We start from the raw sequence: 57,671 nt of genomic DNA, 5'->3' as shown, positions 1-57,671 counted from the left end.
ACGATCAGCACTTCTATCTGATAATAGAATATCGTTAAAGGTGCTTTGTAAGTGAACACGTACTAACGTTGGCTCATCTTTCGATACTTCACCTTTTTGTAAAACATAGTGAAGCTGACCATCAATAGTGTCTTTGTAGGTCACTAAGTCAAACTCACCATGATCCGTTGGCAGTTTACATTTAGCAACGCGCTCAATGGTGGTTTCGTTTAGGTTTCGGTATTCGATTAAATCTGCAATAGTGCCAATCTTTAAGTCATGCTCTTTAGCAAATACTTCAAGATCTGGGCGACGGGCCATAGTGCCATCTGCATTTAGAATTTCAACAATCACAGATGAAGGTTCAAGACCTGCTAAACGTGCTAAATCACAACCCGCTTCAGTATGACCAGCACGTGTTAACACGCCACCAGGCTGCGCCATAATTGGGAAAATATGCCCTGGCTGTACGATATCGCTCGGTACGGCACCTTTAGCGATTGCGGCTTGTACGGTACGTGCGCGGTCGGCTGCTGAAATACCTGTAGTTACGCCTTTTGCCGCTTCAATCGACATAGTGAAGTTAGTTGAAAAAGCTGCACCGTTATTTTTAACCATCAGTGGTAATTCTAACTGCTGACAACGCTCTTGTGTCATTGTTAAACAAATTAAACCACGGCCGTGTGTTGCCATAAAGTTGATGGCATCAGCACTGATATGTTCTGCCGCGATAATTAAATCGCCTTCATTTTCTCGGTCTTCATCGTCCATTAAAATAACCATTTTACCGGCTTTAATGTCATCGATAATTTCTTGCGCGCTGTGTAAATTCATAATGTGCCCATGAGAGTATGATTAATAGTGACGTATCTTTGCTTACTTAATAAAGCCAGCTTGTGCGAGCAAGCTCATTGATATGTCTGAACGGGAAGGTTGTTCAGCCCCTTTAATTAGGCGCTCTAAATAGCGAGCAATCTGGTCAACTTCTAAGTTCACCTGAGTACCCACCTGAAATTCTGCAATCGTTGTTTGCTCAGCAGTATGTGGAACAATCGTCAGCTTAAAGCGATTTTGCTCAACCTCGTTGACGGTTAGGCTAATGCCATCAATACACACCGAGCCTTTGTACGGAATGTACTTCATTAAATCATTGTCAGTACTTAACCAATACTCAGTTGCACGAGCATTAGGACTAATACTTTCGACAGTAGCAATACCATCAACATGGCCTGACACTAAGTGCCCACCTAGGCGAGAAACCGGTTGCATAGCTTTTTCGAGGTTAACTGTTTGCCCTTTTTTATAATGTGCAAACCCAGTTAAGCTAATTGTTTCGTTTGATAAGTCAGCACTAAAACCATCGCTATGTTTAGCGACAACCGTTAAACACACACCATTGGTGGCAATACTGTCACCGAGCTTAACGTCTTCCATATCCAAATTAGCGCTTTGAATACGAATAGCTAGATCACCTTGCTTTTGTGTTAGTTCAACAATTTTACCTGTTGCTTCAATAATTCCAGTAAACATAGTGCTACTCTTTATTTTCAATTTTTGTGGCTTGCTTTGCTTTTGTCGCTGTTAAGCGAATATCGTCGCCAATCATCACTGTATCTGTAAAGGTCAGTTCAGTGATATCACTCATCATGGTGACTTCTGCAAAGTTTAGTAAGCTTTTGCCCATATCACCTATTAACTTAGGGGCAATATAAACAATGTATTCGTCAATTAAATCTTGCTCTGCGAACACCCCTGCAAGGGTTGCTCCTGCTTCGAGCCAAATATGATTAAATTGTAATTCAGCAAGACGCTTTAAAACCGCCGATAAATCAACTTTATTGTTAATTGCTGGTACTACTTCGTGTTTAACAAAGTGAGGCCATTTGGTGTGATTATCAAGCGAAGTGGTAAAAATTATCACCGGGCTCTCGATGCTGAATAACGCAAGCTCAGGCGTTAACCTGTTTTGTGAGTCAATAATGATTCGGGTTGGTTGACGCAAAGGCAACGAGGTTGGCATGGTAAATGGCAACTCATCAACACGGACATTAAGTTTTGCATTATCAGTAATAACGGTGTCTGCACCGGTTAAGATAGCACAGCTTTGCGCACGAAATGCTTGCACATCTTGGCGCGCTTTAGGGCCTGTTATCCATTTACTTTGGCCGTTATTTAGCGCAGTTTTACCATCTAAACTACATGCCATTTTACACGTCACATATGGCAATCCAGTTTCCATACGCTTTAAAAAGCCTTTATTTAAATCGCGCGCTTGCTGCTCAAGTAAACCAGATGCAACGCTAATACCTGCGTCTGCTAAAATTTGTAGGCCGCGACCACTCACCGCAGGGTTTGGGTCAACCATAGCGGCAATGACCTTACTTACACCTGCAGCTTTTAAACCTTCGGCACAAGGTGGAGTACGTCCATAATGACTACAAGGCTCTAAAGTCACATATGCAGTGGCGCCTTTCGCGTTGTCGCCAGCTACAGCCAAGGCATTCACTTCAGCATGGCCCTGCCCTGCTAATTGATGAAACCCTTCACCGACTATTTCGCCATCTTTAACCAAAACACAGCCAACATTCGGATTTGGCGTCGTGGTAAAACGACCTAGTTTAGCAAGCTCAATGGCACGCGCCATATAAGCCGTATCAAGCTCTGTAAACGACATGATTAATCACCTAAACGAGCGATTTCTTCACCAAACTCGCGAATATCTTCAAATGAACGATAAACCGATGCAAAGCGCACATAGGCTACTTTGTCGAGTTTCTTTAGTGACTCCATGATGCATTCGCCAATTAAATGGCTAGAGATTTCACGCTCACCCGTAGCACGAAGTTGAGATTTAATGATGTTAACGACTTCGTCGACCTGCTCAGTGCTCACTGGGCGTTTCTCTAAAGCGCGATGCAAGCCATTCAGTAACTTGTCTTCATTGAATGGTTCGCGGCTACCGTCTTGCTTGATGACTCTTGGCATCACAAGTTCAGCGCCTTCAAAGGTGGTAAAGCGCTCATGGCATTCGTTACATTCACGTCGACGTCTCACTTGGTGACCACCGCCAACTAGTCGAGAATCAATTACTTTAGTATCTTTTGCGGTGCAAAAAGGGCAATGCATAGGGTTCTAGTTCCGTTTATAAAAAACAAAAAGGCCGCTTAGTAAGCGGCCTTTATGATAGCAAAAAACAACGCTATTGTTATCTTAATTACGGTTTAACCAGTAATTAAGCGTAAACTGGTAATTTTTTACAGATAGCTTTAACTTTCTCTTTTACTTCTGCTTGTACTGACTCATCGTTGATGTTGTCTAGTACGTCACAGATCCAGCCAGCAAGCTCTTTTGACTCAGCTTCTTTGAAACCACGGCGAGTAATAGCCGGAGAACCAATACGAAGACCAGACGTTACGAACGGTGAACGTGGGTCGTTTGGTACTGAGTTTTTATTTACAGTGATGTTAGCGTTACCCAGAGCAGCGTCAGCATCTTTACCTGTGATATCTTTATCGATTAGGTCTAGAAGGAATAAGTGGTTGTCTGTTTTACCAGAAACAACTTTGTAGCCACGCTCTTGCAGTACTTCAACCATAGCTTGAGCGTTCTTAACAACTTGTGCTTGGTACGCTTTGAATTCTGGTTGTAAAGCTTCTTTGAAAGCAACCGCTTTAGCAGCGATGATGTGGCATAAAGGACCACCTTGACCGCCAGGGAATACAGCGCTGTTTAGTTTTTTGTAGATCTCTTCATCACCACATGCAGAAACGATTAGACCGCCACGAGGACCCGCTAATGTTTTGTGAGTTGTTGTTGTAACAACGTGTGCGTGAGGGATTGGACTTGGGTATACACCCGCTGCGATAAGACCAGCAACGTGAGCCATATCTACGAATAAGTATGCGCCAACTTTATCAGCGATTTCACGGAATTTAGCCCAGTCAACAACGCCTGAGTATGCAGAGAAACCAGCGATGATCATTTTTGGCTTGTGCTCTAATGCAAGCGCTTCAACTTGAGCATAATCAATTTCACCTGTTTCGTCGTTTAGGCCGTATTGAATTGCATTGTACGTTTTACCAGAAAAGTTAACGTGTGAACCGTGAGTTAAGTGACCACCATGAGCTAAGCTCATACCTAGTACTGTATCGTGCGGCTGAAGAAGTGCTTGGAAAACAGCTGCGTTTGCTTGTGAGCCCGCATGCGGTTGAACGTTAGCGTAATCTGTGCCGAATAATTCGTTTGCACGGTCAATTGCTAATTGCTCAACAACATCAACATGCTCACAACCGCCATAGTAACGTTTGCCTGGGTAACCTTCAGCGTATTTGTTGGTAAGCTGAGAACCCTGCGCTTCAAGTACGCGTGGGCTACAATAGTTTTCAGACGCGATCAGTTCGATATGCTCTTCTTGACGAGCCGTCTCTTTAGTGATGGCTGCAAATAACTCTGGATCGAAATCCGAAATATTCATGCTACGTTCTAACATGGGGTCTCCTAAGGCAACGTGTATGGTGTTTTTTGAAGGCTGTATTGTACGCTTAAAACGCACTTTTGCCTATCTTGTAAAGATGAACATATTTAAACAGGGATTGAATTTATTTCACAGTGTTTTAATAATGATATTTTTTTATTGATACATAATAAAAATTTATAGATTTAAAATATTTCATAGATATTTAAAATGTTATTTCAACGAAAAACCGCCCGATTAAATTGCGTTTTTATAGGGACAAACTAAGCTTATAGGACTAGTCAATATCAAGGATGGTATAAGTACATGTTAGCTAAACCAATATACGAATTAGTCCCCTACGGATATTTTTTTCTTGGCATAAGCTGTATCGCATTGGCAAATAATTATGTGCCAACTCTCATCGGTGTAATCTTATTTTTATTAGGTGCTAATATTTGGCGGATGCGTTCAGAAGCCAGAAGAACCGATCATTCAAGCCAGCGTGTTAAACAAAAAAAACGTCGCTATTACTATGAATTTAAACCTTTTATCATTTTTATTTCGGCTTTCACCTTGATGCAATGGACGCAAAATGAGCTCGTCTCGGTGATCAGCATTTTGCTATGTATCGCGGCCGGGGTCATCCTAAGCATGAGGATTTTAAACCGACATAGTCACTCGTTACTTCATTAAAGGCTTCATTAAAAGACTGCATTAAAAAGAGCGGCTTAGCCGCTCTTTATACCTTTATTAAGCACTAAGCTAATTTATTTAACAGCACAGTTCGAAGCAATTGATAATCAAACTTAATATCTTCAGCTAAACACTGTTTTGCTAATGCATCTGCTAGTGGTTTCGGCATAGGCAATTCGATGTCTAAAATTTGCTCTACGCTGTCTTTGAATTTAGCTGGGTGTGCAGTCGCTAAAAAGATACCTGCACTGCCATCAGCTAGATTTTCTTTCAAGCCCTGATAAGCAATTGCAGTATGAGGCTCTGCGATGTAACCTGTTTGATGAATTTTTTTCATCACTTCTTTTGTTTCTTCTTCACCAACACAGCTTGAATAAAAGTCATTATAACTAAACCATTCGTTATCCAACATAAACTGAACACGCGGCCAGTTATTCGGTTTACTTACATCCATCGCGTTCGATAGTGACTCAAGCGTATCATTCGGTGCCCACTCTTTATTTTGTAAGAAACGTGGCACTGTGTCGTTTTGGTTAGTTGTAGCGCTTAATTTCGCTACTGGCATACCAAGCACAGCACCGATCATCGCGGCACACACATTACCAAAGTTACCACTTGGAACTGAGATATGCGCTTTACTACGCTGCTCTTTTGGTAATTGAGCAATCGCTTCAAAGTAATAGCAAACCTGTGCAACTAAACGGCTGATATTAATTGAATTTGCTGAATTCAGACCAAGCTTTTGTTTCACTTCATCATCTAAAAACGCCTGTTTTACCATGCTTTGACAATCATCAAAGCTACCATCAACCGCATAGCAATGAATGTTGTTGCCTAACGTTGTGAATAGCTTTTGCTGCGCTAATGAAATTTTACCTTTCGGGTATAAGATCACGACATCGATATTTGGCTTATTATAAAATGCATGGGCAACTGCAGCCCCTGTATCGCCTGATGTAGCCGTTAAAATCGTGACTTTTTCACCCTGATTAAATTGCGCAAGACACTCAGCCATAAAACGGCCACCAAAGTCTTTAAACGCAAGCGTTGGGCCATGAAATAATTCAAGGCAATAAATATCTTTTTCTACTTCAACTAATTTCACATCAAAGTTAAACGCATTTTGCACCATCTGTGCAACGGTATCGGCAGGAAGCTCGTCACCAATCAGGTGCGATAAAATCTTACTGCTACGGCTCACAAAGTCTAAATCAAGTAACTTATCAATGTCTTGAATTGGTGTAAGGCTATTAGGGAAGAATACACCTTGATTACGCCCTAAACCCGTTTTTACCGCTTCAACAAACGACACCTGTTGTGTTTCATCTTTTAAATTATGTAATTGCATGTTTATTCCTTAAATTCTTTAAAGCTGTCGTGTGCCAAGCTGATCAAGTTGGCAGATGTGGCAGAAGCCCTGCTCATTGATGTAATTATCATTCAGCCAAGCTGCACACTGCTTAGCAGCTTCCAGGCTCTTACACACGGTAAATAATGTTGGGCCCGCACCAGAAATGCTGACAATCTCTGCACCAAGCTCTGGCAAGGCACTCTTTGCTTCGGCAAAGCCTTGAATGAGCGGTGCGCGATGTGGCTCAGCGATTTCATCACTCATAATGGAAAGCGCTGCGTCAAAGCGACCTGTAAGCAATAAGCTGCTAAATGCAGAAAGTCGCTGTGCGAACTCAACACTGTCGTGCATTGATAATTGCGTTGGCAAGACCGAACGCGCTTTTGCGGTATTCAGTGAAAATCCCGGAAAAGCCGCTACGTAATACCATTGATTATCAACAGGTAACGAAATTGACTTGTTCGGAATGAGTTCACCAGTTAATTGCAAGCCACCTAAATAACAGGGTGTGATGTTATCGTAATGACGACCGCCACTAACAATGGCTTCAAAATCAGCCATCAACTCGATAAGTTGCTCTTGAGATAAGTTGGTTTCAGCGAACTTATCAAGGGCTGCAAACGCAGCCACCACAGAACAGGCACTAGAACCTAAACCTGAACCAATTGGTAGGTTCTTTTTAAGCTCAAGTTTTACCGCTGGCATAGTCGGTGCAACGTGTTCTTTAAAATGAATTAAACATTGATAAGCCAAGTTTTCTTCAGCATTAGCAGGCAGTTTGTGGGCATAGTCGCCAGAGCAGACAAAAGTATCTTGCTCAGCGGCACTCACCTCTACAACATCGCCTAATAAGGTGCCATCGATTGGTGCTAGCGCAGCACCTAACGCATCAAAGCCTACAGCAAAATTCCCGATTGAAGCGGGTGCATATACACGGATCATGACCAGCTCCTAACGTGTTAACGTTTTTAAAATGTCGGCAAATACACCTGCAGCCGTTACTTCAGCACCTGCGCCATAACCACGAATAACAAACGGACGAGGTTGATAATATTGACTTAAGATGGCCAGTGCATTTTCACCGTCACGGATATCATAAAGAGCATGGTTACTATCTACGGCTTCAATGCCTACTTTACATTGACCGTTTTCAATAGTACCCACATAACGAAGTACTTTACCTTCGCTTGCAGCACTTTGTATACGGTCGTTAAACTGTGCATCAAGTGATGGTAGTTTTGCCATGAAATCTGCTACAGAATCACCTTCTGCAAACCCTTTTGGTAAAACAGATTCAACTTCGATATCGCTTAGTTCTAACTCAAGACCCGATTCACGAGCAATGATCAGTAGTTTTCGAGCAACATCAGTGCCTGATAAATCATCACGCGGATCTGGTTCTGTAAAACCACTTTCTTTTGCTTTTAACGTGGCTTCGCTAAGTGATAAACCATCTTGTAGCGCACCAAACATATACGATAATGAACCCGACAAGATACCGCTGAACTTAATAAGCTCATCACCGGCACCAAAGAGTGATTTCAGGTTATCAAGTACTGGTAAGCCTGCACCTACGTTTGTTTCGTATAAAAACTTACGATTATTCTTCTGTGTCGCTGCAACTAAATCTTGGTAGTAAGCATACGAGCTAGTATTGGCCTTTTTGTTTGCCGCAACAACGTGGAAACCGGCATTCAAGAAATCAACATATTGCCCAGCAAGCTTATCGGCTGAGCTACAATCTACGATCACAGGGTTAATTAAATGGTTTTGTTTAACAAATTGCTCGACCAAATTTAAATCAAATGCCTGCTCTGACACGGCTAATTTGTCTTGCCAACCATCAAAAGCAATGCCTTCGCTATCTAGATAAAGCTGCCTTGAATTAGCAACACCGTACAAGTTCAGTTTAATATTACGTTTTTCAAGCCATGCTTGTTGACGCTTTAACTGCTGGATAAGTTCTTGACCTACTAAGCCACAGCCAAGTAAAAACACATCGATTGAAGGAATGTGAGTAAAGAAGTTCTCATGGCACACTTTCACTGCGTCGTTGCATAGTTCACCATCGATAACCGCTGAAATAGCACTCTCAGTCGAGTCTTGTGCAATAGCAACAATGTTAACCTGCGCTTGAGCTAATGAAGCAAAGAACTTAGCTGCTAAGCCTTTGTGCGCACGCATGTTATCACCAACTAGGGTTACAATCGCAAGGTTACGCTGTACTTGAACTGGTTCGATTAAACCGGCTTGTGATTCTAATTCGAAAGCAGTTTGTAATGCTTCTAGAGCAAGTGATAGGTCGCTCTCATGCACACAGAAACTGATACTAAATTCACACGAAGATTGTGTGATTAGTACAATTGACACATTGTCATGCGCCAATGCATTAAATACTTTTGATGCCATACCCACTTTGCCTTTCATACCTGGGCCAGACACCGTTAACATAGCGAGGTTTTGTAAACTTGATAGCGCTTTAACAGGCTCGTTCGACACACTGTCGTTACTGATCACTGAACCTTCAGCACGTGGGTTATGAGTATTTTTGATCTCGCACGGCACACCTGCTTTAGCACAAGGTAAAATCGTTTTCGGGTGCAATACTTTCGCACCAAAGTAAGACAGCTCCATTGCTTCTTTATAAGATAACGAATCAACCTTAGATGCTTTTTTGATATAACGCGGGTCAGCATTGTAAACACCGTCAACATCAGTCCAGATCTGGCATACATCAGCTTCTAAACATGCCGCAGCTATTGCTGCTGAGTAATCTGAACCATTGCGACCAAGTGTTGTTAGTTCTCCCTGCTCATTGGCAGCAGTGAAACCCGGCATGATATAAATAGTGCTCGGTGCTGCTTTTAATGCAGCTTGAAAACGTAACTTACTTGCGGCCAAGTCAGCTTCAGCATCAATGTAGCCACCTACAGATGCAATACAGTCTGTTGCTTCTAAATAACGAGCATTACTTTCTTTAAGCATACACTCCATCAAGGCAACACTAACGCGCTCACCAAAACTAATTGCATAAGCACGTACTTGGTCTGGGCAACACTTCAAAAGTGCAACACCATCCAGTTTATTCTTAAGTTCGTTTAAATCAGGCCAATTCACTACCTGACCAAAGTCAGCTTCAACAGCAGCTTTTAATTGTTCACAGCGCGCAACCAATGCTTGCCATAACTCTCTAAAATCTTGCCCCTGCTCTGCAGCGCTTGCTAATGCAACTAATGAATCTGTCATGCCACCTGGTGCTGACAGCACTAACAGCATTTCATCGCGTAATTCTTCTTTGACTAACTGAGCTACCTGTTGCAAACATGCGTAGTCGGCCAAGGACGACCCACCAAATTTTAATACTCGCATTATTTATGTTTCCTCATTCCATAAACGAAAAAGGCCTGTGTTCTAGTGAACACAGGCCTATAAATTTGTTGCACCGACCTATGCCACTATCCCGTAAGGATGATGGTTGTAATAATAATGGTCGTTGCGTGATTAAATGTTTTCATAGCCTTTAGACTGCCTTAAATGTAGCCAAGCTGTCAACCCTTAAAGAAAAGATAAATTATGCACTTTTGTTATACAAAAGATTAATGAATACCAAATTTATGCAAAGTTGCTTTCAGTCGAACAATATCTATCGGCTTATCGATGAAATCAATGGCTCCCAAACTAGCTACTTTTTGCTTCATTTGCGCTTGAATATCAGCTGAAATAACTATAACAAAGCACTCTATTTTCTCTGCTTTGATCGTTTCAAGTACAGCAACACCATCTAGCTCTGGCATAGTTAAATCCAAACACAATAGATCAAAGTTTTGCTCGCGTAGTAAAGCAAGTGCTTCTCGACCATTGGTTGCTTGTTGAATATCAGCACTTAAACAGTTACCTAAGCACCGAACTACTTGTTTGCGAGCTATACTTGAATCATCACAAACCAGTATTGAAAAATTAGGGTTATTCATGAATATAAAAATCTTCGCTGTAGCAAATACAACATCTAAAAAGGCTAAAGTAAAAGACGAGCGAAATTTATAACACACTTTTATTGGTGCAGTAAGGTTAAGTTTTTTTAAAAAATAGTAACAATTTATAAATACTCCAGTAAAAAAGGATTTATTTATTTATTTTTAACCGTTTATTAGCTAACTTTAGAACTAATTGAATGTATTACAAATGTAACCAAGGAGCTATGGGTATTCTATGTTACAGAAAAGCCTATCAAAAGAATTGTTAACAAATGTGCTCTCGGTCTACTTCTTACTCACTTTTGTAGTGACCTGTGGGCAGGTTATTGCTGAATATGTAAACACTAAAGATTACATTCGTGACGAATTAACCACTTTACAAAAAACATTTAGCCGTAGTTTAACCCGTGCAATTTGGGAACTTAACGATAAACAAACCATCACAACAGCTGAAGGCTTACTCGCAATCCCTATGATCGAAGGCATTATTGTGCGCGATGATAGTGGCGAGGTACTCTCACAATTAGGTCGCTCATTAGATATTCACGAGCTATATAGCCAGCAGTTAGTGCAAGAAGAAGCGATAATTGAAGATACACCATCCGGTTTATTCGGCTATACATTTCCGCTTATTTTTGAGTTTTCGGGTAAAACAACTCAAGTAGGCGATGTAACCTTATTCTCAAGCCGAGAAGTGGTATTTAGCCGCATCATGATCTCTATTTATTTTCTAATCGGTAACGCAATGATCAAAACCACCTTTTTGATCATACTTTTCTTATTAGCATTTAGAAAACGCTTAACTGAACCACTTGCGCAATTTACAGAACAAATTGAAGATCTTGAACTAAACGATTTAGAAGGCCGCCATATCGAGATCCACACAACTGAACACAACGAATTAAAAGTAATGGAAGAATCTTTTAACCGTTTAATAGATAAAGTTGTTCTCTACCGAGAAGAACTGGAACATACTCAGAAAGAGCTTGTACTTAGTAATGAAAAACTCGACCAACATAATTTACAGTTAGAGCAAGAAGTCGCGCGCAAAACATCTAACCTTAGCCAAGCGATGATGGATTTGCAGCAACAGAAATATGAATTAGAAAAACAAAAGCTAACACTGACTGAAGAGATAGACCTTCGTAAACAAACTGAACAAGAACTCATAACCAAGCAAACTGAGTTACAGCGCTATGTTGATGAGTTGAACTTAGCACATGAGCGCCTAGTCGGCTCCGAGAAAATGGCTGCTTTAGGCGGCTTAGTTGCAGGTATTACCCATGATGTAAATACACCAATCGGGATTGGTGTGACTGCGACTTCATTTTTACAAGAACGTTTAGATCAGATTGAAGCGGCATACAAAGAAAAAACCCTATCACCAAAAGCGCTTGAAGAGTTTATTAATGACGCCAAGCAAAGCACTAGCTTACTTACTAGTAATTTAGACCGTGCATCAGAGTTGGTTGCAAGTTTCAAACAAATTGCAGTCGATCAAGCCAGTGAAGCAGTACGTACTATTAATTTCAAAGAGTATTTAGGCGAAGTGATCCGCTCTTTACATCCAAAACTAAAGAAAACATCTCATCATATCAATTTAGATTGCCCTGAAGATTTAACACTCAACCTGCCTGCAGGCGCTATTAGCCAAATTTTTACAAACTTGATCATGAACGCACTTATTCATGGCTTTGAAGGCATTGAAAGTGGCATCATAGATATCATAATTAAAGACGAAGAAGATGAAGTCGTTATCGACTTTAAAGATAATGGTAATGGTGTATCCGAACATCAGCTAGAAAAACTGTTTGACCCGTTCTTCACAACCAAGCGTGATCAGGGTGGCAGTGGGTTAGGTACTCATATCACTTTAAACTTAGTGAAGCAAACCCTTGGCGGTGATATAGAAGTAACAAGCGAAGTTGGAAAAGGCTTGCATTACCATATTAGTTTCCCAAAAAACATGCCTAAACCGCTCTCAATGTTTAACTCATAAGCAATTCGTACTGATGGCGAAATGATTCATTTCGGCATCAGTTTTTTATTGTTATGATTGGGCAAATTTATTGAAAGGATTAGCCTAATTATGTGGTTTAGTAACCTTATCTGTTACCGTTTTAAACAAGACGTTTCATACTCTCAAGAAGACTTCGACAAAGCCCTAGAACAAGATCTGTTCCGCTCATGTACAGGCCAAGAGCTTTCAACATTTGGTTGGACAAAAGCCTTTGGTAAGCATGGTCAAACTCTATCTCACTTCTCTCAAGACAGCATTTTAGTATGCGCTAAGCGTGAAGAAAAAGTACTGCCTGCGGCCGTTATCAACGAATTGGTTGCAGAGAAAGTTGAGCAAATCGAAGCGGAAGAAAACCGTCCGGTAAAGAAAAAAGAAAAAGACGAACTAAAAGAAAATATTCTGCACACTTTACTGCCTCAAGCATTTAAAAAGTCGAGCCTACAGTTTGCGTTTATTGACCAAAAAAATGGCTGGGTTGTCGTTAACAGCGCAAGCTTTAATAAAGCAGAAGAGCTTTTAGCCCTACTTCGTAAATCACTTGGCACGCTACCTGTCGTACCTGCATTTGCTAATTATGATTTAGATGTATTTTTAACAGATTGGTTAACTAATTTCAGCACTCCTGAAGGCTTCTCTATCGGTAACGATGCAGAGCTTGAAGAAGCCGATGACAGTGGTGCTCAGGTTAAATTGAAAGGCCATGACTTATCATGTGACGAAGTAAAGTCACACCTAGAAAATGGTAAGCGCGTAACTAAACTGGCTCTTGATTGGCAAGAACGCGTTAAGTTCATGCTACAAAACGATGGCTCGATTAAGCGTCTAAGCTATTCAGAAACATTAAAAGAAGAAAACGCCGATATTCCAAAAGAAGATATGGCGGTAAAACTTGATGCTGACTTCATCTTAGCGTCAGAAGAAATAAAACAGTTGCTAGAAGAGCTGACCCAAGGTTTAGGCGACGCTGAAGATTTATAAAATTAACCTAAATGTTAATTAACACAAAGCGCGACTTGGTCGCGCTTTGTGTTTTTAGCTATTCAGTAAAAATGGCTTTGACCTCATCAAGCATATCGTGATATTCGTCTTCATTAAATAACTCAAGCGATTCTATTACGCCTTTATCAACATATGTTTGCAATGCTGCCGATTTGTCAGAAACCTGCAAGATGCCTTCTAAAATCGCGCCAATACGAATAAAGTCAACATAGCATATTTGCTCTGGACGATAGTTTGGATTTGCCCAGCTTTCAGCAACTTCGACGAACTCATCAGTAAAGCCCCAAGCACGCATAATTGCGCCACCTACTTTGCCTCCTAACTTTTGGATAGCGTGTGCCAAAAAACTTGGATTTGCAAAAACTTCAGGGTGCTTTTCAGCCTCAGTCAAAATTGGCAACACGCCTATGTTATAGACTAATGAAGCTAGCGTAATGGTATCTCGGTTCAGTGATGTTTGCTTATTTCGACGTAAGAAAAAGTCCATTAGAGTAATTGAGTGACATGCAACTTTAAGGGTTTTTTGCCATGCTTTATCCATATACCCTTTTATCAGCTCATTATGCGATACAAACAATTGTTCCATCGCCATTGCGGTGGCAATATTTTTGATTTGACGTAGACCAATTCGTGTGACGGCTTGATGAAGATTGGTGACTTTAACTGAGCGCCCCATAAATGCACTGTTGGCCACTTTAATCATTCGTGCCGATAACGCTGGATCATGGGAGATAACATCTGCCATATCCATCAAGTTTACTTCTGGGTTATCTGCTGCTTGCCTCACTTTTACTGCAACTTCAGGTAATGTCGGTAACACTAAAGTGTCATTATTTATTCTGTCGACCAATATGGTCAGTAATGCATTCTCTGTTGACATATGCGTGCCATCCTCTTGGGTTAGTTTGCCAAAATAAAGACAAACTAATGACTGACATTATTAGATTAGTTCTTGTTTTAGTATTGTCTAACTTAACGCTAAAGTTAAGAAAATCACAGAAATTATCTCTTTTTATGCTTTTTAATCATGTAACTGATAAATAAATATCGCTTCTAGCGCTGTATACTTGCCATGTATATGGCAGGTTTGCTTTAATGCATACACTTTTTGTTTTAATAACAATGACTCTCACTAAAATCGGGAACGGGCAAAATGACATTAAATAAAATTAGCCAAGCACTTATCTTATCAGGTGCTGTTTTTCTTGGTGCATGTTCTGATCAGCAAGCAACCACTTCTCAAACTCAGCCTGCTGCAGAGCAAACAAAGCAAAGTATTGAACAGAACAACCCACAACTTATCAATGCAGATGAAAACCGTTTAGACATTTACACAGACTTCACACTTACTTCTGATCTTAGCCACCTGAGTGATAACCAAAAGCAAATGGTTGGTAAGTTGATCGATGCCTCAAAAATTATGGATGAGCTATTCTGGCGCCAAGCATTTGGTGAGAACAAAGACGCTTTCTTAGCAAAAATCAATGATGAAAAAGTTCAGAAGTTTGCAGATATCAACTACGGCCCTTGGGATCGCTTAAACGGCGACCAAGTTTTCTTATCAGGTTATGAAGAAAAGCCTCTAGGCGCTGAATTTTACCCAAGCGATATCACTAAAGAAGAATTAAACAACGCAATCGTTGATGACAAAACAGGTCTTTACTCAGTGATCAAACGTGACGAGAAAGGCCTTCTTTACAGTGTGGCTTACTCTGTTGAGTACGCACAAGAGTTAGAAAAAGCAGCTAATGTATTACGTGAAGCAAGCAAGCTAGCTGATGATAAAGAATTCGCTAACTACTTAAGCATGCGCGCAGACGCACTAGTAAGTGATGACTTCCAACCATCTGATTTTGCGTGGATGGATATGAAAAATAACCCAATTGACGTGGTTATTGGCCCTATCGAAACCTATGAAGATCAATTATTTGGTTACCGTGCGGCGTATGAATCTTATGTACTAATCAAAGACTTGGCATGGAGCGAGCGTTTAGCTAAATTCGCTGCTTTCTTACCTGAGCTACAAAAAGGTTTACCTGTAGACGAAAAATATAAGCAAGAAGTCCCAGGTTCAGACGCTGACCTAAATGCTTATGATGTCGTTTATTACGCAGGCCACTCAAATGCGGGTAGTAAAACAATTGCTATCAACTTGCCAAATGATGAGCAAGTACAGCTAGAAAAAGGCACACGTCGTTTACAGCTTAAAAACGCCATGCGTGCTAAGTTCGATAAAATCTTAGTGCCTATTTCAGAACAGCTAATTGTTCCTGAGCAACGTAAACACATTACCTTTGACGCTTTCTTCGCAAACACGATGTTCCACGAAGTAGCGCACGGTTTAGGCATTAAAAACACCATTACGGGTAAGGGTACTGTTCGCCAATCATTGCAAGAGCATGCAAGTGCCCTTGAAGAAGGTAAAGCGGATATCTTAGGTCTTTACATGGTTGAGCAATTACTTAAGAAAGGCGAGATCACTGACGGTACATTAGAAGATTACTACATCACCTTTATGGCTGGTATCTTCCGTTCAGTGCGTTTTGGTGCTTCAAGCGCACATGGTAAAGCGAATATGATCCGCTTTAACTTCTTCGCTGAAGAAGGCGCATTTTCTAAAAATGCTGACGGCTTATACAGCGTTAACATGGAGAAAATGAGCCAAGCAATGGAAAAACTATCGCGCTTAATCTTAACGATTCAAGGTGACGGTGATTACCAAAAAGTTGATCAGCTAATCGCAACTCATGGTGAGATCAAAGCAGAGCTAGCGAAAGATTTAGAAAAATTAAGCCAAGCTAATATCCCAGTTGATGTTACTTTCAAACAAGGCAAAGAAGTATTAGGCCTTTAATACCAGCCTTGTCTGATATAAAAAACGCTGCAATTGCAGCGTTTTTATTATTCTCGTGCGACAAAACTTAATCCATATTTGCTATTCAGCTGGACTATATCACCACTAATCAACATCTTATTAAACTCTGAATTAAAATCATCTATAAACTCATTAAGCTCCCGTTGCTTAGTGAAACCATAATAGCCTTGATTCACCGTAATGATTGGCGACAGCATGATAACCTTACTAGATATTGATAAATCATCAATAATCGGAAGAGCAGCTCGCGGGTGAGTCATCACTAAATCAACTCGATTGTGCATTAACTGTAAAAAACTAGCTTTAACACTCGCCACTTCTGACAAAGTTAGACTTGATTTATTGCGTTTAAATTCTGAACCATAATTCCAACCCCGAGTAATACCAATCACGTCTTTACGTAAGCTTGCGAAATTACCAGCCCAAGTTACATCGCTATTTTTTTTGGTAAAAAAGACAATAGGATCTTCATAAAATGGCAAGGCACTAAATTGCATATATTGTTGACGTTGAAGAGACTTATAAGGACCGATAATGGCATCTGCATGGCCTTGCTCAACCATTTTTAAAGCACGCTTTAGTGGCATGATATCGATGACGAGTTCATGCCCAAGGCGTCGACAAATTTCATGAGCAATATCAGCACCTAAACCAATCACTGTACCTTGTTGATCTTGTTCTAAGATTGCGGGGAAATGGCTCCCAACAAAGTAATAACTTTTTGCTGTTACGGAAAATGAACATAGAAAAGCCAATACGGCTATTACTGTGCTTTTCACTTTTATTAGTCTCTTATTTTTCGCATCTACTTAGCTTAGCGCAATTTAATATGATTGATTAAAAATGTGCTCTTAGTTGCTCTATTTGTTCATCGCTATATGGAACTGCCGGTAATTTACCCCAAATAGGCGCTGGCCAAGCCGGATCGGTAGTGAAGCGTGCAATATGATGAACATGTAATTGCGGCACCATATTACCCAATGCTGCTATATTGAGTTTGTCTGGGCTGAATACCTGTTGTAACAACTTACTCAGTTTGCCCGACTCTTGTAATAAGGTAATTTGTAGCTCTTCAGACAGATCGATAATCTCTTTAACGTCTGCAACTCTTGGCACTAAGATAAACCAAGGGTATTGGCTATCATTCATCAGCAATACTTTACACAGTGGCCAATCCGCAAGTTCAATGCAGTCGCGTTGTAGTTCTGGGGCCAGAGAAAACGACGTATCAGTATTTTTCATCAATAAATCCTTTGATATTGGGTAATCAAATCCTACTTTATAGCATTTTGTTGCAGTTGCCTAAGCTTACCATTAACATCATGGCAGTTTTTATTCGAGCGAAGGTACTCCTGTGCTAAAAAAAATTAAATCTCTCTCACTTGCTCTGCCAGTGGTGGCCACTGCATTTAGTGTGACTGCTGAACCACTCACACTTGAGCGTATTTTTGACGATCCAAGCTTAGCAGGCAAAGCGCCTGTACAACTTAAATTCTCTCCAGACGGCAGTCGTGTCACTTACCTGCAAGGTAAAACCGATGATTACAACCGCTACGATCTATGGGAATACAACTTAAAAGATAACAAAAACCGCTTATTAGTTGACTCTGCTGCGCTATTTTCTGGTCCAGAAAACTTATCTGATGAAGAAAAAGCACGCCGTGAGCGCCAACGTATTTTTGGTAAAGGGATCTTAGAATATAAATGGTCTAAAGATGGTAAAGCGCTTTTATTCCCACTTAATGGCGACCTTTACTATTACGAGCTTGCCTCAGCTAAAAGCCGCAAATTAACCGACACAGACGCATTTGAAACCGATGCACGCTTCTCACCTAAAGGGCACTTCGTATCGTTTATTCGTGAGCAAAACCTATACGCACTTAACTTAAAAACGGGTCAAGAAATCCAATTAAGTAAAGATGGTGGCGGTGTTATTAAAAACGGTATGGCCGAGTTTGTTGCGCAAGAAGAAATGGGCCGTATGACTGGCTACTGGTGGTCTGGTGATGAGTCTAAAATCGCTTATACCCGTGTTGATGAAAGCCCAGTAAAAGAAGCGATCCGTAATGAAATTTACGCCGATGAAGTAAAGCTTTTTAACCAACGCTACCCGTTTACAGGTACCGACAACGTTAAAATTCAGTTAGGTGTTGTAAGCATCAACAATCAAAAAACTGACTGGGTTGATTTAGGCGACGATCAAGATATTTATATCGCTCGCGCAAAATGGTTAAAAGATAACAAAACGCTTTCTTATCAGTGGCAAGACCGCTCGCAACATAACTTAGAGTTACGTTTTTATAATAGCGAAACGAAAAAGCAAACGGTTGCCCTAACAGAAACCAGTGATACTTGGATTAACCTACACTTTGATTTGCAATTCTTAAACGATAAAAAGCATTTCGTTTGGGCATCTGAGCGCGACGGTTTTAAACACCTTTATTTATACCGCACAAACGGTGAAATGATCCGTCAAATCACCCAAGGTGAATGGGTTGTTGATAGCTTAAAAGGTATCGATGAGAAAAAAGGCATCGTTTATTTCGCAGGTCGTAAAGACACAGCCCTTGAAAGCCACCTTTACAGCGTACCGCTATTCAAAAAAGGCGAAATTAAGCGCGTAACTGAGCTAGGTGCTTACCATAATGTGGTAATTGCTAAAGATAACAAAACCTTTATCGATAACAGCTCATCAGTGAATAAGCCTGGCTCAGCAGCATTACGTAAAATTAATGGCGAATTTATCACTTGGCTTGAAGAAAACAAGTTAGATAAGTCACACCCATTAACGCCTTACCTAGCTGATTTGATCACACCTGAATACGGCACGTTAACAGCTGAAGACGGGCAAATCATGCATTACCGTTTATTCAAACCAACTAATTACCAAGACGGTAAAAAGCACCCGGTTATTGTTAACGTGTATGGCGGTCCTCATGCTCAGCGCGTAACAAACAGCTGGCGTAGTAAAAACTTATACTTCCAATACATGGCACAACAAGGCTATGTTATTTTCCAACTTGATAACCGTGGTTCATACAACCGTGGTAAAAAGTTTGAAGACGTGATTTATAAGCACTTAGGTGTGGCTGAAGTGGCAGACCAAATTAAAGGTGTCGAGTTCTTACGCACCCTTGATTACGTTGATCCTGAGCGTATTGGTATTTATGGCCACAGCTACGGTGGTTACATGGCGCTTATGACCATGTTTAAAGCGGGCGACTACTTCAAAGCCGGTGTTTCTGGTGCGCCAGTTACTGATTGGGCACTTTACGACACTCACTACACTGAGCGTTATGTAGGTCACCCTGCAACAAACGCGAAAGGTTACGAAGCAAGTGCTGTCTTCCCGTATGCTGAAAACTTAAAAGGCCCGCTGATGATTTATCACGGTATGGCTGATGATAACGTGTTATTCACTCACGCCACTAAGTTATTCAAACAACTGCAAGATCAAGAAAAACAGTTCGAAATGATGACTTACCCGGGCTCAAAACACAGTTTACGTGGCAAGAGCGTACAAACGCACTTACACCAAACCATCACAAGTTTCTTCAACCGACACTTTAACGTTGAGTAATCACGTTTAATTTCGGTAACTTAGACTAAAGGCTGATTGTTAAATCAGCCTTTTTTTTGTCTCAATGTATTCTACTATTTAACTAGATTTTCGACCTATTTTGGCTACGCTTAATACATTGCTCTTATGAGCATGACGAAGGAACACACATGAATTACTTACGCCGTTTTACAATTTTTCAGCGCCTCGCCATGTTAGTGAGTGTGGTCGTGATAGGGCTGATATTTTTGAGCGTCTCGAGTTTAACGCAGCAATACAGCTCGCTAAAGCAAGAGCAATACATAAAAACTCAAAACCTTGTTGAGTCAGCCTACTCTATTATCGAGCATAACTATGCGTTGTTTGAGCAAGGTAAGCTGAGTGAGCAACAAGCCAAGCAAGCAGCCCTCGAAACAATTTCTGCACTACGTTATGACAATAACAATTACTTTTGGATCAACGATTATGAACCCGTTATGGTCATGCACCCGTTTAAGCCAGAATTAAATGGTAAATCGCTAGCGGGCAGTAAAGATCCAGATGGTGTGTTGTTATTTGTCGATATGGTTAATATCGTCAAAAAACAAGGAGAGGGTTTTATTCCCTATAAGTGGCCAAAGCCAGGTAAAGATCAGCCCGTTGATAAAATTGCCTACGTAAAAGGGTTTGCAAAGTGGCAATGGATTGTTGGCTCTGGTGTCTACATTGATACCATTGAAGAGGCCTTCTCGTCACTTCGTACCCATGTCATTATCACCGCGGTAGTGATTATTGCCCTACTGGTTGCGCTTAGCTACCTAATTGCCAATAGCATTCTTCGTCCGACACAACTTGCCGCAAATATGATGAAAGATATCTCACAAGGTGAAGGTGATTTAACTCAAAAGCTTGATGAAAACGGCAATGATGAAGTGTCTCGTTTGTCGCGCTACTTTAATTTGTACACGGCCAAAATGCGTGAGTCACTAAAACATGTTGCCGACAACGCAGAGCAAGTGAATCAGTTTGCCCACAGCGTTGATGATGCCAGCAAAACCAATCATTCATTTATAGAACTGCAAAACGACAGCTCAACTCAAGTGGCCACGGCGATGGAACAAATGACCCATCAAATTCATGATGTCAGTCAGAATGCTGAACAAGCTGAGCATGCCGCTAACGAAGCTGCACAAAATGCCGAAGCAGGCAAGCAGGTTCTTAACAAGACCATCACCGCCATTGAAACCTTGTCGCGTAACATTGAACAAGTGAGTAAGGTTACTGCCGACCTTGCTGCAGAGAGTAACAACATAGGCTCAGTGCTTGATGTTATCCGCAGCATTGCAGAGCAAACCAACTTACTGGCACTCAATGCAGCCATTGAAGCAGCACGTGCTGGTGAGCAAGGTCGAGGCTTTGCCGTTGTAGCTGACGAAGTGAGAACTTTGGCAAGCCGTACAGGTAAAAGTACCGATGAAATTCAAGCTATGATCAGTAAACTACAAACCGGTGCACAAGCTGCTGTTGATGCTGTATCAGCAAGTCAGCAGTTATCAAGTGAAACGGTTTCACAGGCAGGTGAAGCAAATAGTTCGCTAAGTGAGATTGAGCGACTTGTCTCTATTATTAAAGATATGAACAGCCAAATTGCCCGCGCTACCGAGCAACAAACCAGCGCCGCAGATGAAGTTAACTTGCGGATTAATGAGCTTTCACAATCAACCGAGCAATCACTGTCGAATACCGAAGGACTTTCGAACGCCAGTGATAATTTAAAGCATAGCTCACAAGCATTGAGCGATGTAGTTAACCGTTTCAAACTCGATTGATCACAGCACTTCAAAAGCCCTGCAATGGTTTGCGGGGTTTTTCTATAACCTTTCTTTTTATCCCCTAGTAATTTTTGAAGCCACCAAAAACACAACCCACTGATTTAATTGGACCTTTATTAAATAGATAAAAAAAGATGATAAATAGATATTAACGAGATTTACATAAATAAATTAAAAAGGAACTAATGGGGTGTGCTGAATTAAATTGCCATTGGCATTTAATCACTATTACAAAAATAATAAGGAGCGATACCAAAGTGCCTTCAAGAAATATACACCCCAAAAAGAACACACACTTAAAGCGTACTATGTTAGCTGCAATTTGCACTTACTCGCTACTCGGAGTAACTAATCAAGCGCTGGCAGATACAACTCAAACAAAACAAATTCCATTACACTTTATTGTTGCAGCAACCGATAAAGATGGCGCTAATGCCAAAGTTGACCAAGCCACTATTGAGCAATCAATTGAAAACTTAAATTCACATTATCAAGGTACAGGTTACTCATATCACTATAAATCTACTGACTTCGTAACCAACGAAGAGATGCCTGGTTTTTATGACGACGATTACTCACCAGACAATAGAGTGTTATTTATTGAGCCTTATTTTGATAAATCAGCTTTAAATGTCATGGTCGCAGACTTTGATGGCGTCAATGGTAATGCGTTTTTTCCTTACTTTGGCGTAGATGGTGTGTTAATTGATACAGAAGATCTTGTTACAACGACACTCGCACATGAAATCGGCCATAACCTCAGTTTATTGCATACCTTTGCCGATGGTGATGATGAACCTATTTCAGTGCAAATCGGTGAACGTGGCTACTTGTACGGTGACCAGATAATCGACACCCCTCCTTCTTTTGATGACTTAGATGATGATATTGAAAATTGCGAATACACAGGCTCTGCCGAAGATGAAGAAGGTACTCCCTACGCCCCTGATGCCAAAAACATAATGAGCCAAGGAAAAAATACCTGCCGTACGCACTTTTCTGCACAACAAATAGACCGTATGCAGTACGTTTTGCAAAGAGATAAATACCATCTTTTTAATCAATTTGGTGAAGGTAGAACCGTACCAAACTGCGAAAACTCAATTATAGTTACTCAATTCCCACATATAGATGGCTTTAATTTTAATCAAGAAATAGCGCAGCCATGGGTTCAAGATGTAGCTAAAAACGGCTTCTTTTTTAGAACCTCACCTGATTCAAATTCAAGCAGAACAGGTGCTGATGAACCCTTTGAGGGGCACAGCTATTTACAAATTGATAGTAGCAAACGGGATGACACTGATTTTGATGACATTGTATATGCCAAAAAAGGTGACAAATTAAACTACTTAAGCCCTTGCTATGACTTGAGCTTCATCGAAAAACCGACATTGGAGTTTTACTTCAATATGCACGGCAAAGATATGGGAACTAGTATTATCGAGGTATCCGCCGATAATGCGCAAACGTGGGCTGAGTTATGGCGAAAAGAAGGCCAACAACACTCCGACGGCGACATTTGGGAAAAAGTGACGGTTGATCTATCTAACTACAGAACAACTCCCGCACAGCTGAGACTAAGTCATATCATAGAAGGTGAAAAAGGTGATGCGTCATTTGATCTTTTCACTGTTTCGGGCACTCAACCTCAGCAAGATTATGAATTTAATAGTAATACTCTCAATATAGCCGAAGACGAAAATGAAGTAACATTCAAGGTCATTAAAAACTCAGGCTTAGATAGTAGTTCGAAAATACGAATTTACACCGAAGACGTGGATGCTATTGCTGGAGAAGATTATACAGCACTTGATGAGACCCTTACTTTTTCGAGCCAAGAAACTGAAAAAGAACTAGCTATAAATATATTTGATAATAATGAAGTTGATGGTTCTCGCTCTTTTAATATCAAACTAGCATCTGATGAAAGTGACATAATCTTCAATGAATCAATTGTAACGATTGAAGACAACGATGTTGATTTCAGCTATGAATTAGACATTTCAGACACACAAATATCAGAAAATAGCGGCCAACTATTAGTTGGTATAATCAAATCCGATCCAACCGATTTTGAAACAAAAGTTCGTATAAAAACGACGGATGATAGCGCGGTCGGCGGCACTGATTTTACAGCTCTTGATGAAGTACTTACCTTTGCTCAAGGCGAAACACAAAAAGACATTACGATCGACATTATTGATAATTCAGAGGTAGATGGCTCAAGACGCTTCACTCTCGTATTAGAGTCTGAATCATTCAATGAAAAATACGCTGATGAAGTAATCACAATCACCAATGAAGATGGTATTCCAGAGCATGCAACCCTAGATGATAAAGCAAGCGGCAGTGTATCAGGTTACTTTACACTAATGCTCGGCGCACTGTGCTTTATTCGTAGAAACCGAAAGAAGAACATAAAAGACTAAACCTGACCAAGCATAGGCTTTAGAGCACAGGGTTGTGTCTAAAGCTTATGCTTTTTAAACTTACAACTTACAAACAATAACGAGCGAATAAGCTGCTTACTGTTGCGGCGGTAGGCTTGCCATGTTGCCAATCACCACCTTCTACACCACTGCCTGCGATATCCATATGAACATACGGTAATGGCTGCGCTGATTCAGTACCATGCTTATCTAAACCACCAACAATCGCTAAGAATGCCATCGGGAACTGATGACCACGTGCAGTTACAGCAGAAGCTGCATTGTTACTTGATAGTACGTCATCAGCTAATGTGCGAGGGCGAATGAAGTCATAATCTTCACGGCGGCTACGAGATACTTCTGCGGCATCTGCCCACAAATCGCCTAAGTCAGCAATTTGGCGCGAAATTTTCGCCGCGCGAGCTGGACCATTTTCAACATACGCACTGTAAGGACCCATAGCACGTGCTGCGTGGCCTGTTAGTGTTGCAACAGTGAATAGCTCTGGATTCACTTCGTTTAAAGCGCGATCTTTCATTTCGCTTAGTAAGTCGCCCATAGCTAAACGGCCTTCAGCATCTGTGTTACCGATACGAACACGCACACCTTCGCGGCTAGTAATGATTTCATCAGGAACAAAACAATCAGAACCAATTGAGTTACGAACTACGGCTAAGTAAGCAATCACTTTTACGCCTTTTGGTGCAAAGTCAGCCACTGATTTCATAAAGCCAGCAACCGAAGCAGCACCGCCTTTATCACGGCTCATACCTGCCATAAAGCCACCCACTTTAAGGTCTGCACCACCGGTATCGTAAACTAAACCTTTACCAACAAACATTAAGGTACGCTCAACATCGCCTTCAGGCACGTATTCTAGTTTTACAACACGTGGGTGATGACGCTCAACAGCATAAGATGCGCGCGCTACGGTGCTCATCATTGGGTAATCTTTATCGATAGTGTTGATATCTGAAATCACTTCAACAGACACCTTACTACCAGCAAATAACTCAACGCAGTAGTCTGCAAAACGAGGTGGTGCCATACGCTCAGGCTCTGTACCACATAAATCACGTGCAGCGTATTGACCTGCAGCAATAGCATTAAGCGCTTTGCTCATTGCCTCGTCTGCACCCACTAGGCTAATTTGGCTAATTGGTTCAATCGCTTGGCCGTGGAACTCACGTGCCTCAAGTGGTTGCCAAAGCGCTTGGCAAGCACCTAAATAAGCCACTTCAAGGGCATGCTTGTAACGGCTATCTTGATTTACGTTAGCAAGTAGAATTGCAGGCTGAGTGCTACCCGATGCTTTCGCTTCTAGTACACCTTGCTTTGCTGCATCAAAGTAACGACGTACATCATCATAATCACGGTTCAGAGGGCCTGTAGGCGCTAAAATAACGCGTTTAGAGTCAATTACAAGTAATGTCACTTGTTTGCCAATACGTGCGTCTACAGCTTGTTGAGCACTAATAGCTTGACTTAAGCTTGCGTCTGCTAAAGAAGAAAAATCATCACCGATAATAATCAATGCATCGTGATTTGCATCCGCTAGTTGAGGGGCTGCAACTGCATGAGGGTATGCCATAAAAAAGGTCCTGCTGTTAAAAACATAGGACCTTATTATCATTGATTTAGGGCGCTATTGCCAGCCAAGTAAGACAGCTTACTATAAGGCTGGCAAGCTAAGTTTACTGCTCTGTAATGTCTGCTGAGTCTTTACGATGCTTAACAATCACAGACCAAGCTTCAAGCATAACCAGTACGCTCACAACCAGTACCAACAAATCAAGTGTCACCAGTAACCAGTTACCTTGTTGATAGTACTCACCCAGTTTAATAACCCCAGCAAAGAACGCCATAACGAGTACAAAACTCATTGGTATAAGCGTGTATTTAGCTGGGCGATTCGCTTTAATTAGCATTACCGAGATAACCAGTAAGGTTAAGCTTGCTAAGATTTGGTTAGTCGAACCGAATAATGGCCAAATGATCATACCGCCGCTACCGTCAGCGCCACCAGCACCAAAGGCAAGCAGTAAACAGCTTAGTACTGCTATGAGTGTAGCTACAATACCATTACGAATGATGCTGATATTATAAATATCACCCCACTCTTGAATGATATAACGCTGCAGGCGTACGCCAGAGTCCATGGTAGTCCCCGCAAACAAGACCACCATTACGGCAAGTAAGGTTGAAGCTACCTCTTGCGAGATACCCCAACCACTTTCAATTAAGTTAGCGCCACCATTAATAAAGGCGCTCACACTACCGGCACCTAAGTGACTGTAAATTTCGTGCCATTCTTCAGGTGATACAGCAAGTGCAACACCACTAACTGCAACGAGTGTAATAAGCGCAAGCATACCTTCGCCTACTGCACCTAAGTAACCCACAAAGCGGCCATCGGTTTCTTTGTTCAGCTGCTTAGAACTGGTACCTGAAGACACAATACCGTGGAAACCCGATACCGCACCACAAGCTATGGTCACAAATAGCAATGGAATAATACTTGGTGTATCTACCGCCGTTTGCGTATTAAACGCAGGCGCTGTGATATCTGGCATCGATACAAACACCGCACCGTAAAGAAGCACTAAGCCAACCAATAACTGCATACCGTTGATAAAGTCACGAGGCTGTAACAGCATCCACACAGGCAATAATGAAGCAATGGCTGCATAAATAAATAAGATAATGATCCAGTTCGCATTCGCACTTAGACCAAACATTTCATCAGGTAATGAAATTGGCATACCACTACCAAGGTAAATGGTGTAATACAGAATTCCCACACCAACTAAACAAAGCGGAATTAACGACACTTTACGGCGTAGTAACTGACCAATAACTAAGGCCACTACAATCGCTGACCAAGCGGGGAATACCGCGTTAGGTTGCGATACAAATGACTTGGCAATAACCACACCAAAAACGGCATTCACCATCAGCAGCACTAAGAACACCACAATCATAAATAATGCACGGGTGCGTTTACCAATTACGCTTTCAGATAAAGCGCCCATTGATTTGCCTTTGTTACGCGCACTGGCCCATAGAGCGCCCATGTCGTGAACACCAGCAAAAAAGATAGTACCAAATACTACCCAAAGTACCGCAGGCACCCAGCCCCAATATACGGCAATAGCAGGGCCAACAATTGGCGCAGCACCTGCAACAGAGGTGAAATGGTGGCCCCATAACACAACTTTGTTAGTTGGCACATAATCCACACCATCCTCAAGTTCATGAGCTGGTGTGACAAAATTATCATCCATTTTAAATATTTTTTCGGCGATGAATTTCGAATAAAAGAACCATCCGAACAACATACCGACTATTCCGAGCAGCACGATTACGACCGATTGCATAGTCATCTCTCTTATTAAGTTATAATGTTGTCTAAGGTGTTGAACTAGGCAGGCCTAGCACCCCAACTAGACACTAACAAACTTTCAAGCACCAAGGTGTTAACCTTTAGTCTAATATACTCAGCTGAAAATGCTCGTGAGCCTGACTCTTTATTCCGACACCTATCCCTAACAGGCGTACTGGCTGGTTATTACCTCGCTCATAGGCTTTACTCATTAACTCAGCAAAAATGCGTTCGTCTAATTGATGGTGGCTTTGATCGGCACTGGTCACGACAAAATTGGCAAATTTTACTTTTACCGATAATTTATTGATGCGGTTGTTTAACTGTTGTTTATCAAGACGGCGGGTTAATTCATCCATCAAGCGGGGTAACTGGCTTAAACACTCGTCTAAATTATTTTTGTTGTATTCATAGGTGTGCTCAACACTGAGTGACTTTCGTACTCGCTCAGTTGACACTTTGCCAACGTACTCGCCTGCACACTTTTGATATAAAGACACGCCAAAATTACCAATGTGCTGCTGCATCCAATTAACCCCTTTCGCACGCACATCAGCCCCTGTGTAAAGCCCTTTAAGTTGCAGCTTTTCTAAGGTCACCTTGCCAACGCCGGGAATTTTGCCAAGCGGTAAACTCGCCAAAAAGTCATCAACTTGATCGGGTAATACCACAAACTGACCATTAGGCTTATTTTCATCGCTGGCTATTTTGGCAATAAACTTTATTGGCGCAACGCCCGCTGAGGCTGTCAGCCCAGTGGTGTCATAGATTTCTTGGCGGATTTGCTGTGCCATGAGTGTTGCACTGCCTTTGCATGCGGTACTGTCGGTTACATCAAGGTAGGCTTCATCTAACGATAACGGCTCAATAAGGTCAGTGTACTTTGCAAAAATGGCGCGAATTTGCGTGGAGATTTCTTTATAAACCTGCATTCGTCCGGGCACGATAACCAGATCGGGGCACAGTTGTTTGGCATGATAGTTCGACATCGCCGAGCGCACACCATATTTACGGGCAATATAATTGGCTGTTGAAAGCACCCCGCGACGACTATTACCACCTATAGCCAGTGGCACATTGGCAAGCGCGGGGTTATCACGCATCTCTACAGCTGCATAAAAGCAGTCCATATCGATGTGAATGAATTTTTTCATCAGGAACACAACAACTGTTTATATATACAGTTATTATATTTAAACTTCCTGAGAGTGCAAGCTAAGAGGTTTGGCTTGTTTGTTGGTTTGGTTTTTTGCGACTGAAAAGCCGTGCGCCAAATAACCAAAAGGCGGCTTCGAATAACAAGCCCACGACAATTAAAGCGATAAATCCTGACATTGTGCCCATGCTATAACAGAGCAAAGCTAGAGCAAGTAAGATGAAAAGTGCAATCCACTTTATCACCCTCAAGGTTAGTTGCTGCATAATTAAGGTCCTTTAATGTGTGTTCATTTTACTCACACTTTACGTAAGCGTGAACTTATAAATCTAGCACGATTTACTGAGATTTCTAATTTCCTTGAGCTAAAAGCATCATATTGCTAACCTAAGTTTTCTCACAATCAATGAAGATTTACTATGCAATCGTTTATAGAACAACACCCTATCAGAACCAAAATAAATGTCGCATGGGGTGAAATGGATGCCCTACAACACGTTAATAATGTGGTGTACTTTCGCTACTTCGAAACAGCTCGTATCGATTTTTTCACTCAACTAGGCTTTCTTAAAGATTTACAAGTAACAGGTGTGGGTCCGGTGATCAGCGAGAACAATGCTCGCTATAAACGCCCAGTAACATTTCCTGATACGGTGCATGTTGGTGTTAAGATTAGTGACATTGAACACGATCGCTTTATGATGCATTACACTGTATTTAGTGAAAGCCAAGACGCAGTAACAACCATTGGCTCATCACAAGTGGTTATGTTTAATTTTAAAACGGGTAAAAAAGCTCAGTTAAATGATGAGTTATTAACTGCACTTAAAGCCCATTCTAGCGATTAACAAGGATCTATTATGCTTTATAGCCCACTTGGTCGAAGTGGTATTGATGTATCTCGTGTCTGCTTAGGTAGCATGACATGGGGTATGCAAAACAACCAAGCCGATGCCGATGAACAAATCGCCTATGCATTAGATAAAGGCGTTAACTTTATTGATACCGCCGAAATGTATGCCGTACCACCTTCTCCAGACACCTACGGTAAGACAGAAGAGATCATCGGTAATTGGTTAGCGCGTAATAAAGACAAACGCGATGATCTTGTTATTGCCACTAAAATTGCGGGTAACGGCTTACCTTGGGTACGCGATGCAGGCGATATTACTCGCCAAGCAGTGGTTGAAGCCGTTGATGCATCTCTTAAACGCTTGCAAACTGAGGTTATCGATTTATACCAATTACATTGGCCTAACCGTACATCACCGCACTTTGGTAAACAGTGGCCAGGTAAAGTATGTTTCTCAGAAGCTGACACTGAACAAAATATCGCGGGTATGTTAGATATTCTTGAAGGTCTAAATGACTGTATCAAGGCTGGCAAAATTAAGCACTGTGGTTTATCAGACGATACACCTTGGGGCATTAGCCAGTACTTGCGTTTAAGTGAGCAGCATAACCTTCCGCGTATGGTTTCTATTCAAAACGAATTTAGTCTCCTGCACGCCAAAGATTGGCCGTATTTGATTGAACAATGTATTCATGAAGATATTGCTTACCTACCTTGGTCACCGCTAGGTGGCGGCATGCTAAGTGGTAAGTACTTAAATGGTGCTCGCCCTGAAGGTAGTCGTTGGACGCTAGTGCAACGTAATGGCCTATTTAGAGACACAGCACAATCACGCGCTGCAATTGCTGAATATGTTGAAATTGCTAACGCCTTTAATTTAACACCTTCACAACTTGCATTGGCTTGGTGTGATCAAGTGGATGGCGTAAGCTCAACGATTATAGGTGCAACATCAATGGCGCAGTTAAAAGAAAATATCGATGCTTTTTCTGTGCAATTAAGCGATGAAGCTAACGATAAAATCGCTGACGTATTTAACCGTTATCCAATGCCTTTTTGAGCATCTCCCTGCAATATTAATAAGTCTATTAAATGATAGGCTTATTAATACTTATTCATCATTTTTACCTTTCTCCTACAACTTCACCAATACTTTAGTGTATGGTAATTCACAGCATTTAACTTTTTTGGTTGTTAATGAGTAAATACGTAAAACATATATTATGCATGATAATGGTGATAGTGCTTGTTCCTATAACCTATGCTTCAGAGCGGCTTTCTATAACTTGGCTCGAAACAGATAACAAACCTTTCTTTGTTGATAAATCTGAGCAATATCCTTTAGGTGGCTTGTGCAACAACATAACCGACTTACTGATTGAAGCAATGCCAAATTTTAAGCATCAAAAGTCACTATTGCCACCTAAGCGATTAAGCAAATATCTCGATGATGGCCACTTAGCGTGTTACGCGTGCATGATCCATCGAGATAAAAAAACTAACCGTGCCACTTACTCTATTCCAACTGCAGTTTATCCATCCTTTAGCGTGTTAAGTACTGAAGAAAGAGCGCTAAAGATTAAGCAAAAACACGGTAATCCAGTGTCATTAATTTCATTATTGACTGATGCCAATTTTATTTATGGCCAAAATGATGCGCGAAAATTTGGCAGTAAACTGGATGCAATAGCTAAAAATACTAAGCTTTATGAGAGTGCTGCATTAAGTGGCACCGGCAGCCATGCAAACCAAGCGCTACTATCGCAGTTAGAGCATGGCTACATTGATTACACAATTGATTACCCATTTGTTGCTGATTATTACAATCAACAAAACCAACAGAATATTCAAAAGCTCAGCATTGCTAATCCAACTCAAAATGTGGTTTTTGGTGCCATTGGTTGCTCAACAAATGCGCCTAATAATTATGCCGAAAAAGTACTTGCAGAAATCAATGAGGCGCTGAAAAACAAAGTACTGCCGAGTGAAAAATACCAGCAAAGCCAACGAATTTGGCTTGAACAAAGCTTTCCTGAGTTTTCAACTTATTATCAGCGCTCTATTTTAGACCCGCTTAAAGAGCCTGCCACTGATGAGATAACAGCTCCTGTTGATCATCCATAAGTGTTACAGCAAAGCTCGAATTTGCGACAACCTTCCCTACCCCTTCAGGCGTGCCAGTCATAATGATGTCGCCATCTTCTAGGTCCATAAAATCACTAATTTCAGCTAAGATTTGCTCTGCGTTATGCAGCATTAACCTTGTATCGCCTAGTTGAGTGTTTATTCCATCAATCTTTAGACTAAATTGATAATGACAACTGGCATTAACCGCAACAAATTCAGTAAAAAGCGCTGAACCATTAAATGCTTTTGCGCGCTCCCAAGGCAGGCCTTTTTCTTTAAGTGTGCTTTGTAAGCCTCGTTTGGTTAAATCAAGCCCAAGCGCAACCGCTGCCAGCTGTTTATCTTTAACTAAAAAGCAAAGCTCAGTTTCGTAATGTAGAGCCTCACCTAAGTGTTCGCTATTAAGAGAATCAGTGATGGCGCTATTTGGTTTTGCAAACAGCACCATATTTGTTGGTGTTTCATTGTTAAGCTCTGCAATATGCGCAGCATAATTACGACCTACGCAAATAATTTTGCTTGGGGTGAATACTTCTTTATTCCATTTCACTGATTGCACGCAAATACCTCTCGTTTTAACAAATGTAAAAGACTCAATTTTTTATTTTTAGCATTAATATGCCAATTTAGTACCTAAAATAAGTAAATTCATTGGTGGAATAATTCTCATAATAACATAAACATAGATATTACCTTTCACTATAAGCGTTATTTATGTTGACGATTGTTTTACTTTCTAATAACTTAATGTAAGCGGTTACATTTTAAAAATCGGGTTCGGCGATTTTTTTTGGAAAGAAATGTAAGCGCTTACAAAAATAGACAACAACATAAAATAAAACCAAATCTGGAGATTTGCATGAACCACACACTTTTCAAGAAAAAGCAGCTTGCTATTAGCCTGTCTATGGCAATGGGTTTAAGCGCGCTAGTTCCTCACTCAGCAGTCGCCGAAGAACAGCCCGACAAAGCAAGTGATATTGAAGTAATACAAGTATCAGGTATTCGCGGAAGCCTAGTAAAATCAATGGATATCAAGCGTCAATCTGCGGGGGTTGTTGATGCAATTACCTCTGAAGACATTGGTAAATTCCCTGATACCAACCTAGCTGAATCTTTGCAACGTATTACCGGTGTGTCTATTGACCGTAGTAATGGTGAAGGTAGCAAAATTACGGTTCGTGGTTTTGGCCCTGAATTTAACTTAGTAACCCTTAACAATCGCCAAATGCCAACAACTGGCGGTCGTTCATTTGATTTTGGTGACATCGCAACAGAAAGTGTGAGCGGTGTTGAAGTATATAAAACAGCACGTTCTGATATCCCTAGCGGGGGGATTGGTGCAACAGTTAATATCACTACAGCTAAACCACTTTCTAATCCTGGTTTGCACGCTTCGATTGGTGCAAAAGCAGTTCACGACACATCAAACGAAACAGGTGATGATGTAACGCCTGAGCTTTCAGGTATCTACAGCAACACATTCAACGATGACAAATTCGGGATTTTAATTTCAGGCTCAGTTCAAGAACGTGATAACCGCGAACAATCAATGGCAGTTGATAACTGGATCCCAAATGTTGATATTTCATCGTCTCCTGATTTAGCACTGACAGATAACAACCAGCGCGCAGATGGCGCAACCTGGTATCCGCAAAATGCAGGTTACGCGTTTTCAGACAATTCACGCAAACGTACCAATGGTCAACTTGTGCTGCAATACGCACCGAATGACCGCATTACTGCAACCGTTGATTACACTTACTCAAAACTCGAGTTTGAAAAAGATGGCCGTAGCTTTGGTGTATGGTTCAATAATGGTGGTAACGTCAGCGCAGCAACTATCAATGAAAAAGGTACTTACACACAGGTAACTGAGATTGGTGGTGACTACTCTACAAACTTAAACCGTGGTGCAACAACCAACGAAAATAAATCGCTTGGTTTAAACATTGATTGGCAAGTAACAGACAATTTAAACATTGAGTTTGATGCGCATAACTCATCGGCTGAAAGTGCCGGTGTAGGTATTGGCCACGATGCGTTTATGATCATTGGTAACACATCATGTTCATGGTGTGAAAACCCAACGGTTAATATCGACGAAAAAATGGCTGACTTTAGCCAAGGCGAAATTCCGCTTATTGATATGACCTTAACCAATGGCCAAGCAGAAATTTTACCGAGCGATATGGGAACCCTTTTCGCCGGTGTAAACAAAGATACCAACACTAACGATCTTGACCAATACCAGTTAAAAGGTACGTGGTATAACGAAGACAGCGGTGCTCTATCGAGCATTAACTTTGGTGTATCACACACTAAAATCGATTTCCGTACGACAACAGCCTACTCAGGTCAGCTTGCTGCTGGTTGGTGGTTGAACTCTGCCGATTGGTACGATGACAGCATGTTCACTCGTGTCGACAGCTCAGGTTTACTTGATGGCTTCTCTGGTGGTGGTAGCGATAAGTTATTAAATTACTACTACGATGCTGATTTTGATGAGATTGTCGCGATTGCCGAAAGCATTGACTGTGATCATCCTGATGGCGGTATTGGCGCATGTAGCTGGCCTGCTGATGTAAACGGCATGGTGCAAGCGGGTCCAATCGATGACGACCACCGTGTAAGCGAAGAAACAACGGCGGTATACGCACAAGCTAACTTCGAAACAGAATTTAACGGTATGCCAGTGAACATCACTGCGGGTTTACGTTACGAATCAACAGATGTTACAGCAAACAGCTTAGAGCGCCCTGCTGTTGCAATGGAATGGGTTAACGGTAACGAATGGTCTTACATTTACGCTGATGAACGCTCATTCTCAAACGGTGAAGGTAGTAGCAAAGAGTTTCTACCTAGCATCGATATGAATATCGAAGTAGTTGAAGACGTTATTGCACGTTTCTCTTACAGCCGCAGCCTTGCTCGTCCTCCTGTAGGCGCGCTTCGCTCAACAACGTCATTCTTAGGTAACCCGAAAGTGGGTCAACGTAAAGTGGCTGTGGGTAACCCGAACTTAAAACCTTATACTTCAGATAATATCGACCTATCACTTGAATACTACTACGGTGAAGGCAGCTATATGTCTGCAGGTTACTATCGTAAGCAAGTTGATAACTTCCTTGTAAATATCACAACCGAAGAGACGATTGACGGTATTACAGACCCATTCATCGGTGATCGTGCTGAGCAAGCGCGTGACGATTTAGCGGCAGCGGGTGAGCAACCATCTGATCAAGCAATTCACGATAAGATCAACGAAAACCAAGGCACAGAAGAAGGCACACCTATCGTTGGTAACGATACAGATCCTCTAGCAAACTTCTTCGTATCGCGTGATAACAACGTTGAAACAGCAAATCTATGGGGCTGGGAACTAGCAGCGCAACATATGTTTGGTGATTCTGGCTTTGGTATTGCCGCTAACGCGACTTTCGTATTTGGTGATGTTGAAGCAGACCGAGATGCTATCGGCTATCAATTTGCCCTACCGGGTTTAAGTGATTCAGCTAACTTCTCTGCGATTTATGATTTAAATGGTTTATCGGCTCGTATTTCTTATAACTGGCGTGATGAGTTCTTAACAGGCTTTGACCAACATGCTTCACCTATCTTTACTGAGTCTTATGGCCAGTGGGATATCAACGTGAACTATTCAGTTAACGAGAACCTAACTGTGTTTGTTGAAGGCCTTAACCTGACAGATGAAACGCAACGTACTTACGTTCGTTACTCTGAGCAGCTGTTACGTGCAAACCAATACGGTGCGCGCTACAACATCGGCTTCCGCTACTCGTTCTAGCATTTTGTTGTCAAAAAGCCGCTCAACAGCGGCTTTTTTTTTCGTATTTATGCTAGTTTGTCTACATAGCATTTGAGATGGCCTTAAACATGCAAAAGAATGAAGTAAAAAAAGTCGTCATTTTAGGTGGTGGTTCTGCAGGTTGGTTATCCGCAGGTTTAATTGCTGCCCAGCCCCATTTAACTCACAACGCACAGATCACCCTGATTGAGTCGCCCGATATTGCCACCATTGGTGTTGGTGAAGGCACTTGGCCAACCATGCGACAAACCTTAAAAACCATCGGCATTAGCGAAAGTGAATTTATTCAACGCTGTGATGCATCTTTTAAACAAGGTTCACGCTTTGATGGCTGGTGCGACGATGAAGGCGACGCACATTATTACCACCCGTTCAGCTTACCGGTAGCATATCAGCAATTAAATATTGCACCTTACTGGTTTGCCAACAAAGATGCCGTGAGTTTCAGCCACGCAGTGGCAAGCCAAACCTACTTATGCGATCACCATAAAGCACCGAAAAACCACTTGCATAGCGCCTATCAAGGTGAAGCAAACTATGGCTATCATTTAGATGCCGGTAAGTTTGCCATGCTGCTACAACAGCACTGCACGACCAAGCTAAACGTTGAGCATATCGTCAGTCATGTTGAATGCATCAATAGTGATGAAGATGGCTATATTAGTTCATTGCAAACCCGCGATCATGGCACTATTGCGGGTGATTTATTTATTGATTGCTCTGGCACCCACGCAAAGCTGTTACATCAACATTACGGGATAGAACTAATTGAGCAACACGATGTGTTATTTAACGATCGAGCCGTTGCCGTACAGGTGCCCTATTTAAACCCGCAGCAAGAGGTCCTTTCTTATACCAAAGCCACTGCGCAAGATGCCGGTTGGATTTGGGATATCGGCTTACAAAGCCGCCGTGGTCTAGGTATGGTGTACTCAAGTCGTTTTGCCAATAGCGAAGATGCGAAACAAGCGCTTAGCCAGTACATTGCAAAAACCCAGCCTGGCACAGCACAAAATGAACTGATATTTCGTGAAATTAGTTTTACGCCCGGCTATAGACGCCGTTTTTGGTATAAAAACTGTTTAGCTATTGGTATGTCTGCAGGCTTTATTGAACCACTTGAAGCCTCAGCGTTAGTCATGGTGGAGCTTGGCCTTAATAACTTACTTGCTAATTTCCCAACACATCGTGCTGCAATGCCGACACTGGCAAAACGTTTTGATGAGCAGTGCCATTATCGCTGGAAACGTATCATTGAGTTTTTAAAGCTGCATTATGTGTTGTCAAAGCGCACAAGCCCTTATTGGCAAGCTCATAAAGAGGCAAACTCAATTCCTCTGCAACTTCAAGAAAACTTAGCACTTTGGCGATATCAAAGTCCGTGGTTAAACGACTTTGACCGTGCTCAAGAGGTCTTCTCTGCAGCCAGTTACCAGTATGTACTTTATGGAATGAAGCAATTGCCACAGTTTCCTGTACTTGCAATGCCTGCGGCAATTATTGAGCATTTTAGTGCTAACCAACAACAAGCCAAACGCGGATTACAACAACTACCCACTAACCGCGAGCTGTTAAATCATATTCAGCAATTTGGTATACAACCTATTTAATCTCAGTATTAGGAGGCCCAATGGCCAATCATGTCTTACTTGATAACATCAGCCATAAAGACCTAAAAGTGATCACCACACGCGGTGCTAACTGGGGCGACAATATTAGCTGCGCTACCGTATTTCCAAGTGAGTTTGCTAAAGTTCAAGCAAATCAACCTATCGTATTTCGTAAGCACCCACAAACAGGTCAATTCGAAGCCCTCGCTTTATTTGGTTTTGAAAATGGTGAGAACTTGCTGCTAAACGAGCAAGGCGAATTACAACTGAGTTACTTACCGCTAAGTATGCAGCGCCAGCCATTTTTAATTGGCCAACAAACCCAGTATAACAACGGTATTCCTGAGCAATCTCTGGTGGTACATATTGATTTAGACAGCCCACGCATAAGCACACATGATGGCGAAGCCATTTTCCTTGAACATGGTGGAAATAGCGAATACTTAAATCATATTGCTCAAGTACTTAACGCGTTACATCAAGAACACCAAACAATTAATCTGTTTTTTGAGCGTTTGCTTAGCGTTAATTTACTCGAAGCTTTCAGTATTGAATATGCAGATAAAAATGGCGAAAAAGTCACAGTAAGCGGCTTTTATACTATTAACCAACAGGTGCTAAACGGCTTAACCGCTGAACAGCTTAAGCAGTTACAACAGCAAGGTGACCTACAGGCTATTTATATGGTGCTGGCATCAATGGAGCACATTCCTCATTTGCTTAATAAAAAATGGGCTCAGCAGTAATGTTTGCGGCTGCGCCAATAAAAGAATGCCAGGCTTCAAGCATTGCTGATCTAAAAGTGTTTTTAGCTGAGCAAACTGAACCACTGGTCATAAGAGATCTCTGCGTTGATTGGCCCCAAGTCATGGCAGCTAAACAAAGTTCTAAAAACGCCTTAGACTACCTTTTAGGGCTTGCCAATAACGCCCCAGTACGCAGTTTTAGCAGCCAAGCAATTCATCAGGGACGCTATTTTTATAACGCTGATTTCTCAGGGCTTAATTTCTCACAGCACGCCGATAACCTAGTTTCTGTGCTGCAAAAATTAGCACGTTCAATCACACAAACCGACAGTGATTCACTGTATATGGGCTCTACTGCTGTGGAGTATTGCGCTCCGGGCTTTAGTGTTAAAAACCCATTAACAGTGACCGATTATAACTGCTTAACCAGCCTCTGGGTGGGAAATCATAGTCAGATTGCCGCTCACTATGACAACGCCGATAACCTAGCTTGTGTTGCTGCGGGTAAGCGTACCTTTACTCTGTTGCCAACTGATCAGGTCAATAATCTTTACGTTGGTCCACTCGAATTTACACCCGCTGGGCAAGCGGTTAGCTTGGTTGATTTTAATAACCCCGATTTCAACCGTTTTCCACGTTTTAAAGAGGCTATAGCAAAGACGCAATCGGCAACTCTTGGCCCTGGCGACGCTATTTATATTCCAGCGCTTTGGTGGCATCAGGTTAGCGCAACCAGTCCGTTTAATGTGTTGGTGAACTATTGGTGGCGACAAGCCCCAGAGTATTTAGCAAACCCATTTGATGCCATGCTGCACAGTATGCTGGCAATTAAAGACTTGCCAAGCGAGCATAAACAAAAATGGCAGAAACTCTTTAATCATTATGTGTTTGCTGATGATGTGGATTTAGCAAGCCACGTTGCTGAGCCTGCGCAAGGGATATTAGCGGATATCGACGAACTAACGGCCAGAAGAATAAGGCAGCTATTACTACAAAAACTCAACCGATAGAATGAACCAAAAGCCAGCGAATGCAACGAGTTCGGCGAAGCATCTGCAGGCTCTTGGTTCATAATTCACTTATAGCAATCCGCTTAAATAAGTACTATTGCGGATTGTTCTTACCCTTTATTAGTGCTGCTGATGGCTGTGTTGTTGCACAGCCGATACCTGTTTCACTATTTTTACTACATTGAAAAACACGTACGTAATCCACCAGCATTTGCTTAGGATAACCGGCAAAATCAACACTTTGTCATCTTGCCAAACTAACTGCCAGCCTTCTCCTAGGCTGGCTTTGACACGCGCTGGGGTTTGCTGACAGGCACTAAGCGCACCTGTTAGCAAAATAACAGCATACGATTTTACTGACATGAGACTGTTGCGTCCTCGCTGTGCGCGCTCGTTACTGATAGTTTAGCAATTGATACTTGCCATGCACCTTCAGTGGCTAATTGCCAAGGCGAGAATACTTGCCCAAGCTGCACACCTTGCTCTGCAAAGCAGCTCAAATCTACCGTTAGTGTTTGCCAATCATTTACTGCTTTAAGCTGTTTGCTAATATCAAATTGGCCGTCACAGTTTTCACCACATTGCATACCTAGCATTAGCGGCGCATCAGCAGCTTGGTCTACCTTAATCTGCATTTGCAGTTGACCCGCTTTTTCAACGTATGAACGTAAATCCGATGGGAACGCAGCCATTAAACGAACCGCAGCCGCTTCTTTACCATTAAAGCTGATTGCGCGCGCATCTTCTTGTACGTCTTTATCAAAGGTTTTTACGCTAACAGCGTTAAGGGCTGCACGGCTACTGGTCATGGCTTGTTGCTCAGAACCACTTTGTAGTTGCAGTGACCACGGTGCTTTTACGGCACGTTCAAATAATACTAAGTCTTCTAATTTAGCGGCAACTTGTGATTTTTCGCTAAGGTCATCTGCTAATGTATTTTTATCTTGGTAAGTTAAACCAAAGCCATAAGGTAATAGTGGCGCGTAATCTTTATCACCACGGTTTTGGTTACCTACCGGGTTATTTGGCCACGAGAACGATAACTTACCTTTAAAGTCATGATTGATAGAACCATCTTGCTTTTTAAAGATAACATCGCTGATTGCATCACCTTCACTGCCTGGTAACCAAGTTGCGACAAACGCATCACTAGCATTCAGCTCTGCATTCACCCACATTGGGCGGCCACTAATAAATAGCGACACCACAGGAATACCGGCATTTTTTAGCTTTTTAAGCAGGGCTAAATCAGTTTTATTACCACGTTGGTATTCAAGGTTATCTAAATCACCATTACCTTCTGCATACGGCTGTTCACCAAACACCACAATCGCGACATCTGGCTTAGATTCAAATTCGCCATTCACATTGTATTGAACCTGACCTCCTGCTTGCTCAACTGTATTTTTGATCCCATCAAAAATTGAAGAGCCACCCGGGAAGTCACTATTTTCGTTACCTGTACCCTGCCATGTGATTGTCCAGCCACCTGACTGCATACCAATGTTATCTGCGCCCTGGCCGGCAACTAATACATTTGCATTTGCTGATAGCGGTAACAACTGTTGTTTATTTTTCAGTAGTACTAGTGATTCACGGACTGCTTGTTTTGCAACTGCGCGATGTTCTGCACTACCAATGATCTCTGTTTTACCTGAAAGCGGACGCTTGGCAGGGCTTGGCTTATCAAACAAACCTGCGCGCATTTTTACACGTAAGATACGTGTTACTGCATCATCGATACGGCTTTGTGCAATTTCGCCACTTTTAACTTGCTTAATAAGGTTTTCGTAAAGTGGTTTCCATGCATCTGTCGGTACCATGTACACATCAAGACCCGCATTTGCAGCCTGCGCACAGTTGCCATTAGTACAACCCGGAATTTGACCGTGGCCGTTCCAGTCACCAACAACAAAACCATCAAAACCCATTTTATCTTTTAGCACGTCGGTAAGTAGGTATTTACTGCCATGAATTTTCTCACCATTCCAGCTGTTGAATGACGCCATTACGGTTTGCGCCCCCGCACCTAAGCCGCCTACATAACCTTGCGCATGAATATCAAATAACTCTTGCTCAGACGCCGTGTTATTACCTTGGTCATCACCGCCTTCTGTGCCGCCATCACCTAAAAAGTGTTTAACCGTACTGATCACACGTTTATCAGATAAAAAGTCGTCATCAACCGCACCTTGCAACCCCTTAACAATGGCTGCTGAATACGCTTTTACAATTTCAGGGTCTTCAGAATAGCCTTCATAAGTTCGGCCCCAACGGTCGTCACGAACAACAGCCACAGTTGGTGCAAATACCCAGTCGATACCAGTTACCATCACTTCTTGCGCGGTAGCGGCGGCAATTTTTTCGATTAACTCAGGGTTGTTTGTTGCACCTAAACCAATGTTATGTGGAAATAATGTCGCACCAATTACGTTATTGTGACCATGCACGGCATCGGTACCCCACATAGTCGGAATTGAGCTGCCATCGAGCGAGTCATCAATTGAGGCTTGATACATTTTTTCAGCAAGATCAATCCAATCTGCAGCGCTGGCATGTTTATCATTATTAGGGAATGCGCCACCGCCATTGAGGTAAGAACCAAAGCCGTATTTACGCATATCTTCAACGGTTATATCGCGAATTTCTGGCTGGATCATTTGCGCAATTTTTTGCTCAAGGGTCATATTTGCCAGCATTTTCGCAATTTGTGCTTCCATTTCTGGATTTGCTGCAATGCCCGTTTCGATATTTGGCCAAATTTCTTGCTCAGTGCTCACGTTGGTCACCTTATCTTGTCCAGTACAACCTAGCATGCTGACGCTTGCCATCATTAACGAACAGAGAGTGAATGTTTTTTTCAATTTCATTTTTTGCACCTATGAAGTCTGAGTTGATACTTTTGAGCCAACCAGCGCAAAGTAAGTAATATATAAATAACAGGCGATTGGTAAGAATAACGCCATTTGCACGCCAATAGAATCTGCTAATACGCCTTGTAGTAATGGAATAATCGCTCCCCCTACAATCGCTAAACATAAAATGCCAGAGCCTTTTGAGGTGTATTTGCCAAGGCCGTGTAAAGCAAGGCTAAAAATGGTTGGGAACATAATCGAGTTACATAATCCCACAAGCAAAATTGCCCACATAGCAAGGCTGCCCTCACCCGTCATAGCAATCAATACTAACAATACCGCCAACAAGCCATGGCATGCCAACACCTTGCCTGCATTAAATTTCTGCATTACAACTGCACCAATAAAACGGCCAACCATGGCTCCTGCAAAGTAGTAGCTAATATAATGCGCAGCTTCATTTTCTGGTAAACCAGCAATGTTATCTAGGGTCAAAAAGCCCACCAAAAAGCTACCAATCGCCACTTCTGCGCCCACATACACAAAAATACCTACAGCACCTAAAATGAGGTGGCGGTAACGCCAAACACTGCCTAAATCAACAAAATCTTCTAAATCTTGATGTGCCGCTTCGCTATCACTTTCTTTACCTAGTTTTGGCAGTTTTAAAAATGCAAAGATAACCGCAAGTACCAACAAGCTTAACGACAACATTAAATAAGGGAGTTTCACTTCTTCTGCGGTGGCTTGACTAACCTCAGATAGAATTAACCAACCACCAAAAATTGGCGCAACCGTGGTTCCTAACGAGTTAAATGCTTGTGTCATAGTCAAACGCGAAGATGCTGTTTTTTGCGGACCAAGTACACTTACATAAGGATTGGCAGATACTTGTAAAATCGTGATGCCCGAGGCAAGGACAAACAAGGCTAGTAAAAATAATTCGTACACATGGGCAACCGCAGCTGGGTAAAACAGCGCACACCCCACGGCTGCGACCAATAAGCCAACCACGATACCAAACTGGTAGCCAATACGACTGACCAACTTTCCAGCAGGGATCGACATCACAAAATACGCACCAAAGAAGCAAAATTGAATGAGCATAGCCTGCGTATAGTTAAGTGAAAACATACCTTTTAAATAAGGGATTAAAATGTCATTCAGACAGGTTATGAATCCCCACATAAAAAATAATGTGGTCAATGATGCCAGCGCAAAGTGCTGCTTAGGCATATCTGCTTGGCTTGCAGCAGCCGACACAGGGGTTGAAACATGAGCCATAATTTTCTTCTCTAGTTAATTATATTTATCAGTTTGTTACAGCAAGGTTTAATACTTAATCACTAACAGCAAATAGCGAAATATGTTGCAACATTAAATGTAAGCGCTTACATTTATAACATATAAATCATATTTAGCAATTTATTTGCAGAAAAATTGTAAGCGCTTACAACTGAGTCTAAGCTCTAATTTACCAAGCCTTACACTTAACCCGAAGGACGAGTATCTACTGTGTATAAATCAATTTCACTGTTACCAGATTCATCTTTACTCAAGCCCGAGTTCACGTTCGGTGTGGCAACAGCTTCATTCCAGATTGAAGGGGCACGCGATAAGCGCCTTGATTGTATCTGGGATACATTTTGCGAAAAGCCTGGCGCTATTGCTGACCAAAGCCATGGCGATGTAGCTTGTGACCATGTTGCACGTTGGCAGCAAGATGTCGAGATGATTGCAGATTTGGCTGTCGATGCTTACCGCTTATCTATTTCGTGGCCAAGGGTCATGCAGCAAGATGGCTCGGTTAACGAGCAAGGTATGGCGTTTTATGTTCAGTTATTAACGGCTTTAAAAGCGCGTAACATTAAAACCTATGTCACCTTATATCACTGGGATTTACCTCAATACCTTGAAGATAATGGCGGCTGGTTAAATCGCGAAACAGCCTATAAATTTAAAGACTATGCCGAACTTGTTACTCAACATTTAGGCCATTTGGTTGATTCATTCGCCACCTTGAACGAACCATTTTGTAGCGCTTATTTAGGCTATGAAGTGGGTGTACATGCACCTGGCATAAAATCACAACAAGCTGGCCGACAAGCAGCGCACCACTTACTACTCGCCCACGGCCTTGCTATGCAAGTATTACGTAAAAACTGCCCAAGCACAGAAGCAGGTATCGTATTAAACTTCAGCCCAACGTATCCCTTAACCGAAGATGATAAAAAAGCCGCAGAGCTTGCTGATCAATACCACAATCAATGGTATATCAAAGCGGTTTTAGAGGGTGCTTACCCCTCTTTAATGGATGATTTAGCAGATGAAGTTAAACCAACTATTATTGCTGGCGATATGGCAATTATTCGTCAAGCCGTCGACTTTATTGGCGTTAACTATTATACCCGCATACACTACAAAAATACCGCTGATGGCTGGTTTGAAGAAGCAAACCTTGCGGATGTTCGTGTTACCGATATGGGCTGGGAAGTTTATCCTCAAGGCTTAACTGAGCTTTTAGTATCATTGCATCAGCAATATGATTTACCAAAAATGTACATTACCGAAAATGGCGCAGCCATGGCCGATACATTAGAAAATGGTGAAGTGAACGACATAGAACGCGTAGATTATTATCACACTCATTTAAATGCAGTGTGTGATGCAATTCGCCAAGGCGTCAATATTCAAGGCTACTTTGCGTGGAGCTTAATGGACAACTTTGAGTGGGCCTATGGCTACGAAAAGCGCTTTGGGTTAGTTTATATTGACTACCAAAGCCAACAACGCATTTTAAAAGAAAGCGCAAAACAATATCGCGCGCTACTCAAACAGCGATAAAAATAACAACAATCGAGAACACACATGCTGACAAAAAGAGAAAAAATAGCCTACGGATTAGGCGACACAGCAAGTAATATCATCTTTCAAACGGTGATGTTATTTTTAACTTTTTTCTATACTGATATCTTTGGTATTTCACCCGCGATTGTTGGCACCTTGTTTTTGGTGGTGAGAGTCGTTGATGCCATCACCGACCCATTAATGGGAGCCTTAACCGATTCAACTCGCACTAGGTGGGGAAGCTATCGCCCCTACTTACTCTGGCTCGCTTTACCATTTGGGGTGATCAGCATGATCACCTTCACCACGCCAGACTTGCCTGAGTCAGGCAAAGTCATTTACGCCTTTGTCACTTACACTTTGCTGATGCTGGTGTACACCGCGATTAACATTCCTTACTCAGCGTTAGGTGGGGTATTAAGTGGCGACCCTAAAGAGCGAGTATCCATTCAATCTTATCGCTTTGTGTTTGGTATGCTGGGCGGCTTAATTGTCAGTGCCTGTACTTTGCCTTTGGTAAACTGGCTTGGCAAAGGTGATAACGCCACGGGCTACCAACTCACTATGGCCCTGATGAGCGGCTTAGGTGTGATCTTATTTTTGATTTGTTTTCGCTTTACCAAAGAGCGCGTAGCTGCTCATAACAGCTCATCGTTGAGCTGGAAAACCCGTATGAACACGCTATGGCAAAATGGCCCATTTAAAGTGTTGTGCTTTGCTGCATTTATGCTGTTAACCAGTATGGTACTGCGCACCACCCTTGCCATTTACTATGTAAAATATGTACTTGGTGAAGCCGAGTTGGTCACCTACTTTGTTACCATCGGCATGATAGGTAATATTCTGGGCTGTGCCTGTGCAAACCCACTCAGTAAACGCGTTGATAAGAAAACCGCCTATATTCGTTTGCAATATATCTCTGCGGCAATTAGTTGCGTGGCGTTTTGGTTGCCGGGCGAACAACTTGCACTTGCCTTTGCGGTGTACTTTTTGTGGTGTTTTTTCACGCAAATGGCAACTCCGTTACTGTGGGCAAAAATGGCCGACACCATAGATTATGGGCAATGGAAAACCGGTGAAAGGCTAACAGGCCTAGTCTACGCAAGCGTGGTCTTTTTTATTAAGCTTGGCCTTGCTCTTGGCGGTGCCATTGCAGGTTGGTTATTGGCATTTTATGGCTATGAAGCCAATACCGAACTCAGTGATCACACGCTCTCGGGTATCTTAATTTCATTTACCCTTTACCCAGCAATAGGTAGTATGCTTGTCGCATTTATCATGAAAAGGTATATTCTTGATAATCAAACGGTTGAGCGGATCAGTGCCGATTTATCGTTAAAAAAGCATCCATAACTTTGTTTAAAAAGGAATAACATGGCCACCATTTACGAGGTGTCGAAACTTGCAGGCGTTTCTCTTGCAACCGTTTCGCGAGTAATGAACAACAATGCAAATGTCAGTGATGCAACACGTAAAAAGGTCACTGCCGCAATGGATGAGCTTGGCTATAGACCTAACTCAATTGCTCAGTCACTGGCATCAAATTGCTCGAACAGTGTTGGTCTACTGGTCTCTGAATTACAAGGCCCATTTTACGGGCCTATGATGAGCGGCATTGAAAATACCTTTCGTAATCAAGGCAAACACCTGATTATTGCTGCAGGTCACAGTGATGAAGAACGAGAAAAACAAGGGATTGAATTTTTAATTAGCCGTAACTGCGATGCGCTTATTTTGCATGTTGAAGCTGTCAGCGACGACTACCTAATTAAACTTAGCAAAGGCCGTACTCCGTTTGTACTAATCAACCGCTATATCAGCGAACTCAGTGACCGCTGCATTTTGCTTAATAATATAAAAGGCGGATATCTAGCGACTAAACATGTTCTAGAACAAGGTCATAAAGACATTGCCTACATCAGTGGACCAGCTTGGAAGCAAGATGCCAAAGACCGCCTAGAAGGCCACAAACAAGCGCTGGCTGAGTTTAACCTTGAGTTTGATGAAAACCTCTTATTTCAAGGTGATTTCATGGAAGCGAGCGGTTATGAGGGGTTAAAAGCGCTTCATCAACAAACGCATCCATTCACGGCGCTTATCTGTGCTAATGATGAAATGGCAGTGGGTGCCATGGCAAGCGCACGTGATTTAGGGCTAACGTTACCTAAGCAACTGTCGATTATGGGCTACGATAACGTGTTTTTCACCCGTCACGTTTACCCACAATTAACCACCATTAATTACCCCATAAATGAAATGGGCCGCATGGCTGCTGACTGGGTGTTAAACCAAGTTTATCAAAAACAAACACCGCCGTTACAAACGCTATTTGAACCTGAACTTGTAGTCAGGCATTCAATTAGTCAGCAATAAGCTCGGATAACAAGCCAAGATTAATCGGTTTTAACAGCACTTGTTCTATATCAAGTTGTTTAATTCTTTCTGGCTCTGGTTCGGCGCCACTTACAATGACTAATTTTAAGTCGGGGTGGCGCTGTTTAATTTCTTTTGCTAAATCTAGCCCTCCACCATCAGGCAAATGCATATCGAGTAATACTTTAGCAAAATTTTGGTCGTCACTCAGTGTCTCAAGACAAGCGGCACAACTTGGCGCTATGACAGTTTCAACACCTAAGCTTTCAAGCAATAATTGGGTAATCTGTGCCGCATCACTGTCGTCTTCAACCAATAAATAACGCGTGCTTTGGTTGGTCATTTCAGGGCTGTCGTCTTGCTCAACCACAGGTGCAGTATTGCCTTCGCAAATATAATGATTAAGCACTTGGTAAAGCAACCCAGAATCAACCGGCTTGGCAATCATATCGTTAAAACCCAGCGCGCTTAACTCAGTTTTCACCCCTTTCATGGTGGCTGCAGTAAGCGCGATAATTGGCCCTTGATAACCCATTTTACGAAGTTCAATAGTGGCTTCTTTACCGCCCATAACCGGCATATGCAAATCAATAAAAACAATATCAAAAGGCTCACCCGCTTGTTCTGCACTAGCGACTTTCTCAATAGCTTGTTTACCGTGTTCTGCGTATTCCACTTCAGCACCGGTCATAGTGATCATATGACCTACTAGGTTACGTAAATCTTTTAAGTCGTCGACCACTAATACCCGACCACTGGTTTCAAGGGTGGCTAATTTTTGTTGGCAATCTGGGTTTGAATCAAAACGCAGTACTTGGCGCTCAACATCACGAATGTTGCCCGGGTAGATAGAAAGGGTAAATTCTGAGCCCACGCCTTGCGTAGACTCAAGCTCAATTGAGCCTTGCATTCGACTAAGTAGCTCAGAACAAATGGCGAGGCCAAGCCCTGCTCCACCCACATCTCGGGATTCTACATCGGCAATTTGTTCAAATGGTTTAAAGATCAAAGCTTGTTTTTCGGCTGGGATTCCAAGACCTGTGTCTTTAATACTAAAAAACAGCATTTCGCGCTCATTAACCCAAGCAGTCCAAGCACGCACTGTGATCTCGCCTTGGTTAGTAAACTTAATTGCATTGTTGATGATGTTAATTAGGATTTGGCGTAACCGCGTCGCGTCTGTGTTGACAACTAAAGGTAAGGCTTGCTGAGATTCAAATTTAAGTGTTAAGCCTTTATCAACGGCTGAGACGCGCATTAAGGTATATACGTCCGCCATTAGGCTATCTAAATTGACATCACTGCAATTGAGCTCAAGTTTATCAGCAGCAATTTTTGATAGGTCGAGCACGTCATTAAGTAAGCTCAGTAGATGCTTACCATTTCGGTAAATCACACCCAGCTCGTTTTGGGCATGCTGGTTCTTACCACTTTGCATTAGTAACTCGGTATAACCCAAGATGGATGACAGGGGCGTACGTAACTCATGGCTTAAATGCGCCAAAAAACGGTCTTTAGAACGGTTTTCTGCTTCAGCTTTTAAGCGTTCAACACGCTCATCTTCAACATCTCGTCGTGCTAACGCATAACGAATAGCGCGGGCAAAACGGCTAGAGTTCATCTCGTTTTTAACAAGGTAATCAACCGCACCGGCATCAAGCGCTGCAGAATCGAGTGCTTCATCTGATTGCCCGGTAAGCATGATAATCGGACCGCGAAAACCATTATCAACGGCCCGTTTTAGCACTTCGAGACCATCAGAGGCACCTAAACGATAATCTAACAAACAAATATCATGCTTGTTTTCGCTCAGCACACTGATGGCCTGTTCAGGGCAACTTAACCACTCAACATCGAATGTATGGGAACCTAATTGCTCTAGGTAGTCGCAAGTAAGAATATAATCGTCTTCGTCGTCTTCTACTAAGAGTAATCGGGTTACCTTATCTAACATTGTTATTCCTTATAGCAATTTGCTTAATAAAATATTATCGCAAATTGGAATTAATCGTTCTGTGGTGTTGGCAGCTCTACAAACTCTACCCAGTATTTCCCTAATGTTTGCATTAACTCGACTAAACCTTCAAAAGTAACTGGCTTAGTAATGTATGATGCAGCCCCTAAGTCGTAGCCTTTAACCATATCTTCTTCTTGTTTTGATGTAGTTAAAATCACCACCGGAATACCCTTCAAGTTAGGGTTAGCTTTGATTGCTTGTAAAGCTTCACGGCCGTCCATACGCGGCATATTCAAATCGAGTAAAATCAAGCCCGGGCGCGGTGAGCTTTCTTTTTCACTAAATTTGCCTTTACGCTCAAGGTATTCAAGCAGTTCTACACCGTCTTCAACAAAAAACAACTCGTTTAATACACGGCTTTCGGCCAATGCATCTTGGGTTAATAAACGATCATCTTCGTCGTCATCAGCCATTAAAATGGTTATTGGTTTAACTTTATTAAGTGGCATTACGCCTCTCCTTGTAGTGTGAAAAGCGATGTTTCCACGGGTAATTTAAGAGTGAAGCTTGCACCCTCACCAACGTGACTACTTGCTGTTATTTCTCCGCCATGGCGCTCCACAATACGGCGACAAACCGATAGTCCTATGCCTGTGCCTTTGTATTGCGAACGGCCATGTAACCGCTGGAACGGAACAAATATTTTTTCTAGGTATTCTTCTGAAAAGCCAATTCCGTTATCTGAAATTGTAATAACTTCCCACTCTACATCAGTGTGATGAACTTCGCTAAATTCTGAAATTCGCTGATATGCAATATCAATGACAGGCGCAACATTCTCACGTCTAAACTTTACTGCATTCGACAGAATGTTTAAGAACAACTGTAGCATTTGACTCGGGTCTGCTTGAATATGCGGTAAGGTATCGAGGTTAACCGTGGTCTCAGATTCTTTTATTGCGATTTCAAGATCATCAAGTACCTCTGCAACGACTTCATTCAAATCTGTATCAACAAAGTCCTTACCACGAGTGGTTACGCGTGAGAATTCAAGTAGGTCATTGATTAAATTAGACATACGCTGAGCGGCATTTTTCATACGATTAATGTAATCAACCCCTTTTTCGCCGAGCTCATCTTTAAACATCTTTTCAAGGCGGTCACTGAAGGCTTGAATCTTACGCAGTGGTTCTTGTAAATCATGACTTGCAACAAAGGCAAAGTCTTCAAGCTCTCTATTTGAGCGACTTAGCTCATCTGAATAGATGGTTAACTCTTGCGTACGTTCTGCAACCTTTGCCGCCAAGTTTTCGTTTTGTTTTTCAAGGTCAGCTCGGTACTTAGCTTGATTGCGTATGTTGATACGGGTTAACACAAACATACCAATAAGCAGTAAAGCACTTGTCACTGCAGTAATCGCAAATGTTAACTTCGCTTCGTTTTTAATTTGTGAGAGCTTTGCAAACTGCTCTATTTTAAAATTAAGCTCACGCATTTGAATTTCATCAACTCCAGCGCGAATATCTTTATATAAATCACGACCTTGGTCTGTTAATAACAAGCGGCGAGCTTTCACGTCTTTATTTGCAAGAGCCAGATCGGTGGTTTTAGTCATCACTGCGACTTTATCGTTTACTAAATGAATTAAACGAGCAATGCGGTCTGCTTGACCGGGAATTTCTGAATGCAAGCTTTTCACAAGCATGATCTGCGCTTGCATTGAAGCGATAGCATCATTGTAAGGCAGTAAATAATCTTCTCGGTCACTAAGAAGATAACCTCGCTGACCTGACTCAGCCTGTACTACAGATAAATGTAGCCGCTCTATTGCAGTATTAAGTGAGTTAGTATTATCAAGACTACTTTGTGTTTCTGTTAGAGAGCGAATGCTATTGAGGGCTAAAAAAGCATTCGCCACCACGATACACAGCACCACGGCAATAAAGCCAGCCCAACTGACCGCTATTTTTCCTTTTTGTTTTTGCATTTGCTTCCCAATCAATGAGTGCTCAATCTGCTGCGTGAGTGTCACTTATTTCTTGTAAGTGTTCACTGCACTGCTGACAGTTTGTAATTATTTTATCTAATGCCTCGAGCGCTTTTTGCTTAGGCATATCATTTTCTAATACGAGCTTAACTAACTCTGCATTCATCGAAATACGGTTTAGCGGTGCACGAGCATCGTGCACCATTTTTCGTAAAGACTCGTTGTTACTCATAGCTATCCTTAGTTATTTGTATTCGCCAATGCCCCCATAAGCATTTAAACGGTTATAAAGTGTTTTCGTACTGATCCCCAGCATTTGCGCAGCAATCGTCTTATTACCTTGTACTTTATCTAAAGTCGCGTGGATCAATTCTTTTTCAACTTCTTCAATGGTTTGCCCTGCAACAACTTGGTTTGCTTGGCTCTCTTTATTCACTTTAGAAAACGGTGATTCTAACGAATCAGGTAAAGTAATAACGGAGCCTTTAGGGTCACTCATGATAAAGGCACGGTGTATAGCATGGCGAAGTTCACGCACGTTACCAGGCCAATCATGGGCCTCAAGTTCTTTGATTTGCGCTGCTTGCCATTTAAAGTCGGTGCCGTTTTCATCATTAAGCTGCTCTAAAAAAGCATTGGCAAGCAATGGAATATCTTCTTTGCGCTCACGAAGCGGTGGAATATCAATAGGGAATACCGCTAAACGAAAGTAAATGTCTTCACGAATAACATTATTTTGCGCAAGGTCGGTCAAGGTGCGGTTGGTTGCAGAAATAACGCGGCAATTTACCGCTTGCTCTTTGGTTCCACCCACTCGAGTTACTTTTTTACTTTCGAGTACACGTAGTAAGTTTGGCTGCATATCAATGGGCATTTCTGTCACTTCATCTAAAAACAAAGTACCACCAGCAGCTTGCTCAAACACCCCCTCTTTACGTGCAATAGCGCCTGTAAATGCGCCCTTTTCATGGCCGAAAAGTTCGCTACCAATCAGCTCTTTAGAAAATGCACCACAGTTAGTTGCTACTAAAGGGCCATCACACTCAGTGGCGTTGTGAATTGCCTGAGCAACCACTTCTTTACCAGCACCACTTTCCCCCATCAACATTACATTGGCAGAAGTTGCTGCAACACGCTCAATCATAGTGTAAAGCTTTTGCATCACCTCAGATTCACCAATTAAGGTGCCAAAGTGGCGCTTTATAGCTGGCGTTGCTTTTTTCTTAGGGCTTGCTTTTTTCGGGTTGAGTACCCGTTCTATATCTTCTCGTTGTAGTGGTTTGACTAGGTGACCAACATTAGGCTCACACATTTCAGCCAACTTACCCTTTACTGAAGGATGCCCTGAGATTAACGTAACACGAGGCGATTGACCGATTGCTTTTAAGTGCTCAAGCAAATGTAGACCGCTGCCATCTGGCAACATAAAATCTAAAAAAACATGGTCAAACGTGTTGTTTTCAAACCATTGCTCAGCTTCAGCAAGGTTCGCTGCGGTATTTATATTGTGCCCGAGGAACTCAACAATGTGACAAACTACATCACTAAACTCACTGTCATCATCAACTAAAAGTACGTTTAACATATTTATTCCATAAGCTTTTTTAATCATTCTACGCTTAGTTCCAATAAAAATAAAATAAAGCGCGTTAGATACTAATTGAATTCAAATTACGACCATATTACTGCATTTAGTTCCACTTTAGGGTAAAAAGTGAGAAAAATACTAGAAACGGGTTATTATTGCCTACTCAAAATTAAGCTGAGCTGTACTTATTTTAAGTTATTAAGTTGTAATCATATGAAGTTATTAAGAAAAGTTATTCACCCAAGTTTAGGAAACGACTACGGCACTGTATTTATTCGTAACACTGCCCGCGCCATTGTTTTAAAAGGTGAACAAATACTACTTTTATACACCGCTCGTTATGATGACTACAGTTTACCGGGTGGCGGGGTTGATAAAGGCGAAAGTATTGAGCAAGGGCTCCTGCGAGAACTTCATGAAGAAACTGGGGCATTACAAATTCAAATAAAGCAGCCTCTAGGATTATACGAAGAAGTGAGGCCTTGGTATAAAGACGACTTTGATTGTGTTCATATCAAATCCTATTGCTACTTCTGTGAAATTAGCGATGAATTTGCAGACCCAAAAATGGAGCACTACGAAGTGCAAAATGGCATGCAACCTAAGTGGGTGAATATATTTGATGCCATCGCACACAACGAAACCACCATGGCAATGAGTGAAAAACAGGGCTTATCGATTCAGCGCGAGACCTTTTTATTAAAGCTGATTGCTGACACTCTTTAAGTTTTTTACATTACTTTACGCAACCCTCAGCTATTGGGGCAGTCTATACTTATAATTAAAGCCAATTATGAGAGTCAACCATGAGTAAAGTAGCTGCCCTTTCTAAGCCAACCATCCTGTTACATTGGACCGTTGCCATTTTGTTTATCGGCGTATTTGCGATGGGCATTTATGTTGCTGATTTTGCCGAGCCACCCGCTAAATTTACTTATATGGGATGGCATAAATCAATGGGCTTAGTAGTATTAGTTTTTGCCATCGCAAGGCTTATTTGGCGCATAAAAGAAGGCGCATTACCTGCAACATCTGACATGCCTAAATGGCAAACCGTAATTGCTCACCTCACTCATGGCTTATTATTACTTGCGACCCTAGCTATGCCGTTATCTGGATTTATCATGAGCTATGCGGGCGGTCGTGCAATTAGCTTCTTTGAGTTTGAGCTATTGAGCGCACCAGAAAAAACACCTTGGCTTGCAGATGCAGGCAGCTTTGTGCACCACAGTTCAGTGCTCATTATCGTGGTGATTTTAGCCTTACACGTTGCTGCTGCACTTAAACACCAGTTTGTTGACAAAGATGGCATGCTGAGCCGCATGCTAGGTAAGTCTTAAATAAAATTTAAGCGGGCTTAGGGTTAGCATAAAAGCGCCATAAGCCCACTAAATTACTTATTAAAAACACTGTTTCCATTACCACTGCTAGTGGTGAAAACGCTAATAAATTGTGAACTATCCAGCACACAGTGCCGACAATCATCAACAGGCGTAAGGTAAAATCTTTGCCTTGGAATGAAGCATAGGTTTGCATTAACGTTGCTGCCAGTGCGATAAAGCTAACCCAGCTATGCAATGTTAATAGTACTGCGCTAATACTCAAAAGCATAAACGCTATCATCACCCAAGTTTTGCGCGCAAAAATACAATAGCCATAACGTAGGGCGGCAATCAGCATTAAGCTTGCAGCACTGAAATTATCAAGCAGCATAAAATGCACTGATGTAAGTAATACTGAGCTAAACAAACAAGCTAAAATAGCTTGTCTTTGTTTAAACTGAAAAGAAGCCAAATCGAGTAATGTGGCAATGGCAACTAAGCACTGAGATAAAATAAACATAACGACTCCTGAAAAATCAGCAGTGTAATGTTCACCGTTTTGCTGCGCCTTAACTTAAGTTAAGACGCCGTCTAATTCGCGATAAAGAAATCGCTGAAATCCCTAAATACATAGCAACATCGTTTAAGCTTAATTGCTCAAGCCAGTGCGGTTTTTGATCTAATAAATATTGATAACGTTGCTCTGGCGTATTGAGTAATAAAAACGCTTCTTTTGCTTCTTTAAACAATAATTGCTGACTAACTAATTGATGTTTAATTGCTTGCCAGTCACTACTATCAAATAAAACCAAAGGTACCTTAATAAGCTCAGCATCACGTATTACTTTGAGTTGATAGAGCGCAGGGGTTTTGGTTAACCAGTTACCATAAAGCAGTGCAAACTCATCTTGAAAGTAAAACTCTTTACACTTTTGTGTGCCTTGCGATGATGCATGTAATGCACCAAGCACCCCTGATATAATTAAGTAACCCACATCTTGCTCATCGCCTTGCTGTAATAAAATATCACCTTTAGCGTACCGCTTTATAGCGCATTGCCCTGCAAGTTTGTTACGAAATTCACAGGCTAGCTGATGGTAACTATCACCGAGCGGGAGTAACTGGGTATCTGTCAAGATTGCCAACCTTGCATCAATAATCTAGTTATTTGCTGGGCGTTAATCCCTTCTCTAACAATAAAGCGCTCACCACACCAAAGTGGTGAAAAACCACTATCGCCTTTGGCTTCAGCTTTTGCACGTAATGCGGTCATCGCAATCGACGCATACGGAAAAGGCGGCGCTTGCTCTGGCATAACTCCTAACTCTTGCATGACTCGATTGCTAATACCTCGTGCTGGACGACCAGAGAATAAGGTCGTCAATTCAGTTGAGTCTGGCGCAACTGTTTTTAATACTTCACGATGTAAAGCACTTGTTGTCGCTTCTTCACAAAGTAAGTAAGCGCTCCCCACCTGCACTGCTGCGACACCTAATGCTTGGTATTGGGCGACATCTTCTGCCGTGCAAATTCCACCTGCTGCAATAACAGGTATATCAAGCTCTACACATTCTCGCACTAATTGCGCAGTGGTTGGTTGCAGCGACAAATCCATTGATAAAAAATGGCCGCGGTGGCCGCCAGCTTCAATCCCTTGTGCAATAACCGCATCGGCTCCATTTGTTTGTAACCAACGCGCTTCATCTAACGTTGTGGCTGATGAAAGAACCGTTCCGCCCCACGCTTTTATTTGAGAAACAATCTCTCTACTTGGTAGACCAAAATGAAAGCTTACAACGGCAGGCGTGTAAGGTGCGATAATATCTATTATTTGTTGATTAATTGGCTGGCGCGAAGCATTACGGGTAAATTGTGAGACATCGACAGCAAACTCATCAAAATAAGGTGTAAGCAGATTATGCCAAGCCGTTTGCTGAGCCAGGGTATAGTCGGGTGTTTGATGACAAAAAAAGTTAAGATTGTAAGGCTTATCAGTATGCTGGCTAAGATAATCAAGTTCTGATTTTAGCTGCTCTGCTGAGAGCATAGCGCAAGGTAAAGAACCAAGCCCTCCAGCTTCACACACAGCGACTGCCAGTTTGGCATTTTGCACACCCGCCATCGGCGCTTGAATAATCGCAAGTTCAGTTTTTAACACAGAATTTGTCATTACATATTCCTTGTAAGTTTTTCAACCTAATGCAGTTTTTACAAAGTTTAAGCTTCTCAAAGGCTAACTGAAAAATAAAAGTCTTCTAAAACAATAAGCTATAAAAAGCAAAAAATAGGTATTAGCTTTGCAGACTAGCTCCTACAACTTTGTAAGGAGATAATGATGACTGATACTGTTACTACAATCAATCCAACTAATGAACAAACGATCAAGACTTATAACTTATTGTCACTGCAACAAGCACAGAGTGAAGTTGACCAATGTCATCAAGCATTTTTAAAATGGCGCACTACATCCCATGAGCACCGCGCAAAATTACTTAATAAACTTGCACAAGTAATTGATTCTAATCAACAAGAATTAGCCCAACTAATGACCGATGAAATGGGTAAGATTTACCAACAGGGCCTTCAGGAGGTTGAGCTTTGTGCAGCAATTTGTCGTTATACCGCTGAGCAGGGACCAAAAGTGCTTGGCGATGAAAAGCGAGATATGCAAGACGGACATGCAATTATTAGTTACCAACCAATTGGTGTAATACTTGGTATCCAACCATGGAACTTCCCGCTATATCAAGTCATTCGCTATGCTTGCGCGAATGTTATGGCAGGTAACACCACAGTGCTAAAACATGCGGGTAATGTATTTGGCATGGCCGAAAAGATTGAACAGTTATTTAAACTGGCTGGTTTTGACGATTATTGCTTTAAGAACTTACTTATTGACGGTAAAACCGCAAGCGAACTAATAGATCACTCAGCGATTCGTGGTGTAACCTTTACTGGCAGCGACGGCACAGGCAAAAAAGTCGCAGAGCGAGCAGCTAAACAGGTTAAGAAAACCGTGCTCGAATTAGGCAGTAACGATGCATACATCGTACTTGATGACGCTGATTTAAATACGGCGATTACCGCATGTACGCAAGGTCGTTTGATAAACAACGGACAAACCTGTGTTGCGGCAAAACGCTTTATTGTGGTTGATGCTTTATATGATGATTTTAAAGCTCTAATCAAAGAGCAATTTGAGCAAGTTGTTCTTGGCGATCCGAACGATGAAAAAACCACGCTTGGCCCAATGGCTCGTAAAGATCTGCGCGATCAGCTTCATCAGCAAGTTACTGACTCTGTAAATGCAGGTGCTACTATTATCACGGGCGGTAAAGTTGCTGAACACACCGGCTTTTATTACACCCCGACCTTGCTTGAAAATATCAAACCGGGCATGCCCGCTTATGACGATGAATTATTTGGCCCTGTGGCATCACTTATTCGAGCCAAAGATAACGCAGAGGCAATGCAAATTGCTAATGATTCACGCTATGGTCTTGGCGGCGGTATTTTCTCAAAAGATGAGCAAGCAGCCATTGAGCTTGCAAAGCTTCACTTTGACACCGGTATGGTAAATATCAATGGTTATGGTCTTGCGCAACCGAACTTACCATTTGGTGGTGTAAAAGACAGTGGCTATGGCCGTGAACATGGCGGTTTTGGACTACGAGAATTTGTTAATATCAAAACCATTATGGTCAACGACTAATCACTATTAAGGGCTCATTAGAGCCCTTTTTTATATCTGATTGTGCCGTCCTTAATAAGGTTATCACTTTTCATACCAATCCGCTTAATTAAGTAGTCTATTTTGAGGCAATAAAACCTCGTTGATAACAAGGCAAAAATTTCGTTATTTAGTTGTTCTAAATGAGAAATT

General features: G+C 41.9%; 48 protein-coding genes (1 of these 48 running past the window's edge). 20 read left to right on the top strand and 28 right to left on the bottom strand.

Annotation, left to right across the window (positions count from 1 at the left end; genetic code table 11):
- From ribBA to glyA, 5 genes are all read right to left on the bottom strand, one after another.
- Window positions 1-813, bottom strand: the 5' portion of a protein-coding gene (gene ribBA / locus BIZ38_RS14415) for a bifunctional 3,4-dihydroxy-2-butanone-4-phosphate synthase/GTP cyclohydrolase II (protein ID WP_138615817.1). The gene continues 303 nt to the left of window position 1, outside the view; 813 of the gene's 1,116 nt are visible here — the first part of the coding sequence; the start codon lies at window positions 811-813; its stop codon lies off the left edge, out of view.
- Between the two features lie 42 nt (window positions 814-855).
- Entirely contained in the window at window positions 856-1,509 is a 654-nt protein-coding gene (locus tag BIZ38_RS14410) for a riboflavin synthase (RefSeq protein ID WP_054552574.1), read from the bottom strand.
- Between the two features lie 4 nt (window positions 1,510-1,513).
- Complete coding sequence (gene ribD / locus BIZ38_RS14405; protein ID WP_187490589.1) at window positions 1,514-2,653, bottom strand: bifunctional diaminohydroxyphosphoribosylaminopyrimidine deaminase/5-amino-6-(5-phosphoribosylamino)uracil reductase RibD; 1,140 nt, start codon at window positions 2,651-2,653, stop codon at window positions 1,514-1,516.
- Window positions 2,654-2,655: 2 nt separating this feature from the next.
- Window positions 2,656-3,105: a transcriptional regulator NrdR gene (nrdR, locus tag BIZ38_RS14400; RefSeq protein ID WP_054552576.1), complete on the bottom strand. Its 450-nt coding sequence runs from the start codon at window positions 3,103-3,105 to the stop codon at window positions 2,656-2,658.
- A 106-nt stretch (window positions 3,106-3,211) separates the two neighbouring features.
- Complete coding sequence (gene glyA / locus BIZ38_RS14395) at window positions 3,212-4,468, bottom strand: serine hydroxymethyltransferase (protein ID WP_054552577.1); 1,257 nt, start codon at window positions 4,466-4,468, stop codon at window positions 3,212-3,214.
- Window positions 4,469-4,759: 291 nt separating this feature from the next.
- On the opposite strand from glyA, the gene BIZ38_RS14390 reads away from it, so the two are divergent.
- Window positions 4,760-5,128, top strand: coding sequence for a hypothetical protein (locus BIZ38_RS14390; protein WP_187490588.1), 369 nt, complete (start codon window positions 4,760-4,762; stop codon window positions 5,126-5,128).
- 64 nt (window positions 5,129-5,192) lie between these two features.
- Here the strand turns inward: BIZ38_RS14390 and thrC are convergent, their stop codons facing one another.
- From thrC to BIZ38_RS14370, 4 genes are all read right to left on the bottom strand, one after another.
- Window positions 5,193-6,476 (bottom strand): threonine synthase, encoded by a 1,284-nt coding sequence (gene thrC, locus BIZ38_RS14385; protein WP_187490587.1) that lies wholly within the window; start codon window positions 6,474-6,476, stop codon window positions 5,193-5,195.
- An 18-nt stretch (window positions 6,477-6,494) separates the two neighbouring features.
- Complete coding sequence (thrB, locus tag BIZ38_RS14380) at window positions 6,495-7,421, bottom strand: homoserine kinase (protein WP_138615806.1); 927 nt, start codon at window positions 7,419-7,421, stop codon at window positions 6,495-6,497.
- 9 nt (window positions 7,422-7,430) lie between these two features.
- The gene (gene thrA, locus BIZ38_RS14375; protein WP_138615804.1) at window positions 7,431-9,848 is read right to left on the bottom strand and encodes a bifunctional aspartate kinase/homoserine dehydrogenase I; all 2,418 of its coding nucleotides are present in this window, start codon (window positions 9,846-9,848) and stop codon (window positions 7,431-7,433) included.
- A gap of 227 nt (window positions 9,849-10,075) precedes the next feature.
- On the bottom strand, window positions 10,076-10,450 hold the full coding sequence (locus BIZ38_RS14370) for a response regulator (protein ID WP_054552581.1): 375 nt from the start codon (window positions 10,448-10,450) through the stop codon (window positions 10,076-10,078).
- Between the two features lie 238 nt (window positions 10,451-10,688).
- Between BIZ38_RS14370 and BIZ38_RS14365 the strand changes: the two genes are divergently transcribed.
- The gene (locus BIZ38_RS14365) at window positions 10,689-12,452 is read left to right on the top strand and encodes a sensor histidine kinase (RefSeq protein WP_187490586.1); all 1,764 of its coding nucleotides are present in this window, start codon (window positions 10,689-10,691) and stop codon (window positions 12,450-12,452) included.
- A 90-nt stretch (window positions 12,453-12,542) separates the two neighbouring features.
- Window positions 12,543-13,451 (top strand): recombination-associated protein RdgC, encoded by a 909-nt coding sequence (gene rdgC / locus BIZ38_RS14360; RefSeq protein WP_054552583.1) that lies wholly within the window; start codon window positions 12,543-12,545, stop codon window positions 13,449-13,451.
- Window positions 13,452-13,509: 58 nt separating this feature from the next.
- Here rdgC and BIZ38_RS14355 read toward each other — a convergent pair whose 3' ends face one another.
- Window positions 13,510-14,352, bottom strand: a complete 843-nt coding sequence (locus BIZ38_RS14355) for an HDOD domain-containing protein (protein ID WP_187490585.1) — start codon at window positions 14,350-14,352, stop codon at window positions 13,510-13,512.
- 273 nt (window positions 14,353-14,625) lie between these two features.
- Between BIZ38_RS14355 and BIZ38_RS14350 the strand changes: the two genes are divergently transcribed.
- Window positions 14,626-16,326, top strand: a complete 1,701-nt coding sequence (locus tag BIZ38_RS14350) for a dipeptidyl-peptidase 3 family protein (RefSeq protein ID WP_187490584.1) — start codon at window positions 14,626-14,628, stop codon at window positions 16,324-16,326.
- A gap of 47 nt (window positions 16,327-16,373) precedes the next feature.
- Here the strand turns inward: BIZ38_RS14350 and BIZ38_RS14345 are convergent, their stop codons facing one another.
- Together BIZ38_RS14345 and BIZ38_RS14340 are read right to left on the bottom strand one after the other, a co-directional pair.
- Window positions 16,374-17,126 carry a substrate-binding periplasmic protein gene (locus BIZ38_RS14345; protein ID WP_054552586.1) on the bottom strand — a complete coding sequence of 251 codons (753 nt, stop codon included), beginning with the start codon at window positions 17,124-17,126 and terminating at the stop codon, window positions 16,374-16,376.
- Window positions 17,127-17,184: 58 nt separating this feature from the next.
- Window positions 17,185-17,589, bottom strand: a complete 405-nt coding sequence (locus BIZ38_RS14340) for an HIT domain-containing protein (RefSeq protein WP_138600394.1) — start codon at window positions 17,587-17,589, stop codon at window positions 17,185-17,187.
- 112 nt (window positions 17,590-17,701) lie between these two features.
- On the opposite strand from BIZ38_RS14340, the gene BIZ38_RS14335 reads away from it, so the two are divergent.
- From BIZ38_RS14335 to BIZ38_RS14325, 3 genes are all read left to right on the top strand, one after another.
- Window positions 17,702-19,927 (top strand): S9 family peptidase, encoded by a 2,226-nt coding sequence (locus tag BIZ38_RS14335; protein WP_187490583.1) that lies wholly within the window; start codon window positions 17,702-17,704, stop codon window positions 19,925-19,927.
- Between the two features lie 149 nt (window positions 19,928-20,076).
- A complete protein-coding gene (locus BIZ38_RS14330; RefSeq protein WP_187490582.1) occupies window positions 20,077-21,714 on the top strand; it encodes a methyl-accepting chemotaxis protein in 1,638 nt (545 codons plus the stop codon).
- A 311-nt stretch (window positions 21,715-22,025) separates the two neighbouring features.
- Window positions 22,026-24,146 carry a Calx-beta domain-containing protein gene (locus BIZ38_RS14325; RefSeq protein ID WP_187490581.1) on the top strand — a complete coding sequence of 707 codons (2,121 nt, stop codon included), beginning with the start codon at window positions 22,026-22,028 and terminating at the stop codon, window positions 24,144-24,146.
- 67 nt (window positions 24,147-24,213) lie between these two features.
- On the opposite strand, the gene BIZ38_RS14320 is transcribed toward BIZ38_RS14325, so the two are convergent.
- From BIZ38_RS14320 to BIZ38_RS14305, 4 genes are all read right to left on the bottom strand, one after another.
- The gene (locus BIZ38_RS14320; protein ID WP_187490580.1) at window positions 24,214-25,737 is read right to left on the bottom strand and encodes a M17 family metallopeptidase; all 1,524 of its coding nucleotides are present in this window, start codon (window positions 25,735-25,737) and stop codon (window positions 24,214-24,216) included.
- Window positions 25,738-25,840: 103 nt separating this feature from the next.
- Window positions 25,841-27,523, bottom strand: coding sequence for a carbon starvation protein A (locus BIZ38_RS14315; protein WP_138600384.1), 1,683 nt, complete (start codon window positions 27,521-27,523; stop codon window positions 25,841-25,843).
- A gap of 106 nt (window positions 27,524-27,629) precedes the next feature.
- A complete protein-coding gene (gene dinB, locus BIZ38_RS14310; protein WP_054552593.1) occupies window positions 27,630-28,682 on the bottom strand; it encodes a DNA polymerase IV in 1,053 nt (350 codons plus the stop codon).
- 61 nt (window positions 28,683-28,743) lie between these two features.
- A complete protein-coding gene (locus BIZ38_RS14305; RefSeq protein ID WP_138616066.1) occupies window positions 28,744-28,950 on the bottom strand; it encodes a hypothetical protein in 207 nt (68 codons plus the stop codon).
- A 153-nt stretch (window positions 28,951-29,103) separates the two neighbouring features.
- On the opposite strand from BIZ38_RS14305, the gene BIZ38_RS14300 reads away from it, so the two are divergent.
- The 3 genes from BIZ38_RS14300 to BIZ38_RS14290 all read left to right on the top strand — a co-directional run bounded on the left by BIZ38_RS14300 (window position 29,104) and on the right by BIZ38_RS14290 (window position 31,661).
- On the top strand, window positions 29,104-29,532 hold the full coding sequence (locus BIZ38_RS14300) for an acyl-CoA thioesterase (RefSeq protein ID WP_054552595.1): 429 nt from the start codon (window positions 29,104-29,106) through the stop codon (window positions 29,530-29,532).
- Window positions 29,533-29,544: 12 nt separating this feature from the next.
- Window positions 29,545-30,597, top strand: a complete 1,053-nt coding sequence (locus tag BIZ38_RS14295; protein ID WP_187490579.1) for an aldo/keto reductase — start codon at window positions 29,545-29,547, stop codon at window positions 30,595-30,597.
- Window positions 30,598-30,779: 182 nt separating this feature from the next.
- Window positions 30,780-31,661: an ABC transporter substrate-binding protein gene (locus BIZ38_RS14290; RefSeq protein WP_138600380.1), complete on the top strand. Its 882-nt coding sequence runs from the start codon at window positions 30,780-30,782 to the stop codon at window positions 31,659-31,661.
- Here the strand turns inward: BIZ38_RS14290 and BIZ38_RS14285 are convergent.
- Window positions 31,612-32,223 carry a fumarylacetoacetate hydrolase family protein gene (locus BIZ38_RS14285; RefSeq protein WP_187490578.1) on the bottom strand — a complete coding sequence of 204 codons (612 nt, stop codon included), beginning with the start codon at window positions 32,221-32,223 and terminating at the stop codon, window positions 31,612-31,614. The genes BIZ38_RS14290 and BIZ38_RS14285 overlap by 50 nt on opposite strands.
- 300 nt (window positions 32,224-32,523) lie before the next feature.
- Here BIZ38_RS14285 and BIZ38_RS14280 point away from each other — a divergent pair, with 300 nt between their 5' ends.
- From BIZ38_RS14280 to BIZ38_RS14265, 4 genes are all read left to right on the top strand, one after another.
- Entirely contained in the window at window positions 32,524-35,472 is a 2,949-nt protein-coding gene (locus BIZ38_RS14280; RefSeq protein WP_054552599.1) for a TonB-dependent receptor, read from the top strand.
- 89 nt (window positions 35,473-35,561) lie between these two features.
- On the top strand, window positions 35,562-37,103 hold the full coding sequence (locus tag BIZ38_RS14275) for a tryptophan halogenase family protein (RefSeq protein ID WP_138616059.1): 1,542 nt from the start codon (window positions 35,562-35,564) through the stop codon (window positions 37,101-37,103).
- 20 nt (window positions 37,104-37,123) lie between these two features.
- A complete protein-coding gene (locus BIZ38_RS14270; RefSeq protein ID WP_138616057.1) occupies window positions 37,124-37,849 on the top strand; it encodes a SapC family protein in 726 nt (241 codons plus the stop codon).
- The gene (locus tag BIZ38_RS14265) at window positions 37,849-38,859 is read left to right on the top strand and encodes a cupin-like domain-containing protein (RefSeq protein ID WP_171041487.1); all 1,011 of its coding nucleotides are present in this window, start codon (window positions 37,849-37,851) and stop codon (window positions 38,857-38,859) included. Before BIZ38_RS14270 ends, BIZ38_RS14265 begins: the two co-directional genes overlap by 1 nt.
- 120 nt (window positions 38,860-38,979) lie before the next feature.
- Here BIZ38_RS14265 and BIZ38_RS14260 read toward each other — a convergent pair whose 3' ends face one another.
- From BIZ38_RS14260 to BIZ38_RS14250, 3 genes are all read right to left on the bottom strand, one after another.
- Complete coding sequence (locus BIZ38_RS14260) at window positions 38,980-39,222, bottom strand: hypothetical protein (protein ID WP_187490577.1); 243 nt, start codon at window positions 39,220-39,222, stop codon at window positions 38,980-38,982.
- Window positions 39,213-41,675 (bottom strand): glycoside hydrolase family 3 protein, encoded by a 2,463-nt coding sequence (locus tag BIZ38_RS14255; RefSeq protein WP_410445979.1) that lies wholly within the window; start codon window positions 41,673-41,675, stop codon window positions 39,213-39,215. The genes BIZ38_RS14260 and BIZ38_RS14255 overlap by 10 nt, the downstream gene beginning before the upstream one ends.
- 63 nt (window positions 41,676-41,738) lie before the next feature.
- Window positions 41,739-42,998 (bottom strand): sugar MFS transporter, encoded by a 1,260-nt coding sequence (locus BIZ38_RS14250; RefSeq protein ID WP_138616053.1) that lies wholly within the window; start codon window positions 42,996-42,998, stop codon window positions 41,739-41,741.
- 231 nt (window positions 42,999-43,229) lie between these two features.
- Between BIZ38_RS14250 and BIZ38_RS14245 the strand changes: the two genes are divergently transcribed.
- Genes BIZ38_RS14245 through BIZ38_RS14235 form a run of 3 tightly spaced genes read left to right on the top strand, consistent with a single transcriptional unit; the run spans window position 43,230 to window position 46,934 of the window.
- Window positions 43,230-44,558, top strand: a complete 1,329-nt coding sequence (locus tag BIZ38_RS14245) for a GH1 family beta-glucosidase (RefSeq protein ID WP_187490575.1) — start codon at window positions 43,230-43,232, stop codon at window positions 44,556-44,558.
- Window positions 44,559-44,582: 24 nt separating this feature from the next.
- On the top strand, window positions 44,583-45,914 hold the full coding sequence (locus tag BIZ38_RS14240; RefSeq protein ID WP_187490574.1) for a glycoside-pentoside-hexuronide (GPH):cation symporter: 1,332 nt from the start codon (window positions 44,583-44,585) through the stop codon (window positions 45,912-45,914).
- 21 nt (window positions 45,915-45,935) lie between these two features.
- Entirely contained in the window at window positions 45,936-46,934 is a 999-nt protein-coding gene (locus BIZ38_RS14235) for a LacI family DNA-binding transcriptional regulator (RefSeq protein WP_138600360.1), read from the top strand.
- Here the strand turns inward: BIZ38_RS14235 and BIZ38_RS14230 are convergent.
- From BIZ38_RS14230 to BIZ38_RS14210, 5 genes are read right to left on the bottom strand one after another with little or no spacing between them, the layout of a single operon-like run.
- A complete protein-coding gene (locus BIZ38_RS14230) occupies window positions 46,921-48,888 on the bottom strand; it encodes a response regulator (RefSeq protein WP_054552608.1) in 1,968 nt (655 codons plus the stop codon). The genes BIZ38_RS14235 and BIZ38_RS14230 overlap by 14 nt on opposite strands.
- 50 nt (window positions 48,889-48,938) lie before the next feature.
- The gene (locus BIZ38_RS14225; RefSeq protein ID WP_054552609.1) at window positions 48,939-49,400 is read right to left on the bottom strand and encodes a response regulator; all 462 of its coding nucleotides are present in this window, start codon (window positions 49,398-49,400) and stop codon (window positions 48,939-48,941) included.
- Window positions 49,400-50,878: a sensor histidine kinase gene (locus tag BIZ38_RS14220; RefSeq protein WP_138600356.1), complete on the bottom strand. Its 1,479-nt coding sequence runs from the start codon at window positions 50,876-50,878 to the stop codon at window positions 49,400-49,402. The genes BIZ38_RS14225 and BIZ38_RS14220 overlap by 1 nt, the downstream gene beginning before the upstream one ends.
- 22 nt (window positions 50,879-50,900) lie before the next feature.
- Entirely contained in the window at window positions 50,901-51,110 is a 210-nt protein-coding gene (locus tag BIZ38_RS14215) for a histidine kinase (protein ID WP_054552611.1), read from the bottom strand.
- A gap of 12 nt (window positions 51,111-51,122) precedes the next feature.
- Window positions 51,123-52,463, bottom strand: a complete 1,341-nt coding sequence (locus tag BIZ38_RS14210) for a sigma-54-dependent transcriptional regulator (RefSeq protein ID WP_054552612.1) — start codon at window positions 52,461-52,463, stop codon at window positions 51,123-51,125.
- A gap of 216 nt (window positions 52,464-52,679) precedes the next feature.
- On the opposite strand from BIZ38_RS14210, the gene BIZ38_RS14205 reads away from it, so the two are divergent.
- Both BIZ38_RS14205 and BIZ38_RS14200 read left to right on the top strand, forming a co-directional pair.
- Window positions 52,680-53,192: an NUDIX hydrolase gene (locus BIZ38_RS14205; protein ID WP_187490573.1), complete on the top strand. Its 513-nt coding sequence runs from the start codon at window positions 52,680-52,682 to the stop codon at window positions 53,190-53,192.
- A gap of 80 nt (window positions 53,193-53,272) precedes the next feature.
- On the top strand, window positions 53,273-53,806 hold the full coding sequence (locus BIZ38_RS14200; protein WP_054552614.1) for a cytochrome b: 534 nt from the start codon (window positions 53,273-53,275) through the stop codon (window positions 53,804-53,806).
- Between the two features lie 7 nt (window positions 53,807-53,813).
- Here the strand turns inward: BIZ38_RS14200 and BIZ38_RS14195 are convergent, their stop codons facing one another.
- The 3 genes from BIZ38_RS14195 to BIZ38_RS14185 are packed head-to-tail and all read right to left on the bottom strand — an operon-like array spanning window position 53,814 to window position 55,958.
- On the bottom strand, window positions 53,814-54,308 hold the full coding sequence (locus BIZ38_RS14195) for a YgjV family protein (protein WP_054552615.1): 495 nt from the start codon (window positions 54,306-54,308) through the stop codon (window positions 53,814-53,816).
- Window positions 54,309-54,357: 49 nt separating this feature from the next.
- Window positions 54,358-54,924, bottom strand: coding sequence for a Crp/Fnr family transcriptional regulator (locus tag BIZ38_RS14190; RefSeq protein WP_187490572.1), 567 nt, complete (start codon window positions 54,922-54,924; stop codon window positions 54,358-54,360).
- Entirely contained in the window at window positions 54,921-55,958 is a 1,038-nt protein-coding gene (locus BIZ38_RS14185) for an NAD(P)H-dependent flavin oxidoreductase (RefSeq protein WP_187490571.1), read from the bottom strand. Before BIZ38_RS14185 ends, BIZ38_RS14190 begins: the two co-directional genes overlap by 4 nt.
- 165 nt (window positions 55,959-56,123) lie before the next feature.
- Between BIZ38_RS14185 and BIZ38_RS14180 the strand changes: the two genes are divergently transcribed.
- Window positions 56,124-57,500 (top strand): NAD-dependent succinate-semialdehyde dehydrogenase, encoded by a 1,377-nt coding sequence (locus BIZ38_RS14180; RefSeq protein ID WP_138600346.1) that lies wholly within the window; start codon window positions 56,124-56,126, stop codon window positions 57,498-57,500.
- Window positions 57,501-57,671 lie beyond the last annotated feature (171 nt).

The sequence above is a fragment of the Pseudoalteromonas sp. BZK2 genome (genome assembly GCF_014349195.1).
GTDB lineage: Bacteria > Pseudomonadota > Gammaproteobacteria > Enterobacterales > Alteromonadaceae > Pseudoalteromonas > Pseudoalteromonas simplex.
This window is presented reverse-complemented; position numbering and strand designations above follow the sequence as displayed.

Excerpts from the sequence above, each read along its gene's own strand:
- BIZ38_RS14410 (WP_054552574.1), bottom strand. The coding sequence starts at position 1,509 with ATGTTTACTGGAATTATTGAAGCAACAGGTAAAATTGTTGAACTAACA.
- ribD (WP_187490589.1), bottom strand. The coding sequence starts at position 2,653 with ATGTCGTTTACAGAGCTTGATACGGCTTATATGGCGCGTGCCATTGAG.
- nrdR (WP_054552576.1), bottom strand. The coding sequence starts at position 3,105 with ATGCATTGCCCTTTTTGCACCGCAAAAGATACTAAAGTAATTGATTCT.
- glyA (WP_054552577.1), bottom strand. The coding sequence starts at position 4,468 with ATGTTAGAACGTAGCATGAATATTTCGGATTTCGATCCAGAGTTATTT.
- BIZ38_RS14390 (WP_187490588.1), top strand. The coding sequence starts at position 4,760 with ATGTTAGCTAAACCAATATACGAATTAGTCCCCTACGGATATTTTTTT.
- thrC (WP_187490587.1), bottom strand. The coding sequence starts at position 6,476 with ATGCAATTACATAATTTAAAAGATGAAACACAACAGGTGTCGTTTGTT.
- thrB (WP_138615806.1), bottom strand. The coding sequence starts at position 7,421 with ATGATCCGTGTATATGCACCCGCTTCAATCGGGAATTTTGCTGTAGGC.
- thrA (WP_138615804.1), bottom strand. The coding sequence starts at position 9,848 with ATGCGAGTATTAAAATTTGGTGGGTCGTCCTTGGCCGACTACGCATGT.
- BIZ38_RS14370 (WP_054552581.1), bottom strand. The coding sequence starts at position 10,450 with ATGAATAACCCTAATTTTTCAATACTGGTTTGTGATGATTCAAGTATA.
- BIZ38_RS14365 (WP_187490586.1), top strand. The coding sequence starts at position 10,689 with ATGTTACAGAAAAGCCTATCAAAAGAATTGTTAACAAATGTGCTCTCG.
- rdgC (WP_054552583.1), top strand. The coding sequence starts at position 12,543 with ATGTGGTTTAGTAACCTTATCTGTTACCGTTTTAAACAAGACGTTTCA.
- BIZ38_RS14355 (WP_187490585.1), bottom strand. The coding sequence starts at position 14,352 with ATGTCAACAGAGAATGCATTACTGACCATATTGGTCGACAGAATAAAT.
- BIZ38_RS14350 (WP_187490584.1), top strand. The coding sequence starts at position 14,626 with ATGACATTAAATAAAATTAGCCAAGCACTTATCTTATCAGGTGCTGTT.
- BIZ38_RS14340 (WP_138600394.1), bottom strand. The coding sequence starts at position 17,589 with ATGAAAAATACTGATACGTCGTTTTCTCTGGCCCCAGAACTACAACGC.
- BIZ38_RS14330 (WP_187490582.1), top strand. The coding sequence starts at position 20,077 with ATGAATTACTTACGCCGTTTTACAATTTTTCAGCGCCTCGCCATGTTA.
- BIZ38_RS14325 (WP_187490581.1), top strand. The coding sequence starts at position 22,026 with ATGTTAGCTGCAATTTGCACTTACTCGCTACTCGGAGTAACTAATCAA.
- BIZ38_RS14320 (WP_187490580.1), bottom strand. The coding sequence starts at position 25,737 with ATGGCATACCCTCATGCAGTTGCAGCCCCTCAACTAGCGGATGCAAAT.
- BIZ38_RS14315 (WP_138600384.1), bottom strand. The coding sequence starts at position 27,523 with ATGCAATCGGTCGTAATCGTGCTGCTCGGAATAGTCGGTATGTTGTTC.
- dinB (WP_054552593.1), bottom strand. The coding sequence starts at position 28,682 with ATGAAAAAATTCATTCACATCGATATGGACTGCTTTTATGCAGCTGTA.
- BIZ38_RS14305 (WP_138616066.1), bottom strand. The coding sequence starts at position 28,950 with ATGCAGCAACTAACCTTGAGGGTGATAAAGTGGATTGCACTTTTCATC.
- BIZ38_RS14300 (WP_054552595.1), top strand. The coding sequence starts at position 29,104 with ATGCAATCGTTTATAGAACAACACCCTATCAGAACCAAAATAAATGTC.
- BIZ38_RS14295 (WP_187490579.1), top strand. The coding sequence starts at position 29,545 with ATGCTTTATAGCCCACTTGGTCGAAGTGGTATTGATGTATCTCGTGTC.
- BIZ38_RS14280 (WP_054552599.1), top strand. The coding sequence starts at position 32,524 with ATGAACCACACACTTTTCAAGAAAAAGCAGCTTGCTATTAGCCTGTCT.
- BIZ38_RS14275 (WP_138616059.1), top strand. The coding sequence starts at position 35,562 with ATGCAAAAGAATGAAGTAAAAAAAGTCGTCATTTTAGGTGGTGGTTCT.
- BIZ38_RS14270 (WP_138616057.1), top strand. The coding sequence starts at position 37,124 with ATGGCCAATCATGTCTTACTTGATAACATCAGCCATAAAGACCTAAAA.
- BIZ38_RS14265 (WP_171041487.1), top strand. The coding sequence starts at position 37,849 with ATGTTTGCGGCTGCGCCAATAAAAGAATGCCAGGCTTCAAGCATTGCT.
- BIZ38_RS14260 (WP_187490577.1), bottom strand. The coding sequence starts at position 39,222 with ATGTCAGTAAAATCGTATGCTGTTATTTTGCTAACAGGTGCGCTTAGT.
- BIZ38_RS14255 (WP_410445979.1), bottom strand. The coding sequence starts at position 41,675 with ATGCTAGGTTGTACTGGACAAGATAAGGTGACCAACGTGAGCACTGAG.
- BIZ38_RS14250 (WP_138616053.1), bottom strand. The coding sequence starts at position 42,998 with ATGGCTCATGTTTCAACCCCTGTGTCGGCTGCTGCAAGCCAAGCAGAT.
- BIZ38_RS14240 (WP_187490574.1), top strand. The coding sequence starts at position 44,583 with ATGCTGACAAAAAGAGAAAAAATAGCCTACGGATTAGGCGACACAGCA.
- BIZ38_RS14235 (WP_138600360.1), top strand. The coding sequence starts at position 45,936 with ATGGCCACCATTTACGAGGTGTCGAAACTTGCAGGCGTTTCTCTTGCA.
- BIZ38_RS14230 (WP_054552608.1), bottom strand. The coding sequence starts at position 48,888 with ATGTTAGATAAGGTAACCCGATTACTCTTAGTAGAAGACGACGAAGAC.
- BIZ38_RS14225 (WP_054552609.1), bottom strand. The coding sequence starts at position 49,400 with ATGCCACTTAATAAAGTTAAACCAATAACCATTTTAATGGCTGATGAC.
- BIZ38_RS14220 (WP_138600356.1), bottom strand. The coding sequence starts at position 50,878 with ATGCAAAAACAAAAAGGAAAAATAGCGGTCAGTTGGGCTGGCTTTATT.
- BIZ38_RS14215 (WP_054552611.1), bottom strand. The coding sequence starts at position 51,110 with ATGAGTAACAACGAGTCTTTACGAAAAATGGTGCACGATGCTCGTGCA.
- BIZ38_RS14210 (WP_054552612.1), bottom strand. The coding sequence starts at position 52,463 with ATGTTAAACGTACTTTTAGTTGATGATGACAGTGAGTTTAGTGATGTA.
- BIZ38_RS14205 (WP_187490573.1), top strand. The coding sequence starts at position 52,680 with ATGAAGTTATTAAGAAAAGTTATTCACCCAAGTTTAGGAAACGACTAC.
- BIZ38_RS14200 (WP_054552614.1), top strand. The coding sequence starts at position 53,273 with ATGAGTAAAGTAGCTGCCCTTTCTAAGCCAACCATCCTGTTACATTGG.
- BIZ38_RS14195 (WP_054552615.1), bottom strand. The coding sequence starts at position 54,308 with ATGTTTATTTTATCTCAGTGCTTAGTTGCCATTGCCACATTACTCGAT.
- BIZ38_RS14185 (WP_187490571.1), bottom strand. The coding sequence starts at position 55,958 with ATGACAAATTCTGTGTTAAAAACTGAACTTGCGATTATTCAAGCGCCG.
- BIZ38_RS14180 (WP_138600346.1), top strand. The coding sequence starts at position 56,124 with ATGACTGATACTGTTACTACAATCAATCCAACTAATGAACAAACGATC.